Source organism: Halopelagius fulvigenes, assembly GCF_042662625.1.
In the GTDB taxonomy this organism is placed as follows: domain Archaea; phylum Halobacteriota; class Halobacteria; order Halobacteriales; family Haloferacaceae; genus Halopelagius; species Halopelagius fulvigenes.
The window spans coordinates 227,767-274,129 of record NZ_JBHSXH010000004.1 but is presented as its reverse complement, the minus strand read 5'-3'; the positions used below and the strand labels follow the sequence as shown (position 1 = coordinate 274,129).

General features: G+C 67.9%; 40 protein-coding genes and 1 pseudogene (1 of these 41 cut by a window edge). 13 read left to right on the top strand and 28 right to left on the bottom strand.

All coding sequences use genetic code 11. The annotated features are described in order from the left end of the window. Positions 1-261 (top strand): annotated as a pseudogene (locus tag ACFQEV_RS01790) (Glu/Leu/Phe/Val dehydrogenase); the annotation flags it as partial. A 55-nt stretch (positions 262-316) separates the two neighbouring features. On the opposite strand, the gene ACFQEV_RS01785 reads toward ACFQEV_RS01790, so the two are convergent. Continuing rightward, entirely contained in the window at positions 317-1,288 is a 972-nt protein-coding gene (locus ACFQEV_RS01785; protein ID WP_379692199.1) for a D-2-hydroxyacid dehydrogenase, read from the bottom strand. Between the two features lie 132 nt (positions 1,289-1,420). Between ACFQEV_RS01785 and ACFQEV_RS01780 the strand changes: the two genes are divergently transcribed. Continuing rightward, positions 1,421-2,698, top strand: coding sequence for an amidohydrolase (locus ACFQEV_RS01780; protein ID WP_379692197.1), 1,278 nt, complete (start codon positions 1,421-1,423; stop codon positions 2,696-2,698). Further along, positions 2,695-3,951, top strand: coding sequence for a threonine ammonia-lyase (gene ilvA, locus ACFQEV_RS01775; RefSeq protein ID WP_379692195.1), 1,257 nt, complete (start codon positions 2,695-2,697; stop codon positions 3,949-3,951). The genes ACFQEV_RS01780 and ilvA overlap by 4 nt, the downstream gene beginning before the upstream one ends. A 21-nt stretch (positions 3,952-3,972) precedes the next feature. On the opposite strand, the gene ACFQEV_RS01770 is transcribed toward ilvA, so the two are convergent. The 4 genes from ACFQEV_RS01770 to ACFQEV_RS01750 all read right to left on the bottom strand — a co-directional run bounded on the left by ACFQEV_RS01770 (position 3,973) and on the right by ACFQEV_RS01750 (position 7,888). Continuing rightward, positions 3,973-5,316: a class-III pyridoxal-phosphate-dependent aminotransferase gene (locus tag ACFQEV_RS01770; RefSeq protein WP_379692194.1), complete on the bottom strand. Its 1,344-nt coding sequence runs from the start codon at positions 5,314-5,316 to the stop codon at positions 3,973-3,975. A gap of 430 nt (positions 5,317-5,746) precedes the next feature. Beyond that, entirely contained in the window at positions 5,747-6,052 is a 306-nt protein-coding gene (locus ACFQEV_RS01765) for a hypothetical protein (protein ID WP_379692193.1), read from the bottom strand. Between the two features lie 39 nt (positions 6,053-6,091). Continuing rightward, positions 6,092-6,274, bottom strand: a complete 183-nt coding sequence (locus ACFQEV_RS01760) for a hypothetical protein (protein WP_379692210.1) — start codon at positions 6,272-6,274, stop codon at positions 6,092-6,094. Positions 6,275-6,775: 501 nt separating this feature from the next. Continuing rightward, positions 6,776-7,888 (bottom strand): S1C family serine protease, encoded by a 1,113-nt coding sequence (locus tag ACFQEV_RS01750; RefSeq protein WP_379692192.1) that lies wholly within the window; start codon positions 7,886-7,888, stop codon positions 6,776-6,778. 477 nt (positions 7,889-8,365) lie between these two features. On the opposite strand from ACFQEV_RS01750, the gene ACFQEV_RS01745 reads away from it, so the two are divergent. Further along, entirely contained in the window at positions 8,366-9,022 is a 657-nt protein-coding gene (locus tag ACFQEV_RS01745) for a hypothetical protein (RefSeq protein WP_379692190.1), read from the top strand. A gap of 123 nt (positions 9,023-9,145) precedes the next feature. On the opposite strand, the gene ACFQEV_RS01740 is transcribed toward ACFQEV_RS01745, so the two are convergent. Beyond that, positions 9,146-10,114, bottom strand: coding sequence for an alpha/beta hydrolase (locus tag ACFQEV_RS01740; RefSeq protein ID WP_379692189.1), 969 nt, complete (start codon positions 10,112-10,114; stop codon positions 9,146-9,148). Between the two features lie 442 nt (positions 10,115-10,556). Here ACFQEV_RS01740 and ACFQEV_RS01735 point away from each other — a divergent pair, with 442 nt between their 5' ends. Beyond that, entirely contained in the window at positions 10,557-12,107 is a 1,551-nt protein-coding gene (locus ACFQEV_RS01735; protein ID WP_379692188.1) for an amidase, read from the top strand. 5 nt (positions 12,108-12,112) lie between these two features. Here the strand turns inward: ACFQEV_RS01735 and ACFQEV_RS01730 are convergent, their stop codons facing one another. Together ACFQEV_RS01730 and ACFQEV_RS01725 are read right to left on the bottom strand one after the other, a co-directional pair. Beyond that, positions 12,113-13,438 carry a nickel pincer cofactor-dependent isomerase, group 22 gene (locus tag ACFQEV_RS01730; protein ID WP_379692187.1) on the bottom strand — a complete coding sequence of 442 codons (1,326 nt, stop codon included), beginning with the start codon at positions 13,436-13,438 and terminating at the stop codon, positions 12,113-12,115. Between the two features lie 58 nt (positions 13,439-13,496). Further along, positions 13,497-13,925 (bottom strand): universal stress protein, encoded by a 429-nt coding sequence (locus tag ACFQEV_RS01725; protein WP_379692185.1) that lies wholly within the window; start codon positions 13,923-13,925, stop codon positions 13,497-13,499. 92 nt (positions 13,926-14,017) lie between these two features. Here ACFQEV_RS01725 and ACFQEV_RS01720 point away from each other — a divergent pair, with 92 nt between their 5' ends. Beyond that, on the top strand, positions 14,018-14,923 hold the full coding sequence (locus tag ACFQEV_RS01720) for a dihydrodipicolinate synthase family protein (protein ID WP_379692183.1): 906 nt from the start codon (positions 14,018-14,020) through the stop codon (positions 14,921-14,923). 188 nt (positions 14,924-15,111) lie between these two features. Here ACFQEV_RS01720 and ACFQEV_RS01715 read toward each other — a convergent pair whose 3' ends face one another. From ACFQEV_RS01715 to ACFQEV_RS01670, 10 genes are all read right to left on the bottom strand, one after another. Next, positions 15,112-15,897: an HpcH/HpaI aldolase family protein gene (locus tag ACFQEV_RS01715; protein ID WP_379692182.1), complete on the bottom strand. Its 786-nt coding sequence runs from the start codon at positions 15,895-15,897 to the stop codon at positions 15,112-15,114. A gap of 72 nt (positions 15,898-15,969) precedes the next feature. Beyond that, positions 15,970-16,713: an SDR family oxidoreductase gene (locus ACFQEV_RS01710; protein WP_379692181.1), complete on the bottom strand. Its 744-nt coding sequence runs from the start codon at positions 16,711-16,713 to the stop codon at positions 15,970-15,972. 101 nt (positions 16,714-16,814) lie between these two features. After that, positions 16,815-17,882 carry a hypothetical protein gene (locus tag ACFQEV_RS01705; protein ID WP_379692180.1) on the bottom strand — a complete coding sequence of 356 codons (1,068 nt, stop codon included), beginning with the start codon at positions 17,880-17,882 and terminating at the stop codon, positions 16,815-16,817. Positions 17,883-17,886: 4 nt separating this feature from the next. Next, positions 17,887-18,171 carry a hypothetical protein gene (locus ACFQEV_RS01700; protein ID WP_379692178.1) on the bottom strand — a complete coding sequence of 95 codons (285 nt, stop codon included), beginning with the start codon at positions 18,169-18,171 and terminating at the stop codon, positions 17,887-17,889. A gap of 34 nt (positions 18,172-18,205) precedes the next feature. Beyond that, positions 18,206-19,417, bottom strand: a complete 1,212-nt coding sequence (locus ACFQEV_RS01695) for a hypothetical protein (protein ID WP_379692177.1) — start codon at positions 19,415-19,417, stop codon at positions 18,206-18,208. A gap of 6 nt (positions 19,418-19,423) precedes the next feature. Beyond that, positions 19,424-20,479, bottom strand: coding sequence for a 3-isopropylmalate dehydrogenase (locus tag ACFQEV_RS01690; RefSeq protein ID WP_379692176.1), 1,056 nt, complete (start codon positions 20,477-20,479; stop codon positions 19,424-19,426). A 150-nt stretch (positions 20,480-20,629) separates the two neighbouring features. Beyond that, positions 20,630-21,784, bottom strand: a complete 1,155-nt coding sequence (locus tag ACFQEV_RS01685; protein WP_379692174.1) for an ABC transporter ATP-binding protein — start codon at positions 21,782-21,784, stop codon at positions 20,630-20,632. Positions 21,785-21,875: 91 nt separating this feature from the next. Then, on the bottom strand, positions 21,876-22,709 hold the full coding sequence (locus ACFQEV_RS01680) for a carbohydrate ABC transporter permease (protein WP_379692173.1): 834 nt from the start codon (positions 22,707-22,709) through the stop codon (positions 21,876-21,878). 2 nt (positions 22,710-22,711) lie between these two features. Beyond that, positions 22,712-23,653 (bottom strand): carbohydrate ABC transporter permease, encoded by a 942-nt coding sequence (locus ACFQEV_RS01675; RefSeq protein WP_379692172.1) that lies wholly within the window; start codon positions 23,651-23,653, stop codon positions 22,712-22,714. A 128-nt stretch (positions 23,654-23,781) separates the two neighbouring features. Continuing rightward, entirely contained in the window at positions 23,782-25,356 is a 1,575-nt protein-coding gene (locus ACFQEV_RS01670) for an ABC transporter substrate-binding protein (RefSeq protein ID WP_379692171.1), read from the bottom strand. A gap of 138 nt (positions 25,357-25,494) precedes the next feature. Here ACFQEV_RS01670 and ACFQEV_RS01665 point away from each other — a divergent pair, with 138 nt between their 5' ends. After that, positions 25,495-27,051, top strand: coding sequence for a TCP-1/cpn60 chaperonin family protein (locus ACFQEV_RS01665; RefSeq protein ID WP_379692170.1), 1,557 nt, complete (start codon positions 25,495-25,497; stop codon positions 27,049-27,051). 57 nt (positions 27,052-27,108) lie between these two features. On the opposite strand, the gene ACFQEV_RS01660 is transcribed toward ACFQEV_RS01665, so the two are convergent. Then, positions 27,109-28,794, bottom strand: a complete 1,686-nt coding sequence (locus ACFQEV_RS01660; protein ID WP_379692168.1) for a TCP-1/cpn60 chaperonin family protein — start codon at positions 28,792-28,794, stop codon at positions 27,109-27,111. 716 nt (positions 28,795-29,510) lie between these two features. Between ACFQEV_RS01660 and ACFQEV_RS01655 the strand changes: the two genes are divergently transcribed. After that, complete coding sequence (locus ACFQEV_RS01655) at positions 29,511-30,686, top strand: enolase C-terminal domain-like protein (RefSeq protein ID WP_379692167.1); 1,176 nt, start codon at positions 29,511-29,513, stop codon at positions 30,684-30,686. Further along, positions 30,686-31,783: a Gfo/Idh/MocA family protein gene (locus ACFQEV_RS01650; RefSeq protein WP_379692166.1), complete on the top strand. Its 1,098-nt coding sequence runs from the start codon at positions 30,686-30,688 to the stop codon at positions 31,781-31,783. Before ACFQEV_RS01655 ends, ACFQEV_RS01650 begins: the two co-directional genes overlap by 1 nt. 46 nt (positions 31,784-31,829) lie before the next feature. On the opposite strand, the gene ACFQEV_RS01645 is transcribed toward ACFQEV_RS01650, so the two are convergent. From ACFQEV_RS01645 to ACFQEV_RS01610, 8 genes are all read right to left on the bottom strand, one after another. Further along, positions 31,830-32,528, bottom strand: coding sequence for a cyclase family protein (locus ACFQEV_RS01645; RefSeq protein WP_379692164.1), 699 nt, complete (start codon positions 32,526-32,528; stop codon positions 31,830-31,832). A gap of 74 nt (positions 32,529-32,602) precedes the next feature. Continuing rightward, on the bottom strand, positions 32,603-33,385 hold the full coding sequence (locus ACFQEV_RS01640) for an SDR family NAD(P)-dependent oxidoreductase (protein WP_379692163.1): 783 nt from the start codon (positions 33,383-33,385) through the stop codon (positions 32,603-32,605). Between the two features lie 86 nt (positions 33,386-33,471). Beyond that, positions 33,472-34,425, bottom strand: a complete 954-nt coding sequence (locus ACFQEV_RS01635) for a mannonate dehydratase (protein WP_379692162.1) — start codon at positions 34,423-34,425, stop codon at positions 33,472-33,474. 65 nt (positions 34,426-34,490) lie between these two features. Continuing rightward, the gene (locus ACFQEV_RS01630) at positions 34,491-35,834 is read right to left on the bottom strand and encodes a nickel pincer cofactor-dependent isomerase, group 22 (protein ID WP_379692161.1); all 1,344 of its coding nucleotides are present in this window, start codon (positions 35,832-35,834) and stop codon (positions 34,491-34,493) included. A 71-nt stretch (positions 35,835-35,905) separates the two neighbouring features. Beyond that, positions 35,906-38,110 (bottom strand): LUD domain-containing protein, encoded by a 2,205-nt coding sequence (locus ACFQEV_RS01625; protein WP_379692160.1) that lies wholly within the window; start codon positions 38,108-38,110, stop codon positions 35,906-35,908. After that, a complete protein-coding gene (locus ACFQEV_RS01620) occupies positions 38,107-38,613 on the bottom strand; it encodes an LUD domain-containing protein (RefSeq protein ID WP_379692159.1) in 507 nt (168 codons plus the stop codon). Before ACFQEV_RS01620 ends, ACFQEV_RS01625 begins: the two co-directional genes overlap by 4 nt. Before the next feature lie 73 nt (positions 38,614-38,686). Beyond that, positions 38,687-39,706 (bottom strand): 4-hydroxythreonine-4-phosphate dehydrogenase PdxA, encoded by a 1,020-nt coding sequence (gene pdxA / locus ACFQEV_RS01615; protein WP_379692158.1) that lies wholly within the window; start codon positions 39,704-39,706, stop codon positions 38,687-38,689. Further along, positions 39,690-40,994: a four-carbon acid sugar kinase family protein gene (locus tag ACFQEV_RS01610; protein ID WP_379692157.1), complete on the bottom strand. Its 1,305-nt coding sequence runs from the start codon at positions 40,992-40,994 to the stop codon at positions 39,690-39,692. Before ACFQEV_RS01610 ends, pdxA begins: the two co-directional genes overlap by 17 nt. Before the next feature lie 202 nt (positions 40,995-41,196). Here ACFQEV_RS01610 and ACFQEV_RS01605 point away from each other — a divergent pair, with 202 nt between their 5' ends. The 3 genes from ACFQEV_RS01605 to ACFQEV_RS01595 all read left to right on the top strand — a co-directional run bounded on the left by ACFQEV_RS01605 (position 41,197) and on the right by ACFQEV_RS01595 (position 45,082). Further along, entirely contained in the window at positions 41,197-42,450 is a 1,254-nt protein-coding gene (locus tag ACFQEV_RS01605) for a sugar ABC transporter substrate-binding protein (protein WP_379692156.1), read from the top strand. Positions 42,451-42,485: 35 nt separating this feature from the next. Beyond that, positions 42,486-44,084, top strand: a complete 1,599-nt coding sequence (locus ACFQEV_RS01600; protein ID WP_379692155.1) for a sugar ABC transporter ATP-binding protein — start codon at positions 42,486-42,488, stop codon at positions 44,082-44,084. A gap of 101 nt (positions 44,085-44,185) precedes the next feature. Next, positions 44,186-45,082, top strand: coding sequence for an ABC transporter permease (locus ACFQEV_RS01595; RefSeq protein ID WP_379692209.1), 897 nt, complete (start codon positions 44,186-44,188; stop codon positions 45,080-45,082). 37 nt (positions 45,083-45,119) lie between these two features. On the opposite strand, the gene ACFQEV_RS01590 is transcribed toward ACFQEV_RS01595, so the two are convergent. Next, on the bottom strand, positions 45,120-45,785 hold the full coding sequence (locus tag ACFQEV_RS01590) for a cyclase family protein (protein ID WP_379692153.1): 666 nt from the start codon (positions 45,783-45,785) through the stop codon (positions 45,120-45,122). A 114-nt stretch (positions 45,786-45,899) separates the two neighbouring features. Between ACFQEV_RS01590 and ACFQEV_RS01585 the strand changes: the two genes are divergently transcribed. Then, positions 45,900-46,363, top strand: the beginning of a protein-coding gene (locus ACFQEV_RS01585; protein WP_379692152.1) for a UxaA family hydrolase. Its footprint extends 724 nt past the window's final position; only the first 464 of its 1,188 coding nucleotides appear in the window; its start codon is at positions 45,900-45,902; its stop codon lies off the right edge, out of view.

Below are 46,363 nucleotides of genomic sequence, written 5' to 3'. Positions count from 1 at the left end.
CGCGGGATTCCGGTGGTTCCGGACATCCTCGCGAACGCCGGCGGCGTCACCGTCTCGTACTTCGAGTGGTTGCAGGACATCAACCGGCGGCAGTGGTCGCTCGAACGCGTCCACGACGAACTCGAATCGCAGATGCTCTCCGCGTGGGCCGACGTGCGCGAGGAGTTCGAGGCGCGCGACGTGACGTGGCGCGACGCCGCGTACGTGGTCGCACTCCGCCGCGTCGCGGAGGCGAAGTCCACGCGCGGCCTCTGGCCGTAGCGCGGTCGGAGAACGCTCGAATTCCGTTTCGACGCCCTCGGCGGCCGCCCCCGTCTCAGTCGTCCCCTCGCGCGAGAACCTCGTTGACGAGTTCGCCCCCCTCGTCGAGTCGGGCGACGTTCTCGGCGACGATGTCGGCGAGGCGGTCCCAGTGCTTCGGTGTGTGGCCGCCGGTGTGGGGCGTGACGAGGCAGTTTTCGAGGTCCCACAGGGGGTGGTCGGCGGGGAGGGGTTCGGGGTCGGTGACGTCGAGGGCCGCGCCGCGAATCTTGTTCGACTGCAGGGCCGAGACGAGGGCGTCGGTGTCCACGATACCGCCGCGGGCGGTGTTGACGAGGACGGCATCCGTCGGCATCGTGGCGAACTCCGCTTCCCCTATCAGTCCGCGCGTCAGGTCGTTCAGGGGGCAGGCGACGACGACGTACTCGCTCCGGGAGAGGGCGTCGTGAATCGCGTCCTCGTCGAAGCCGACCACCTCGTCGGTGGGGCCGCCCTTCTCGGGGGTGTAGCGGACGCCGATGGTGTCCACCTCGAAGCCCCGCAGGCGTTGGACGACGGCCTGCCCGATTGACCCCAGGCCGATTACGGTGACGGTGCTGTCGGTGAACTCGCCCGATTGGAAGTGCCGCCACTCGGCGTTCCGCTTGCGCCGCCACCCCTCGTGCAGGCGGCGCGCGAACACGAGCATGTTGCCGATGGCCTGTTCGGCGATGCCCGGCGCGTGGATGCCCCCGGCGTTCGTGACGCCGACGCCGCGGGCGGCGAGTTCGTCCATCGGGACGTGGTCCGTCCCGGCGAACGTGCAGGCGAACAGTTCGAGGTTCGAGGCGTCCTCCACGAGTTCGGGGTCGAGCGTGATGCCCGTCGCGACGCGCGCCTCCGCGACGAGTTCCCGTTCCTGCTTCGGGGTTCGGGCGTGCGCGACGGTCCTCTCGGGGAGGCGTTCGCGGAGCGCTTCTGCGTACGATTCCATCGAGAGCCCTTCCGTCCCCTCGCGGAGGACGACGATATCCGGTGTGTCGGTCATCTGTTGCTCACTCCGCGCCTTCCGACGCGAATCGGTAGTGAACGATCGTCTCACCCGCACTTAGTCCTTCGTGTATTCGCCATGCACGAATTTTGTGTACAACTAAGGGGGTGGAGCGTGTTAGTGGGTCGTATGGCAGCGACGACCACGCTCGACCTGAGCCGACTGCGTCGAGAGTTCCACCGGTACCCGGAACCGGCGTGGCGGGAGTTCTACACCACCGCGACGCTCGCAGAGCGAATCGAAGAAATCGGCGTCGACGAACTCGCCGTCGGACCCGAGGCGTACGACCCCGAAGACAGGATGGCCGCGCCGGACCCCGAGGAGGTGCGGCCGTGGATGCGGCGGGCGGTCGAACGCGGCGCGGACGAGGAGGTAGTCGAGAGGATGGCCGGCGGCAACACGGGACTCGTGGCCGTCCTCGACCGGGGCGACGGACCGCACGTCGGCCTCCGCGTCGATATCGACGCCCTGTACATCGAGGAGTCCGACGGGGAGGACCACCTCCCCGCCCGCGAGGGGTTCCGGTCGGAGAACGAGGGGACGATGCACGCCTGCGGGCACGACGCCCACATGACGTGGGGGCTGGCGGTTCTCGACGCCGTCAAGCAGAGCGACTTCTCGGGCCGGTTCACCGTCTTCTTCCAACCCGCGGAGGAGGTGTCCGGCGGCGGCCGTCCGATGGCCGAGAGCGAGTACGCCGTGGGCCTCGATTACCTCTTCGCGGTCCACGTCGGCCTCGACCACCCGACGGGCGAAGTCGTCGCCGGCATCGAACGCATCCTCGCGATGTGCCACGTGGACGCGACGTTCAAGGGCACGTCGGCGCACGCGGGCAAAGCCCCCAACGAGGGCGACAACGCGATGCAGGCCCTCGGGACGGCCATCCAGAACGCCTACGCCATCCCCCGGCACTCCGAGGGAATGACCCGCGTCAACGTCGGCGTCGCGGAGGCGGGGACGGCGAGCAACGTCATCGCAGAGGAGGCGACCATCCACGGCGAGGCGCGCGGCGAGACGACCGAACTGATGGAGTACATGAAGGAGAAACTCCGAGACACGCTCACGACGGCGGGCGAGATGCACGGGTGCGAGGCGGAGGTGAACGTCGTCAGCGAGTCCCCCCGCGTCGATAGCGACCCGGAACTCGCGGCCGTCGTCGCCGACGCCGCCCGCGACGCCTCCGGCGTCGACTCCGTGCTCGAAAGCGCCGACTTCGGCGCGAGCGAGGACGCCACGTTCCTCATGCGGCGCGCCAAGGAGGAGGGTGGGCGGGCGACGTACCTCGTCGTCGGCACCGACCACCCGACGAGTCACCACACGCCGACGTTCGACGTGGACGAGCGCAGTTTAGAACACGGCGTCGAGGTGTTGACGGACGCGATTCTCTCCGTGGGTGAGTCGCCGTGACGGAGGGTTCGGCACCCGAGAGCGCGGACGCCGTCGTCACCGTCGCGGACGTGGCGGCGGCGCGGGACCGGATCGAGGGAATCGCCCACGAGACGCCACTCGACGTGTCCACGACGTTCGCGGAGATGTCGGGCGCGGCGTCCGTCGGCCTCAAACTGGAGAACATGCAGCGCACGGGGTCGTTCAAGATTCGCGGCGCGTACAACGCGATGGCGACGTTGCCCGAGGGCGTGAAAGAGCGAGGCGTCGTCGCCGCGAGCGCCGGAAACCACGCGCAGGGCGTCGCACTCGCCGGCCGACTCCTCGGCATCGACACGACCATCGTCGTGCCGGAGGTGACGCCGGCCGCCAAGATAGCGGCCACCCGAGGCTACGGCGCGGAGGTGGTCGTCGAGGGCGACATCTACGAACGCTCCTACGAGTACGCCCTCGAACTCGCGGACTCGGAGGGCTACGAGTTCGTCCACCCGTTCGACGACGAGAGCGTCATCGCCGGGCAGGGCACCGTCGGCGCGGAGCTAGTCGAGCAGTTCCCCGACGTCGATACCGTCCTCGTCTCCATCGGCGGCGGCGGACTCATCTCCGGCGTCGCCACGGTTCTGAAGGAGCACGACCCTGAGGTGCGCGTCGTCGGCGTCCAACCCGAGGGTGCCGCCCACGCGAAACCGTCGCTCGAACGCGGCGAGATTCACCAACTCCCGGACGTGGACACCGTGGCGGATGGCATCGCCGACACCCGCATGCTCGAAAAGACGTTCGCCGTCGTCGAGGAACGCGTGGACGACGTGGTGGCCGTCAGCGACGAGGAGATCACCGTCGCGGTGACCTTGCTCGCGGAACGCGCGAAGACGGTGGCTGAGACCGCCGGTGCCGCGCCCGTCGCCGCCCTCCTCTCGGACGCGGTGGACGTGACCGACGAACGCGTCGCCGCCGTCGTCTCCGGCGGCAACGTGGACCTGACGGAACACGGCGAACTCGCCCGGACCGGCCTGATGTCCCTCGGTCGGTACGCCGAGGCGCGACTGCACGTCGCCGACTGGCCGGGGAGTCTCGGAACCGTCGCCGACGCGGTGTCGGACCGCGGTGCGGGACTCGACGCGGTGGAACGGGCGCGGCGGACGGACGCGGACCACCCGAACCGGACGCCAGTCGCCGTCGGCTTGGAGGGAAGCGGTCCGGACCACCTCCGGGACGTCGTCGCCGGACTCGCCGGACTCGACGGCGTCAGCGTCGTCTCGCACACGCTCGATTGATAAAAAGAGGCGTCGCGGCGGTCAGTGCGCCGCCTCGATGGCCTCGGCGAAGATGGCGATGCCGAGTTCTATCTCGCGTTCGGTCGAGTCGAGGGGCGGGAGCAGTCGAATCGTCTTCTTCCCGCACCCGAGCGTCAGGAGGCCGCGCTTCAGCGACTCTCGGACGACCGTATTGCGACGGTCCGCGGTGTCGAACTCGACGGCGAGCATGAGGCCCTTCCCGCGGACGTCCACCACGTGGTCCGGCGCGCCGTCGCGGAGCAGTTCCTTGGCCTGTCGGCCGCGCGCCGTCGCGTTGTCCAACAGGTCGTGCTCCTCGATGGCTTCGAGGGTGAACACGCCCTGCATCGACGAGAGGATGTCGCCGCCGCCGAACGTCGAGCCCAAGCGGTTCTTCTCCTCGGGGAAGATGTCCTTCCTCGAGATGGTCGCGCCGACGCGGAGTCCCTTCGCACTCGCGATGACGTCGGGTTCGATGGGGTAGTGGTCGGAGGCCCACATCTCGCCCGTCCGCCCGACGCCCGACTGAATCTCGTCCACGACGAGGGGGATGTCGTACTCGTCGGTCACGTCCTGCACCTCCCGCATGAAATCGTCGCTCGGGAAGCGGTACCCGCCGACGCCCTGAATCGGTTCCATCACGAGGAACGCGATTTCGTCGGGGTTGATGTGCCCGCCCTCGGGGGAGAGACTCCGTCGCAACTGCGACCCGTCGCCGGTGAAGAAGCCGCAGTCGCACGTCTCCGCCGTGTGGTGTCTGTCGCCGCAGAACGGCACCGTCCGCATCCCCGACAGTTCGGGGTAGCGGCGGGTGTACACCTCGTTCGACCAAGTGACCGAGAGGGTGCCGAACGTCCGGCCGTGGAAACTCCCCTCGAAGGCGTACCCGTACTTCGCCTCTGGGTTGTGGTCGTACGATATCTTCATCGCGTTCTCGACGGCCTCCGCCCCCGAGTTCGAGAGGAACACCGTATCCATCCCGTACTGACTCGACACCTCGCAGAGCTTCTTCATCAGGTGACTCGACCCGGGGAACTCCGTCGATTCGGGGTCGCCGCCGGCGCCGAAGTACATGTCCTGTCCGGCTATCTTCATCGGGTCCACGAGGTCGAACTCCCGGAGTTTGCCGATCACCTTCTCGTTGTTGTAGCCGAGGGGGGCCGCGCCGATGTGGCAGGTGAAATCCAAGAGGACGTTGCCGTCCACGTCGGTCACGAACGGCCCGTCGGCCTCCGCCGTCACGTCCCAGACGAACTCGTGGGAGTACTCGCTGGGCGCCGCGTGTTCGGAGTGAAAGTTTATCCACGCCGCCGCGTTCGGTCCGGGCAGACCCTCCGCTGTCGGTTCCGCGGTATGCCTATCCATACACAGTGTGTGTGTACTCCGTACATTAAAACTAATTATTTTCGAACCAGAAAGTAGAAAACAAACCCAAAACAGTCCCAAATATTCGCCGTTGGCCCGTTCCCCCGACCGTTTTCACTCCGACAGGAGTAAACTAATAGCGAACATTGCGAGATATTCGGAGACCGCTCCCGATTATTGTCGTACAAACGAGTTCTACTCCGTCGTTAACCGCGAAAATTCCTAAGACGGCGTTTTCGCACTCGCGCCGTCGTTCGCGAGTTTCCGCGCCGACGTCCGGTTCGAGGCGGACGCCGACGAACCGTCTGCATGGTAACCGAGTGAACTCGTTCTCCCGATACCTTCCGGCGGATGTCCGCTAGATCGAATAAATATACTTGTATCAGTGAGAAGTACAACGATATCGGGGAAGTGCGGATAATACGTTCAACTACTTCGGATATATGGGCGAAAATATCCCTAACTCAGGGTAGGTCTCGAAGAATGAAATATAACCAATATCAATTGGCCTCTTTATCGGCGCTCTCTCTGTCTGTCGAAAACGGTCCCGCCCGCCAGTAACGGAGATATCGACCGTGAACAGAATTCCAATAATTTCCATCGAAACGGTGAGCAGACGACTACCGTCCGTCGCCTCATCGACGCGAAGACGAACTATCGTCTCTCTCATGTTCGAATACTCAGGTTCTCCTCTCGAAGGCTTCGGCGGGAGAGACGGCGGACGCGTCTCTGCCACCTCTTCGCATACCAGATCAAACCTTTCAGTCTTCGGCGGCTAGAACGACCCGATGTACGCACTGATTTCGTTGATTATCGTCGTGTCGCTCTCGTTACTCATCGTTCGAATGGGGACGGTTGCGCTCACGATGACCGGCGTCTCCAGGGAGGTGGCGTCGTTCCGGTCGCTCTCGGCGTTCTCCGGTGCCGGATTCACCACGCAGGAGGCGGAAGAAATCACCGCGTACCCGGCGCGACGCCGAGTCGTGAAGACGCTGGTGCGATTGGGGAACGTCGGTCTCGCGACGTCTATCGCGACGCTCGTCCTCTCGTTTACCCGCCCGGCGACGCGCCTCCCTCGACTGCTCATCCTGCTCGGCGTGGCGGCCGTTCTCGTCGCTCTCTCGCGTAGCGAGGCGTTCCACAGTCTCCTCACTCCGCTCATCAAGCGCGCTCTCAGTTGCACCGCGACTTTCGAACTCCGCGACTACGTCGGCCTGATGAACCTCAACCGCGAGTTCACCGTCGCGGACCTCACCGTTCGGACGGGGTCGTGGCTGGCGAACGAACGACTCGCGGACCTAGATCTGCGGTCCGAAGAAGGAATCAACATCCTCGGCATCCGCCGGGAGGACGGCACGTACACCGCGCGCCGTCCGGCCCGCCGGTCGGAAGGACGTAGCGCCGTTCGCCGCGAAGAGGCACCGGTCGGAGTGCGGCGGTACCCCGCGCCGATTCGCGTCTATCCGCTCCGCGGTTCGGGTCGTTCGGCCAGCGTCACGTTCACCTGCCGCCGTTCACCGTCGCGCACGACTGTCAGCGTCACCGTCTCTCCGGGTTGCGTCTCGGTGACGAGGTACGACGAGAGGTCCTCAGGCGACTGTATCTGCCGTCCATCCACGGCGACGATGACGTCACCGCCGACCGGAACGGTGAATCCACCGACCCGTCGGTACTCCCTCGTCTCGCGGAGGGTGTCCGCCGCGGGCGTCCCTGGCACCGTCGAGGTGACGTACACGCCCTCCGTCGAGTTGAGTCCGTTCGCCGACGCGAGCGGAGGAGTGGTCTCGGTGACCGCCACGCCGAGGTAGGAGTACTTGTACTCGCCGGTCCGAACGAGCGACGGGACGACACGCTCGATGAGCGACGCGGAAATCGCGAACCCGATGTTCTCGCCGCGGGAGGCGGAGATGCCCGCGGTGTTGACGCCGACGACGTCGCCGCCGCACGTCACCAGCGGTCCGCCGCTGTTACCGGGGTTGATGGGCGCGTCCGTCTGGACGACGTTCGGGACGGCGAACCCGCGCGTGGTCGGCATCGAGCGGTTCGTCCCGCTGACGATGCCGTGCGTTATCGTCTCCTCGAACCCGAACGGGCTCCCGAGGGCGGCGACTCTCGCCCCGCGGTCGGGGGGCGACTCGGCCACCGGGAGCGACTCGACGTACGCCGGCGTCTCGTTCACCCGGACGACGGCCAGGTCGGAGCGTTTGTCCCGCCCGACGACGGTTCCGAGCTTCGACTCGCCGCGAGCGAACTGGACGACGACGGAGTTCGATTCGCCGACGACGTGGGCGTTGGTCACGACGTGACTCGTCGAGTTGTTCTCCGACACAGCGTAGGCGAACCCGGAACCGAGCCCCGACTCCGTCCGCACCGCGACCACCGAGTCGATGGTCTGGTTGTACACCTTCGTGTAGTCACACTGCGCCTGCGCTTGCGTCTGCACTCCCGTCTGTCGGAGTCTGTTCTCCTCGGTCGAACCGTCGGTGCCGACGGACGACGCCCCCGCCACACCCGTCCCCGCGGTGAGAAGCAGAAGGACGACGCCGACGACACGATAGTTGACAAGCACCACACACGATTGTCTTTATCTCTCTTCCATAAGCGACGTGGCGGACGAACGCGAGATATCGAAACGGTGATAGACGGACGACAATGGACGCGGGCGATTCAGACGCGTTACTCGAAGTCGAACTCTCGCAGAATCGCGTTACGCAGCGCCGAACCGCGCACTCGCTCAGGAATACCTGACTGGCTGTTCGTCGTTACAGTCGTACGGCCGTAACGGGACTCGATTGAACGTCGGCCGCCACCGCTCTCGCCGGATCGACGCTCTCGGCGAGGAACGTTCCTGTTCACCTCTGTGGGGTGAGTTAGCGCGACGTTATCCGCCTCCGTCGGACGTACGGCCGGCGTACACCGCTTCTCGCTCTAGAGAGGCGGCCTCCGGCGCGCCGAGCGATTATTCCCTCGTTAGTCGTACCGCCTTTCTGCCGCGGCGGAATATGGTGTTTGTTACAACCTACCACCCGGACGTACGGGGTACGACTACATGGGCGTCGGTCGTTCGCCGCCGGACTCCGCACTCTTCGGGGAGCGATTCGGTCGGAGTTCGCTCCGGTCGTCGCTGGAGTACGCCGCGTCGGTCGGGTGGTTCCCCGCCGTCGTCACCGTCTGGTTCTTCCTCGTCCAACCCTCCGTCTCCCGGTTTCGACTGTTCACGCTCCGATCGACGCCCCCCTCGTCGCTCGAAGAGCTCCCCGTCCGGGCGGTGGGCGTCTTCGCGCACGTCCTCTTTCACGACCCGACGCAGCGACCCCCGCTTCACCTGCTGAAGAACCTCGGTCTGTTCGCCGTCGCCGCCGTCGGTTTCCGTATCTCGAACGAGTCGGCGGACGCGATTCGCGCCGCCTACGCCCGTCTCGTGGTCGTCACACCCCCGGTGTCGGCGGCGGTGTTTCTCGTCACCGGACAGACGAAGTTCGGGTACGGCGCGTCGACGGTCGGATTCGCCGTGACCGGGTACGTGGCGGGCGAACTCGCCGCCGGAGGCGTCTCGGAACGGAACGCGACGCTCGCGTCCGCCTTCCTGTGCTACGCGACGGTGGTGTTCGTCGGGGACATCGCGACCGGGGGACTGGCGACTGCGCTCCACGCGACCGGATTTCTGCTGGGTGCGTCGTACGCGTTCGTCTCTCGGATGCGGTGAGACGAGTCGGCGCGGCGTTCGATCACCTCGCACGACGGTCGGACGGCCTCTCGACGACTGAATCGCCGGGAGAGGCCGCCACGACGACGCGCGGACGCTTCCGCGCCTCCCTCGTCCGCCACCTCACTCCGAGAGGTCGTTCAGCATGGTCGCAAGGGCCTCCTCAGCGTGTGAGCGCATCGGTTCGACGAACATCCCGACGAACGCGTGTATCTGGTCGGGGTAGTGGTGGTGTCGAACCGGGACGCCCGCCTCGGAGAGACGTCTCGCGTAGGCGATACCCTCGTCGCGGATGGGGTCGAACCCGCAGGTGAGAATCGACGCGGGCGGGAGTCCCGAGAGGTCCCGCGCCCGCAACGGCGAGGCGTACGGGTGTTTGCCGTCGAGTTCGTCGTCGAGGTAGTGGTCCCAGAACCACCGGGAGTCGGCGCGTTCGAGGTAGTACCCCGACGCGTTCTCCTCGTGGGACTCCGTGTCGAAGGCGTGTTCCGTCGCGGGGTATATCAGCAACTGCCGTTCTAGGGTGGGGCCGTCGAAGTCCCGAAACGAAAGCGCGACCGCCGCCGCGAGGTTGCCGCCCGAGCTATCGCCGCCGACGGTCACCCTCCCCGCGTCGCCGCCGATAGCGTCGGCGTTCTCCGTCACCCACCGCGTCGCGGCGCGGCAGTCGCGCAGTCCGGCGGGGAACGGATGCTCCGGCGCGTGCCGGTAGTTCACCGAGACGACCAACCGACCGGACTCGACGGCCATGTGGCGGCAGGCGGCGTCCATCTTGTCGAGTCCGCCGAGCACCCACCCGCCGCCGTGGAAGTAGACGAGAACGCCCCGCCCGTCGTCGCCCGCCGGTCGGTAGACGCGAAGCGGAACCGGGCCGTCCGGACCGGGAATCGAGACGTCGAACACGTCCTCCACCTCGGGCCCCTCCGTCCGTTCGACGAGCATCCCCGACTGTTCCCGCGCGGACTCGACGGAGAGGGTCGCCGTCGAGGGGAGACCCTTCGCCGCCAGGCCGTCGAGGAACGCCCGCGCGTCGGGGTGCAACTCGCCCCGTCCGGCGTCCTCGTTCACGCCGTCCATCGACTCCCCCGTCATCGCCGCTTCCTCCCTTCGTCGGCGCGAGAGGGGGGTTCCTCGTTCGATCCGGTGCGAAGCCCCGTGCGGGAACTTTCCTCGAACGCGTCGGTTGCAGTCACTCGCATACGAACCTCCACGCGATTCGGTACCAAAGAACTAGGGAGCGGCGACTTCCTTCCCTCGAACGCACCTTCGGACCTTTCCTTCGAAGTCTCTATCGAAGTTTTCCTATCTTTGCTAGTTTTGCTACCCAAACTTCTTTTCTGCCTTTGCTAGTTTTGTCGTCTCGTTTCTCGTTGCGAAGGGTGTCTCCGCCCTCTCGCAGTCGCCGACGTCGGTCGGCCCGTCGGGCGCTTTCGCCATCCCGAACGGTTATGCGGGCCTCCCCCGTGAGTCGGGAACGCATGACGAGATTCGACGACAGGCCGCCCGTCCGGTGGCGGGGGTGGCCGTAGTGCCGATGCCCCTCTCCCCCGTCTCGGCGGCGTGGGTCGCGGAGGCGGGCGAGTCGATGGGGTTCGACCTCTCGGCGGCGGACGCCGAACGGTTCGCCCGCGGCGTGAACGACGAACTCGACGGATACGCCGCGCTGGACGAACTCGCGCCGGCGGACGCCTCGGAGTCGGTATCCGTGCGCGACGTTCGCGCGCCCGACGGGGACGACGACCCGCACAACGCCTACATCACGGCGTTCGAGGCGGAGTCCAGCGGTGACGGCGACGATGACGGTTCCCTCTCGGGCGTGGCCGTCGCCGTGAAGGACAACATCGCCGTCGCGGGCGTCCCGATGACGTGCGGGTCGCGCGTCTTCGAGGGCGTCGTCCCCCGGCGGAACGCGAGCGTCGTGGACCGACTGCTCTCGGCGGGCGCGCGACTCGTCGGGAAGACGAACATGGACGAACTCGCCTACGGGCCGACGAGCGAAACCAGCGCGTTCGGCCCCGTGACCAACCCGAGAGACGAGAGTCGGGTCGCGGGCGGATCCTCCTCCGGAAGCGCCGCCGCCGTCGCCGAGGGGTCGGCGGACCTCGCACTCGGGAGCGACACCGGCGGGTCGGTCCGCATTCCGGCGTCGTTCTGCGGCGTCGTCGGCTTCAAACCCTCGTGGGGCGCGGTGCCGCGCGACGGGTTCGTGGACTTGGCGTACACGCTCGACCACGTCGGAACGCTCGCGCCGGACGTGGAGACGGCGGCGCTCGGATTCGACGTGGTCGGCGGCTACGACGCCCGCGACCCGTCTTCGGCGCTGGCGACGGAGATTCCGGTCGGCGAGTGCGCGGCGGGACTGGCCGACGCGCCCGATGTTTCGGACCTCTCTTTGGGCGTCCCCGAGGAACTCCTCTCGGACCACGTCTCCGAGGAGGTGCGCGAACGCTTCCGAGGCGCGGTGGCGACGCTCGAATCCGCGGGGGCGACCGTCGAGTCAGTTCGCCTGCCGACCGTCGAAGACGCCGTCTACGTCTGGAACGCGGTAACGAACGTGGAGTTCGCCGCCGCACTCCGCCGGAACGGACTCCCCCTCGAACGCCCGGGGCCGTTCGACACCGCTCGGTACGACGCCGCTAGCGCCCGTCAGTCCGCCGCGGGCGTCGGGTTCGGCGACGTGGTGAAGGAACGCGCTCTCGTCGGCGCGACACTCCTCGACCGCTACGACGGCCGCCACTACACCCGAGCGCGGAACGTCTGTGCGACGTTGAAATCGGAGTTCGACGCCGCCTTAGACGGCCGCGACGCTCTCGTCTCGCCGACGATGCCCGTCGTCGCGCCGGAGGTGGGCGCGTGGCGGCCGCACGAGTACGACGCGGACGCGGACGAGGGCCTCGACGTGCCGCTCGCGTACAACACGCGTCCGATGGACCTCGCCGGCGTCCCCGCCGTGACCGTGCCCGACGGTGACGACGGCGGCGACGCACTCCCGGTCGGCGTCCAGTTCGTCGCCGGACCGTACGAGGACGCGCGCCTCCTCCGAATCGCGCGCACGTTCGAACGGGTGCGGGACGGGGACGCGTAGGGCGGTCACCCCTCTATTTCGGTCGTCAACCGCCCGTCGTCGTCGAACGTCAATCGCCGGCGCGGACCGATTTCCACGTCGTCTCGCCCCTCCAACTCGTCGAGAACGGGTTCGGACGCCAGCATCGTCCCGGGTTCGAGCGTGTTCCTGATGCGGCCGATTCGCATCTCCGAGAGGTCGGGCACGCCGGTCATCGACGCGGCGAGGACGAACGCCGTCGCGTCGCAGGGAACGACGAACGGCACCTTCGAGCGCTCGGGTTCTCCGCTGGTCGTGATGTTGACGTACATGTCCTCGAAGTCCACCGATTCGAGGAGTTTGCGGCTCACGAAGTCCGCGAGGCCGATGCCGATGGCGTTGCCGTGGGACTCCTCGGTGACCGACCGGACGTAGATGCGGGTTATCTCCGGGGCGTGGACCGCCGGTTGGTTGTGGAACCGAACCCGCCCGACGACGTTCGTGTCCATCCCGGTTCCGCTGACGTTCTTGCCGAGTTCGTCCACCATCAGGAAGTCCAGTTGCTCGACGGGCAGGGAGGGGAACAGGTCCGCGGACCGTTCGAGGAGTTCCTCCTCGCGTTCGGGCAGGTTCTCGACGGGGACGCCCTCGACGCGCGCGGCGCGTTCCCTGTCGTTCTCCACGACGGCGATGCCGCCGACGATGGGCACGTCGTCCGCCTCGAACAGCAGTTCCGCCCGTTCGGGGACCACCTCGTCGAACCCGCGGGCGATGGCGGCGTTGTGCATGTTCTCCGCACCGCGGTGCTTCCCGAGGCCGATGACGGCCATCTTACAGAGGCCGGACTCTATCGGCCCGCGGTAGTCGGTGTGGAGTTTCACGCGATTCGCAAGGAGGACGGCGTCGGCGTCGAGTGCGTCGCGCGCGGCGTACACCGGTTCGCCGTTCGGGTCCTCGGCCACTCGCTCGACGGCCATCGACGACCGAATCTCGCAGTCCATCGACGCCTCCGTGACGCCGAGGGACGCGAGCGTCTCCACCTGCCCCTCCGCCGTCGCGCCCCCGTGACTCCCCATCGCGGGCATGACGAACGGTTCCAGTCCCCGGTCCCGAAGTTCCTCGACGGCCGTCGAGAGGACGGTCGGCATGTCGTGTATCCCCCGACTGCCGGCGGTTATCGCCACCTCGGCCCCGCGCGGAAGGTCGCTCAGCGCCGGTATCTCGGCTATCGCCGCGGCGGTGGCCGCGGGGACGTCGTCCACCTCGGGCGGGTCGGTCACCGTCCGCACCGTCGCGAACGCCGGGAGGTCCGCTAACGACGCGTCGTTCACCGCCTCCAGTCGTTCCCGGCCCGGAAACTCCAGTTCGACCATCTCTCTCCGCTTTCGCCTCCGTGCTAATGAATCCCGCGCCGGTTCGTCCGACTCGCCCTCACTCGTCCATCACGGCGACGACGGGCACGTCCGAACTCAGGAGCACCGACTGCGTGGTGCTCCCGAACAGGGCCTTCCCGACGGGCGTCCGCTTGCGCCCGCCGACGACGAGGTACTTCGCGTCCACCCGTTCGGCCTCGCTCAGCAGTTCTTCCACCACGTCGCCGACGCGCCCGCGCGTCACCACCGGTCCCGGCCTGTCCGTCGAGGCTTTCACGACCGTACGCGCCGTCGCCTCCGCGTCGTGCTGTCCGTCCTCGACGGTGTAGCGTTCGCCCCGCCGGACCTCGTCTCGCCTCTCGAACTCCTCCTGTGAGAGGACGTGGACGACGACGAGTTCGTCGTCGTACGCCGCCGCGAGGTCCTCTCCGACGGTGACCGCGCGGTCGGGTTCCTCGTCGCCGTCGACTGCTGCCAGTATCGCCATACCATGATACCTCTTCGCATGCGCACATAAAATTTGGCGGCGGGCTGCCGGCGTGCCAAGGTATAACTGCCGCCGCGGGGGAGTGACCCACGATGACGGAAGACGTCGCACGACGGTTCGAAGGCGCGCACTGCCCGCTCGTCACCCCCTTCGCGGACGGCGACGTGGACCACGAGGCTCTCGGCGAACTGGTCGAACACGTCCTCGACGGCGACGTGACGGGCCTCGTCCCCTGCGGGACGACGGGAGAGTTCGCCAGCCTCGACGCCGCCGAGTACCGGGCGGTTCTGGAGACGACCGTCGAGTACGCCGACGCCGCGCCCGTGATGGCGGGCACCGCGGGAACCAGCGTCGCGGAGACGCTGGAACGCATCGAGACGGCGGCGGACGTCGGCGCCGACGCCGCCCTCATCACCCTCCCGTACTTCCACGGGTCGAACGACCCGGCGGGCGACGAGGCGTTCGTGCGACGCGTCGCCGACGACGCCGCGCTTCCGATATACCTCTACAACATCCCCGCCTGCGTCGGCCGGCCCATCGCCGCCGACTCCGCGGTCGAACTCGCCGACCACGACCGAATCCTCGGCGTGAAGGACTCCAGCGGCGACTTCAACTACTTCTCAGAACTCCTGCGGCGGACGCCCGAGTCGTTCCAACTGTTCGAGGGGTTCGACAGCCACCTCGTCCCCGGACTGCTGTTCGGGTCCGACGGCGGCGTCAACGCCCTCTCGAACGTGATTCCCGAGGCGTTCGCGGCGGCGACGGAGGCGGCGGCGAACGGCGACGCGGAGACGGCCCGAAGCGTCCACGAGGAGTACATCGCCCCCCTGTTCCAGCAGTGCGTCAAACACGGGTTCGCCCCGGCGACGAAGGCCGGCCTCCGCGCCCGCGGCGTCCTCGAAACCGACGAGGTTCGGCCGCCGTTGGTCGAACTCGACGCCGACGCGCGCGACGACATCGCGTCGCTCGTCGAGGGCGTCGTCGCCGCCTACGAGTAGCGGGACGTTCCTCGTTCTCCCCGTTTCCGCCGCCCACGGTCGCTCTCGTCCCGGCGTTCACTCGTAACCGTGGAGTCACCGGGCGTTCACTTGTAACCGTGGAGTCCCCCGGACGTTCACTCGTAAGCGTGGACTCCCCCGCCCCCGCGACGCCTCCTCGGTTCGACGCCGACCGGACCCGGGCCGACTCACTCCTCCCGTCGGACGAGGCCCTCCGAGTGGTCGAGGGCGGCCGACGCTCCCTCCGCGAGGTGCATCGCGTCCACGCCCGCGACGAGGAAGTCCACGCCCCAGTCGAGACGCTCCTCGCGTTGCTCCGCGCTGGTGGCGAGCGTTCCGATGGCCACGCCGGCGTCGCGGGCCGCCCCGACGGCGCTCTCGACGTGTTCGAGGAACGCCTCGTCGTCCCACTCCCCGAAGCGACCCATCGAAAGCGAGAGGTCCACCGGCCCGACGAACAGGCCGTCGATGCCGTCCACCTCTGCGATGTCTCCGGCGTTCTCGACGGCGCGTTCGGACTCCAGTTGGACGAACCTGGCGAGGCCGTCTTCGACCGTCTCGACGTGGTCGGAGAGCGAGCGACCGTACTCCGACGCGCGGGTGAGGCCGAGTCCCCGCCGTCCCTCCGGCGGGTAACGACTCGCATCGACTATCTCCTCGGCCTGTTCGGGCGTCTCGACCATCGGGACGAGAATCGCCGTCGGGCCCAAATCGAGCGTCCGCTTCAGCGTCGTCGGGTCGTCGTCGGCGACGCGGACGAGCGAATCCGTCGTCCCGGGGGCGGCGTCCGCCGCCCGGAGCATGTCCTCCATCGTCTCGTACGACACCGGCGTGTGCTCTTGGTCGAACGAGACGAAGTCGTAGCCGAGTCCGGCCAGCAACTCCGCCGTCGCGGGCGCGGGGATGGTGACCCACGTCCCTATCAACGGGTCCGTCGCCTCGGCGATGCGCGCCAGTCCGCCGTCTTCGGTCATGTTCTCTCCCTCGTCGGCCGGCCACCTATACCTTCGACTCCGGGCCGGCGTTGCCGCCGCCCGGGGCGGCGGTCAGAAGTGCGAGAACTTGTCGCGGCGGTAGAGGTCTATCTCGCTGACGGTGTTCGGCGGGCGTTGCTTCGCCGCGAACGCGATGGCTTCGGCCACCTCCGCGGGTTCGGTCACCTCGCCGGGTTCGAAGCGGTCTTTCATCTCCGTGTCCGTCTCGGACCCGAACTCCGTCCGCACCTCCGTCGGGTTGACGACGGTGACGGCCACGTCGTCGTCGCCGACGGTCCCTTCGAGACTCAGCGCGAACCCCCGCGTCCACCACTTCGTGGCGGCGTACACGGCGTCGTTCGGCCGCGGGTACTGCCCAGCGAAACTGCCGAGGAACACCAGATTACCGGAGGACTCCCGGAGGTGCGGGAGCGACGCCTGCGCCGTGTAGAACATCCCGTTGACGTTCACGTCTATCATCAGCTCGAAATCCTCGACGGAGAGGTCCTCGACGGGTTCGTTGACGCCGAGGCCCGCGTTGGCGACGACGACGTCTATCCTGCCGAACGTCTCGGCCGTCTCTTCCACCGCGGACCGAACCTGCTCCGGGTCGGTCACGTCCGTCGGGACGACGAGCGCCTCCCGGTCGTGTTCGCTCCGCACCTCGTCGGCGACGGCTTCGAGTCGTTCCTCCCGGCGCGAGGCGAGGGCGACGTGCGCCCCCTCGGCGGCGAGTTCGAGGGCCGCCGCGCGGCCGATCCCGGAGGTGGCTCCCGTGACGAACGCGACGTTCCCTTCGAGTGCGTCTTCGTCCATACGCGAGGTACTCTCGCTCGGACACGGTAAAGGTGAGGTTTCGAACCGTTGTCACGAGCGTTCGGACGACTGTTCGGTTCCGGTTCCGCTCTCTCCCCGCCTCAGGCGGTACAGGCGTGGCCGGCCGCCGCCGCCCGTTCGCGGAGGGTCCGCCGCGCGTCCCGCAACGTCTCCGCGTCGCCCTCGACGCGTCCCTTCTCGATGCGGGTGATGATGGCCGAGGCGACGCGACACTCCGCCGCGTGCAGGTCGGATTCGAGCGCCGACACCCGCTTTCGCTCCGCGGCGTCGAGGCTCTCGCCGCGCGCGTCGTCAAGCATCTCCGCGCCCCGCGCCGACAGGAAGACCGACTGCCGGGTGTGTTCGGAGAGTCTGGTTGCGTCGTCGCGGTCCCACTGCAGTTCGACGGCCTCCTCGTCGAGTGCCTTCACGAGGAGGGCGGCTTTGTCCACCGTCGCGTCCGTCTCGTCGTACCCGGGGAGGGCGTCGGCCCGCGCGTCGTACCCGACGAAGACGGTCCGCTCGGGCGCGCTATAGGCGTCCGCGGGGTACGCCGCGGCCCCCACGCCGCCGACGCCGAACAGGAAGAGGGCGACGAGGAACAGTCCGAGGAACGCCCGCGGCGCGCCGCGGACGGGTTTCGGCTCGAGAAGCGGGTGGATCCGCGTCCGTTCCATCGGGAGCGAGACTGCTCGCTCCACGAGGGAGGCGAGCAAGTGGGTGTTCTCCGAGGCGCCGGTGACGATGACTCGCCCGTCGCCCGCGATGCGGACGAAGGAGTTGTGGAAGCCGGTGTGGCGAACCGTGAGGCCGCGGCCCTCGCCGAACCGGTCGCGGCGGCACTCGTCGTACTCGTCGGCGGCGGCGACGGCCGCCTCGATGTCGGCCAGCGTCTCGTCGGCGTCGCCGACCCCGTCGCCGGAGACGAATATCGACTTCCGCTCGAAACTGAGGCTTGACCCGTTGCGCCGGTACTCCGCGAGGCGGCGGACCCACAGTTTCCCGCGGGTCAAGGCGACCGGAATCGCCGGCAGGAGGACGACGGCGGCCGCCGCCCTGAGATAGCCCGGCCGTGACGTCGGCGCGACGCCGTAGCGGAACGCGGCCCACAGGGTGACGACCGCGAGTGCGACCGATCCGCCGACGACGAACGCTCTGAGTTTGTTCATTCGGTCACCCCCCGAGGAACGTCCGCTTGATGCGTCCGAAGAAGCCCACCTTCCGGCGTCGGCTCTCCGATTCGAACACCGGGCCGAGTTTCGCTTCGAGGTCATCTCGGCTCTCGAAGCGGTCGACGTTCGTCTCCGAGAGCAGTTCCGCCAGCATGATGGAGTTGCCGTCCTCGTCCAACTGGACGTTCGCCAACGCGTGTTCACGCTCTAACCGGCGCACGGAGACGGGGTAGGACCACCCCGACTCCGAGACAAGTTCGTGGACCGCGTCCGGGCCGTGTGCCATGTTCACCCGTGGCGCTTCATCGAATATAAAACTTTCACGCGCCGTCAACGGGTGCGGGCGCGGCGTCGCCGTCTCCGGATACGCCGCCCTCGTCCGACGCGTTCGCCTCGTCGAGGAGCGACGAGACGCACCGAAAGCCGAGGCGACTGCCGGAGGGGTCCCGCACCGCCGCGAGAAGCACCCGCGACCGGTCGAGCGTCTGTGCGCGGGAGAGGCGACCCCCGTCCGCGGTGAACGCGCGGACGACGACGGTGTACCGACCCCACCGAAGGACGGTCTGGTTCGTCTCCGCCAGCGACCGCGCCACGGTGTCAGCGGCGGCGACCGACCGCCACCGGTCCACGGTGAGTCTGAGCGTCTCGCCCGACGGCGGGACGTACCTCGCGGTGTACCGCACCGCCGGTTCGGGGCGGTCGCCGAGGTCGATTCGGCCGTCGAACGACGCGATGCGCTCGGAGTCGAGGAGTCGCCACCCGTCCAACCCCGACGCACTCGCTCCGGGGACGACGGCCGGGGTGAGTTCTCCCGGGTCGGCGTCGTCCGGCGGCGGCGGACACCCGAGTGCGGCGTAGTCGGGACGCTCACCGAGACGGGTCGCTTCGCTCCCCGCCGTCGCCGATTCGCGCGCCGATTCGCGTGCCGGTTCGCTCGCCAGTTCGGTCGGCCGGTCGGTCGGCGGTGCGGCGTCCTCAGCGGACCCGAACGACGCGTCGAACGACGAGACGAGGCTCGGTCCGCCGAGGGCGACGACGCCGAGACACGCCGCGAGAACCACGGCGGCGGCGACTCGTCGCCCGAGGCGTCTGCGCCGACTCCGGGTCCGTTCGCGCTCCGCGCGGACGGCACCGGGGGCGGCGAACTTCCCGGCACCGCGACCCAGGTGCCGGTCGAGGAGCGACGACGCTCGGCCGCGTTCGACCGCGTACCGGACGATACGGAGCAGTTCCGCGGCGTCCACGACGGCCGGTTCCGGCGCGTCGGCGGTCGATTCGGGGACGATACGGGAGGTGACGACTCGCGTCGCCCGTCCGCCGCGTCCCGGCGTCGGTTCGCCGTGCGTGACTCGGAGGCGACTCCTCTCACCGCGGTGTTCGACGGAGAGCGTCGTCCCGTCTCGCGTCGCTGACCGCCCGCGCGCCTCCCAGACGGCCGCGACGAAGGCGGCGAACGCCTCCTCGTCGAGGCGACGGAGTGTCGCCGAGAACCGCGCGACCTCCGGGTCGGTTCCGCGGGAGCGAAGTCGCACGGCCGTTCAGAGGCGCGTCCGGAGGTCGGAGACGACCGCTTCGGTCCCCGACTCGCCCCCGAGGTCCGGCGTCCGCGGCGCGTCGGCGTCGGCCAACTGGGCCGCGACGGCGTCCCACAGGTCCGCGGCGGCGGACTCCTCGCCGAGGTGGTCGTAGAGCATCGAGACGGAGAGGACGGTGGCGAGGGGGTTCGCGACGCCTTCGCCCGCGATGTCGGGCGCGCTTCCGTGGACCGGTTCGAACATCGACGGGGAGTGGCCCTCGACGTTGATGTTCGCCGAGGGGGCGAGTCCCACGCTTCCGCTGACGATGGCTCCGAGGTCGGTGAGGATGTCGCCGAACAGGTTGGAGGCGACGAGGACGTCGAACTCGTCGGGGCGGCGCACGAGGTCCATCGACGCCGCGTCCACGAGGAGGCGTTCGACCTCCACCTCGGGGTACTCCTCGGCCACCTCCTCGACCACCTCGTCCCAGAACACCATCCCGTGGGCCTGCGCGTTCGACTTCGTGACGTTCGTCAGGTGACCGTCGCGTTCGGCGGCCGCCTCGAACGCCTCGCGGACGATGGTCTCGGTCCCCCGCCGCGTGTAGATGGCCGTCTGGACCGCCACCTCGTGCGGGTGCCCCCGGTGTTCGCGGCCGCCGGCGTCGGAGTACTCGCCCTCGGTGTTCTCCCGGAAGACGACGAAGTCGATATCGCCGCCCTCGTACCCCCGGAGGGGACTCTCCACGCCGTCGAACAGCACGGACGGGCGCTTGCACACCTGCTGGTCGAACGCCTTCCTGATGGGGAGCATCATCCCCCGGAGCGTCACGTGGTCGGGGATGTCCGGGTGCCCCACCGCGCCCAACAGGATGGCGTCGTGGCCGTCGAGGGTCTCGATGGCGTCGTCGGGCATCATCGACCCCTCCTCTAAGTAGCGTTCGCTCCCCCAGTCGTACCGCGTCGTCTCGACGGTGAATCCGCCTCGCTCCGCGGCGTCTTCGAGTATCGGGAGCGTCGCGTCGACGACTTCGACTCCGATACCGTCTCCCGGCAGTAGCGCGATATCGTACGTCACACCCGAGAGTCGCCGAGAGCGGTCAAAAGCGTTCCCCCGGCGGCGACGGTCATCGCGGCACGTGTCCGACTCGTCGCCGGGTCCTCGGTCCGGCCTCGTCCGTTTCGACTTCGATCCGACTCGATCACCGAACGGTCGCCACTCGCCGCATCAGGCCTCCTGTTCCACCGTCCGACGCGCCGTCTCGGCCCGTTCGTGCCCGTGAACGAGTGCCTCCTCGGTGTTGCGGTCGAACAGGTGGAGGTCCGACTCGTCGAACGTCACGTCCACTATCTCGCCCTCCGCCGGTTCGACTTCGACGGGCGCGCGGAGGCGGCACTCCTTGCCGCCGACCCGCAGGTAGAGGAAGTTGTCCGATCCGACGATCTCCACGACGTCCACCTCCGCCTCGAACCTCTTCGCGGGCGGCACGGTGTCGTCCACGCGGAGGTTCTCCGGGCGGATGCTGAGCGTGTACTCGCCCTCGCCGCCGACGGCGTCGACTATCTCCTCGGAGACGCCGTACGAGATGCCCTCGCCGACCAAGGTTCCGGTTCCGTCGCTCTCGACGTGGAGGTCCACGTCGAAGAAGTTCATGCTCGGAGAGCCGATGAAGTCGGCGACGAACGCGTTGGCCGGTCGGTAGTACACCTCCTTCGGCGAGCCGACCTGTTGGAGTTGGCCGTTGTCGAGGATGACGATGCGGTCGGCCATCGTCATCGCCTCCTCCTGGTCGTGCGTCACGTAGATGGTCGTGATGCCGAGTTCCGAGTGGATGCGCGACAACTCCGTCCGCATGTGCTTGCGGAGCTTCGCGTCCAGATTCGAGAGGGGTTCGTCGAACAGGAACACCGCCGGTTCGCGGACGATGGCGCGACCGGTCGCCACGCGTTGCTGTTGCCCTCCGGAGAGGCTTCCGGGTTTCTTGTCGAGCAAGTCCTCGATGCCCATCATCTCGGCCGCCTCGACGACGCGGCGGTTCACCTCCTCGTCGCTGAGGTCGGTGCTCAACTTCAGCCCGTAGGCCATGTTCTCACGGACGGTCTTGTGAGGGTACAGCGCGTACGACTGGAACACCATCGCGATGTCGCGTTCCTTCGGCGACATATCGTTGACGGGCTGTCCGTCCAACCGAATCTCGCCGTCCGTGATCGTCTCCAACCCTGCCAACATTCGCAGCGTCGTGGACTTCCCGCACCCCGACGGACCGACGAACACCACGAACTCGCCGTCCGGGATTTCGAGCGACAACTCCTCGACGGCGACTATCGGACCGGACGTGTCCTCGAACACTTTCGTTACGTCGTCGAATTGTACACGTGCCATGTTAACTTACTCCAGTTTGGGTTTGCATCTCAGTTATTTAGTAGTATCCCCGATAGGAGGGTCGAAACCCTCCTCGGGACGCCGATGCGCCTCACATCCCTCCCAGTCCCTCGCCGACGTAGCGTTGCGAGAGACCGTAGAAGACCACCGGCGGCGCGACGAGAAGCACCACGGAGGCCATGAGGATGTTCCACTGCCGGAGCACGTCGCTCCCGAGGATGTAGTGCAGGGCCACCGTGGCCGTGCGCACTTCCTCGTCGCTCGTGAGGACGAACACCCACAGGAAGTTGTTCCACGCGGTCAGGAACGCGAACAGGGCCGCCGCGCCCACGGCGGGCGCGGAGAGGGGCAGGACGATCCGCAGGAACGCCCCGAGTTCGCTGTGCCCGTCGATGAGCGCCGCCTCCTCGATGTTCTCGGGGATGCCCTGCCTGAAGAAGCCCTGCAGCAGCCAGATGGTCTGCGGGAGGACGAAGATGGACAGGGCGATGATGACGCCCGTGAGGGTGTTGATGAGGCCGAGGATGAAGAACACCTCGTAGACGGGGATGGTGATGACTATCCACGGGAACATGATGGTGAAGACGGCGGTGTAGAACAGCGCCTTCCGCCCCGGGAAGTCCAGTCGCGCGAACGCGTACGCGCCGGGGATGGAGAAGAAAAGCGAGATGACAGTCGCCGTGACGGAGACGATGATGCTGTTGCTGAAGAACGTGACGAAGTTGTACCGTTCCCATATCTGCTCGTACGCCGTGATGGTCAGGTTCTTCAGCGCCGGGAGGTAGTTCGTCTCCGGGTTGATGGCGGCGAAGTCCGTCAGGAACGACGTCCGAATCACCCAGTAGTACGGCGCTAAGGCGAACAGCGCGAACAGTCCGAGCACGACGTACAGTATCAGTCGGGAGCGGCGAGTTTCGTTTATCATGGTCAGACGTACATCTCCTCCTCGTCTTGGATGACGGTCACGTAGAAGATGGCCGCCGTCATCGATATGACGATCATGGCCATCCCGAGCGTGTATGCCCGCGAGAACTGGAGGTTCACGTAGGCCGTCTCGTACGTGAGGATGCTCATCAGCATCGTCCGCGTCCCGGGACCGCCGCCGGTCAGCTCGAACGGTTGCGCGAACTCCGCGACGTTCCACGCCGTCCGAAGCGCGAGGATGACGATGGTGGGCGTCACAAGGTGCGGGAGGGTCACGTCGCGGAACCGCCGGAGGCGACCCGCCCCGGCCAACGCCGCCGCCTCGTACTGTTCGCGCGGGATGCCGACGATGGCCGCCGCGTAGATGATGCCGGCGTACCCGTAGTCGTGCCACGACTGCGCGACGATGAGCGACACGTACGGCCACAGGTCCTCCGCGAGGAACGCCGGCGTCGTCACGCCGAAGACGTCCGTGATGAGTCTCGGAACCATCCCGAAGTCGCTGTTGAGGAACCACAGCCAGATGACACCCCCTGCGAGCGGTGCGGAGAAGTAGGGGGACATGACGATGGCGCTGGTCCACTCGCGCAACCCGCTTCGGAGTTCGGCCAACAGGAGCGCCGCGATGAGCCCGATGAACAACTGCAGGAACGTCGTTCCGAACACGAACACGAGCGTCCACCCGAACGCGAAGTGGAACAGGTCGTTCGTCAACAGCCACACGTAGTTGTCGAGACCGACGAACGTCCCCACTCCCCCCAACCGCGTGTTGGTGAACGTCATGTAGACGCCCCGCACGATGGGGAAGTAAAACAGGAGCGTGAACATCAGGAACGTGGGGAGAATGAACAGGTAGCCTATCCAGTTCTCCCGAGCACGGTCCCTCAGCGTGGTCTCTTCCATGCCGTACTTCTGCCTGATGTGTTGTGTGGTTTCTTGTGCCAAGGTACTTCTCCGATGCCCTGCGACCGGTAAAAACGTTGGGGGTGAATTGCGGCGATACGACGGCGTACGACCGGCTAATCGCCGCTATTTGCGCCGAGGCGAGGCGGTCGCGGGGTTCCGAGACGCGCTTACTGCCCGAGTCGTTTCTTCATGCGCTGTCGGATGAGTTTCGGCGTCTTCTCGGCGGAGTGCTGCCCCGCGATGGCCTGACTGATCGTCTCGTTGATGTCAGTCCACCGAATCGGGTCCACGTCGCGCACGTCCCACGACGCGCCCGTCGTGGAGTACTGGACGCCGTACTTGTCGGCGTTCTTGTACGCCTGCTCCGTGCTCTGTGCGAGGTCGTACTCGTCGAGGACGGCTTGCAGTTTCGTCTTGAGACCCGGAATCGCCTCGTAGTGTTCGCCCCAGGCGGGCAGGACGAACTCGTTGTCGCTCAAGAGGAACATGTTGAGGTCCCACGCGGCCTGCTGCTTCGCGTCGCTGGCCTGGAAGATGCACTGCTGTTGTTCGAGCGCCCACATGTGGCCGCCGTGTTGCCCCTCGACGCCTTCGAGGTCGCTGATTCCGAAGTTCTGCCCGAACTGGGGATCGACCTTCGGGTGTGGGAGGAGCATGAAGTCGCCGTTGCCGCCCTGCCAGCCGAACTTGACGTCGTCTTTGGTGGCGGTCCACCGACTGGCGGTCGGTACCGCGTAGTTGAACGAGGCGACCTTCCCGGTCAGCATGAGCGACGGAATGTCCTCGTCGCCGCGTTGGGCCGCCTCCTGGCTACTGAACTGGTTCGCCATCTTGACGCAGGTCTTTATCATCCCGTCCGTCTTCCCGCGGTCCTCGTGGTCTTGGTTGGCGACGACGATGGTTGGGTTGTCCGGATTGTCGCCCGGGCGCATCCACGGGTCGGTCCCCTCGGTGTACGCCGTCCGGGCGTACCCCCAGTAGGATTCGAGGTCGCCGGGCACGCCGGTCTCCTCGTAGGCGATGGCGTCGGTCTGTTTGTCCACGCGCTTGACCGCGTCGAGGAACCCGCTCCACGTCGAGAGTTCCTTCTCCGGGTTGCTGACGCCCGCCTGACTGAACAGTTTCGGGCTGATCCCGAGGTTGCTGTTCGTATTGCGCATTCCGCCGCCCGACCAGTACTCGCCGCGGTACTGTGCGGACTCCTTGTTCGCCGCCGTGAAGTCGTCCGGAAGCGAGTCGGTGGACTCGATGAACGGCTTGTGGTCCGGAACCTTGTCGTTGAGGTAGAACTGTAAGCCGCCGCCGCCGGCCTCGGCGAACGTCGGCGGGTTACCCGACGACACCGTCGAGGAGAGCTTCGACCGGATGTCCCCGTAGGATGCCGTCTGGAGGCTCACATTGACGTTCCCGTTCTTCTCCTCGAACGTCTTCATCGACTCCTGGAAGTGCGACTTCATCGCGGCGTTCTCGACGGCCTGCGCGCTCAGGTAGTCGACGGTGACGCTCTCGGACCCGCCCGAGTCCGAACCCGTGTCGCCGCCCGATCCGCTTCCACCGCCCCCTCCTTTCGGTTCCGGCGTGCCTCCGCCCTGTTCGCCGCTACACCCCGCGAGTGCACCGAGTGCGCCGACCGTCGCCGTGGCGGCAGTCGCCCGTACGAAGTCCCGCCGCGACGGTTCGGTGCCGGCCCGCCCCTCGGCGCGGTCCGCGCTCTCCCTGCTACTCGTGCTACTCTTTGACATCGTGTATTCACATGATAGACGGTGATAATAAATGTTTCTCACGCGGGCACCAATTTCTCGCCGTTTGTCCGCCGATACCGGACGAATCCGACCGTTTCGTCCCGCAGACTTATGAGCGGGGAGGAAGACTGCGCGACCATGGACTCCGACGCACGGCACGCGCTACTCGATGACGCGAACCGCGTCTGCGAACTCGTCGGGACGACGCTCGGTCCGTTCGGGACGAACAAACTCGTTGTGGAGTCGGGCGGACGGGTGACGGCCACCTCCTCAGGGTCGCTGCTCTTGGACCGCCTCGAACTGGACGACCCGGCGACGACGCTCCTCGAACGGGCGGCCGAGGAGTTCCGCGAGAGACACGGCGACGGCGCGACGACGCTCACGCTTCTGACGGGCGCGTTGCTCCGTGAGGCCGACGAGTTACTCGACCGGGGCCTCCATCCGACGACGGTCGCCCGCGGGTACGGAGAGGCGCTCTCGGTCGCCGAGGACCACCTCGAATCCCGCGCGCGCCCCCTCTCGGCCGTCGGCCCGGAGGCCGTCGCGCGGACGGCGCTCACCGGGACGCGGAACCCGATGACGAGGCGGCGCGTGAGCGAAGCGGTGGCCGACGCCGCCGAGACGGTGACGGCGTCGGACTCGCCGACCGGCGGACGCGGAGACGTGGCCGTCCTCGCGCGCCTCGGCGGCGTCGGCGACACCGGTCTCGTCTCGGGCGTCGTCGTTGAGACGCCACTCGTCTCCGACGCCATGCCGCGCCGCCTGCCGGACGCGGGCGTCGCCCTCCTCTCCTCGACGGTGGACGTTCCGAAACTCGGCGGCGCGACCGAGTCGGTCGACTACGACCTCTCGCTCGACGCGGACTCCTTCGAGGACCGGGCCGCCATCGGCGAGTATGAACGCGAGGAGTTCCGCCGCGTTCTCTCGTCGGCCGTCGCGTCCGGGTGTCGGTTCGTCGCGACGAAGGGGGGCGTCAACGACCGCGTGAAGACGCGGCTCGCCGACGCGGGCGTGGCCGCAATCGACCGCGTGGACGACGAGACGATGGCGCGTCTCGTCCGGCACACCGGCGGGCGGGTGGTCCCCTCCCTGGCGGAGGCGACGCCCGAGACGATGGGGCGGGCGGACGTGCGCGTCGAACGCCTCGCCGGTCGGGAGTTCGTCTACGTCGAGGGCGACGACGCGCCGACGTTCACGCTGGTCTGTCGCGCCCCCGACCCGCGGTCAGTCGCCGCGTTCGAAAGAAGCGCCGAGAGTGCCGTCGCCGCGACGCTCCGGGCACTCGAAGACGAACGCGTCGTGCCCGGCGGCGGCGCGACCGAAATCGGCCTCGAACGCGCGGTCAGGGCGGCGGCGCGGGGGACGGCCGGACGGGAGCAACTCGCCGTGGAGGCGTTCGGCAGAGCGCTCGCGACGGTGCCGCGGCGACTCGCCGAGAGCGCGGGCATCGACGGGTGGTCCGGCGTCATCCGCCTCCGCGTCGCGCACGACGAGGGTCGGTCCTCGGTCGGCGTGGACGCCCTCGCGGGCGAGATTCGAGACGTTCTGGACGGCGAACCCGTCGCAGACCCGCTCGGCCTCAAGCGCGACGCCGTGGCTTCGGCGACGGAACTGGCGACGCAACTGCTCCGCATCGACAGACAGATTCCGGCGAACGACCTCTCTGACGGGGATTCGACCGCGGCGGCCAGATGAGTCGGCTCTCCGCTCCTCCTTTCGCCTTCGCTCGGCTTCTCCCTCCTTCGCCCGCCGTCAGTCGTGCTCCGTCTGCGGCGTGAACGGCCCGGGTTTGACGCCCGGTGCGACGACGGCGTCGACCGTTCCCAACTGCTCGGCCGTCGCGACGGCCGTATCCACGGCCTGCGAGAAGACGCGCCGCGGTTCGACGACGCCCATCTCCCACGCGTCGGCCGCTTCGCCGGTGGCGATGTCGAGGCCGAGGGGCGCGGGGCGTTCGGCCGCCTCGGCGTGCGCGTTCCGGAGGTTCGCCCGCACGTCGAGGGGGTCGTACCCGGCGTTCCGGGCGAGCGTCGTCATCAGCGACTCGCAGGCGTCCGCGAACGCCTCCACGGCCAACTGCTCTCTCCCCTCGACGCCGCGGGCGAACTCCCGCAGGTCGCGCGCGACTGCGACCGGCGCGGCGCCGGCCCCCGGGAGCACCTGTCCATCCATCGCGGCGATAGCCGTCGTCTCCACTGCGTCGGAGACGAGCCGTTCGTGCGTCGTCCGGCCCTTCTCCGTCGGAGCGCCGACGAGGAGGGTGAACACCGGGCCGTCGCACTCGTCGAAGTGCGCCCACTTCTCGTCGCCGACGCGCCGTTCGGACACCCGCCCCGCCCGACCCAGTTTCGACTCGTCGAGGTCGGAGACGTGGCCGACGACGGTGGCCCCCGTCGCGCGGGCGACGCGGTGGATATCGGATTTCGGGTACTGCGCCCGGTCGATGACCGCGACGCCGTGCGCTTCGAGGGCGGCCTTCACCTCGTCGTCGAGTTCCGCCCGGACGACCAGCACGTCCGCGCCCGTGTCGGCCACCCCCGCGGCGACGGACTCGACGGCGGCGTCGCGGCCCTCGACGTACGCCGCGACGGACCCCGCGGAGTCGAGCGTCACGCCGGACCGACCCTCCCGTCCGAAACTCGTCGCCGACTCCTCCACGTCGATGTCGCGTTCGAGGACGGCGACCCGAGCGTCCGCGAGGACGCCCTCGACGGACGGCGACCAGTCGAACGAGAGGCGACTCCGCTCGCTCGTCTCGTGCGCGCCGGGACGGCGACGCACGACGTGGCCCCGAGAGAGGGTACACTCGGCGTCTACCCGCGTCCGCACCGTGATGTCGTCCGTGTCGAACCACCCGTCGTCGCTCTCGCGGGCGAGGCCGGAGACGGCCGCGGAGACGGCGTCGGCGTACTCGCGCCGCCGCCGGTCCGAGAGGTCCGCGGTCATCGCCGTCGCGGCCACCCGCGAGAGCAGTTCCCGGTCCGTCGCCTCGACCGGACGCGCCAAGTCGTCCAAGACGGCCCCGGCGCGGTTGGCCGCCATCGCGTACCCGACGGCGATGCTGCCGGGATGGAGGCCGTCTCCGGCCAACTCCGCGCCCGAATCGAGGAGTCTCGCCGCGAGAAGCGCCGCCGCCGTCGTCCCGTCGCGGAGGCTCCGCCGCACCGAGTCGAGTCCGTCCACGAACAGGGCGGCCACGGGGTGGCCGAACCCGCCCCCGCGTTCGATGGCTTCGAGGAGGTGCCCGGCGTCTCTCGTCACGACGGTTTCGGGGACGTCCTGCGGGTCCACCGTCTCGACGAGGGTCGTCCCCCCGGCGGGGCCGTACGTCGAGGCGACGAGCGATTCGACCGCCCGCGCCGCTTCGACGACGTACTCCCGCGCCGCCTCGTCGCGGGTGAGCCATGCGCCCGTCCGTTCCCCGTCGTCGCGTGCCATGCCTTGGCGAAGCACATCACGGGATATAAATTTACGTGACGGTGAGCGGACGTGCGAGCCGAAGACGACGGACGGGTGGTCGTCGCTCACCCGAGGGCACCGCCCGACGACGCCCGCCGCGCCCGAGGACCGCCCGGACGTGCGACGATATCGCACATGTGTGCGAATAGCTACCACGACCGGTCGCCGCTCCGTGGGGGTTTCGGACGGTCCGTTCGCACCGATACTCCCCGAGGAACGGCGTAGCGGCGTTTCTGCGTTCCGGTTCGACGCTCTCCGTCGAGAGACTGTCTGGTTCTCGATGCTGTCGTTCATCATCGGTAAACGTACTCGACACGCGATAGTTTCGAGGCGTGGACACTTTCCGGACACTGATTTTCGTCGCTCGTTCGTCGCCGATGCGGTATTCGATACGCTTCGAGAAGGCGATTCATCACCTTCGTGTCGGTTCGCGCCGTCCCTCGTCGGCCGCCGAACGAGCGGTTTAGTTCTTGCTAACTTGCATCCGTATTACAGGTGTAGTCGTGTAACGGCGCGTCGGATTTCGAGACTGTCGGCGGCGAACACCGCGTGGTCCGGCGGTCTGCGAGACGCGTGCGACGATGGTGAACGAACTCCCGGACTCGGCGTCGTTCGGGTCCGACCGTCCGACGCGGCCGCCTTCGATCCCGCGGCGCGAACCAGCATTTATTACGGTCCCCCGTGTCGGGCGACTTATGGCGCCGACCATCACGCGAATAGAAAGCACGGAGTTCCGGTACCCACTGGAGGACGTGGGCACCGACGGGAACGGGTTCAACCTCTCGTACGAACCGGGAACGACGACGGAGCGGAAACTGTTCGCGATACAGGTCCACACCGACGAGGGCATCACGGGCGAGTACGTCGGGGGGAACTCCCCGGGTGCGGCGCAGATACACACGTTCGCGGACTACCTCGTCGGGAAGAACCCCCTCAAACGCGAACGCCACTGGAGCGAAGTGAAGCGAGCGTTGCGGAAGTACGACCGCATGGGCATCGGCCCCATCGACATCGCCCTGTGGGACTTCGCCGGGAAGTACTACGACGCGCCCATCCACGAACTCCTCGGCACCTACCGCACGCGACTCCCGGCCTACGCCTCCACCTACCACGCCGACGACAACGGCGGGTTAGACTCGCCGGAGGCGTACGCCGACTTCGCCGAGGAGTGTCTGGAGGCGGGCTATCCCGGATTCAAGATTCACGGGTGGGGCGGAAGCGACGAGGCCCGCGACGTGAACCGGGAGGTGGAGACGGTGCGCGCCGTCGGCGAACGCGTCGGCGACGAGATGGACCTGATGTGCGACCCCGCCTGCGAACTGGAGACGTTCGCGGACGCGTTGAAGGTGGGACGGGCCTGCGACGAGTACGACTACCTCTGGTACGAGGACCCCTACCGCGACGGCGGCATCTCCCAGCACTCCCACAAGAAACTCGGCGAGATGATAGAGACGCCCATCCTGCAGACCGAACACGTCCGCGGACTCGAACCGCACACGGACTTCATCGCCAACGGCGCGACGGACTTCGTCCGCGCGGACCCCGAGTACGACGGCGGCATCACGGGCGCGATGAAAATTTCCCGCGTCGCGGAGGGGTTCGGCCTCGACGTGGAGTACCACGCGCCCGGCCCGGCGCAGAGGCACTGCATCGCGGCGACGCGCAACGCGAACTACTACGAACTCGCTCTCGTCCACCCGGAGGCGCAGAACACCCAACCGCCGGTGTACGAGGGCGACTACTCCGACATGTTCGACACCATCGACGACGACGGGACGGTGCCGGTGCCGGACGGCCCCGGACTCGGCGTCGAGTACGACTGGGACTACGTCGAGGAGAACAAGACCGGAAGCGTCCACGTCTACGAGTGATGACCTTCGAGGCGGGAATCATCGGCACGGGCGGAATCGCGGGGATGGGTATCCTCGGCATGCACGACGAGGAACAGATAGGCCGAGAGAAAGTCCGGGCGAGTCACGCCGGCGGGTACGGCGAGGCGGAGGAGATAGAACTCGTCGCCGTCGCCGACGTGGACGAGGGGAAACTCGCGCAGTTCGGCGACGCGTGGGACATCCCCGACGAACGGCGGTACGTCGGCCACGAGGCGATACTCGAAGCCGAGGACCTCGACGTTGTGTCCGTCTGCACGCCGTCGTTCCTCCACCGCGACCACGTCGTGGACGCGGCCCGCTCGGACGCGAACCCCGACGTGATCTGGTGCGAGAAGCCCATCGCCTCCTCCGTCTCGGACGCGGAGGAGATGGTGTCGGCCTGCGCGGAGACGGACACGGAACTCGTCGTCAACCACTCGTTCCGCTTCACCGACAAACTCCGGCGACTCCGCGAGTTGGTCGTCGAGGAGGACATCCTCGGCGACGTTCGCTCCGTCAGCACGCAGTACCGGATGGAGTTGATGCGCAACTCGACGCACGTGTTGGACACTCTCGTTTATCTGCTGGACGCCCGCGCGGACCGCGTGTCGGGGTACGTCACCGGCGAGAACGAGGCGGTCGATTCGCTGGGCGCGGCGGCGGAGGTGGACGACTCCGGCGGCGGCGGCCACGTCGTCACGGACGACGGCACGTTCGTCACCGTCGACTGCACCGTCCCCCGCGACATCTCCTCGATGAGTCTCTCGTTCGTCGGGACCGAGGGGAAACTCTACCTGAACAACGACGACGGCGAGTGGCGCTACTGGGCGTTGGAGGACGGCGACCACGTCGAGCGTCCGCTTCCGGGCATCGACGGCGCGTGGACGTGGGACGAGGACTACCGGAACGCCTTCCCGAACGCCGCGCAACATATCGAGGCGATGCTCCGCGGCGAGGCGGAGAACCCCTCGACGGGCGAGGAGGCGACCCGGTCCTTGGAGATAATCGTCGCCTTCTACGTCTCTCACTACACCGGCGGACAGGTGGATATCCCCCTCGACCGACCGTTGCGGGACGTGGAGATCACGTCGTGGTGAGGGTCTGACCGCGGCGCAGCGCGCGGTTTTTCGAGGCCCGACGCGGTCAGAGGAAGGCGAACGCCCGGACGGGCGACCCGCTCGTCCCGCGGAAGTTCAACGGCGGGAAGAAGAAGTACGCGCGGCGACTCTCCGCGCCCTTCAGCACCCGGTCGAGGTTACGCACCTCCTCGATCGGTATCACACCGTTCTCCAAGAGGGGCAGGTGAGACTCGTCCGCGCCCACGTCGGTGCTCGGGCCGTGGGCGGGAACCTCGTCCACCCACCCGCCGACGCTCGCGCCCTCGGTTCCGACCGCCTTCAGGTCCAACTCGGCGCAGTACTGCGCCGCCTCGGCCGTCAGGTAGGGGAACTCGAACAGGTACTCCTCGGTGAGTCCGTGGTACTCGTCCCACCCCGTGTGCAGCATCAGCACGTCGTCCGCCTCGATTTCGTCCTCGAACGCCTCGATGTCGTCCACCGTGATGGCCTCCTCCGGTTCCTTCGGCGTCAGGTCGATAGCGACGCCCTCGCCCATGAACTTCGAGAGGGGGAAGTCGTCGAGCGACCGCCCTTCGGGGATGAAGTGAAGCGGCGAATCGACGTGCGTTCCGGTGTGGGTCCGCATCTCCGTCCGTTCCATCGTGAACCCGTCGCGGGCCGCCCAGTCGGTCCGTTCGAGGTCGAACGGCGGGAACGTCGGCCAGACGGGCATCCCGTCCGCTATCGGGTTGCTCAGGTCGATAATCTCCTCCGGCGGGAACATACGCGAGGTACGTCTCCCTCCGAAGAGTTAATTGTTAGCACGAGGCGGGAAAGAACCATCCCCGACCGGACGGCTCAGAATATCTGCCACCCGCCGTCCACGTGGAGGAGTTCGCCCGTCACGTAGTCGGCGTCGTCGCTCGCGAGGTAGAGGTACGCGCTCGCCACGTCCTCGGGCGTCCCGGCGCGCCCAAGCGGAACCGGCTTGATCAGGTCGCCGCTCTGGGCCCTCTCGTGGGCCTCCTCGGACCACCCCTCGGTGAACTCGGTGGCGATCTGGCCGGGCGCGACGGCGTTGACGCGGATGCCGTGTTCGGCCAACTCCAAGGCCGCCCCGCGGGTTATCATCCGCACCGCGCCCTTCGAGGAGTCGTACTGCACTTGTTCGAACTGCGCGGTGTTGGAACTGATAGACGCCGTGTTGACGATGACGCCGGGGTCCTCTCTGTCGAGCATGTCGTTGGCGGCGACTTGCGTCCCGAAGTAGACGCCCTTCGCGTTGACGGCGTGTATCGCGTCGAAGTCCTCGGGGTCGAGTTCGAGAATGGATCCGTTCACGATGAGGCCGGCGTTGTTCACCATCACGTCCACGCCGCCGAACTCACGGGCCGCCTCGACCAGCGAACGGAGTTGCTCGCGGTCGGTCACGTCCGTCTCGACGAACGCCGCGGTGCCGCCGTTCTCTTCGATGGCCTCGTGCGTCGGCACGTCGGCGTCCTTCGGTTCGTCGTCCAAGTCGGCGACGATCACGGTCGCGCCCGCGTCGCCGAAGCGCAGGGACACCTCGCGGCCGATGCCGGACGCGCCGCCGGTCACGATTACCGTCTCGTCTGCGAAGTCGGGTCGAATCCGTCCCATGGTTCACGCCGGTATTCACGGAGTTGACGGTTATACGTTTGCCCGGTCGCTCCGACGTTCGCGCGTCCGAACGTTCGCTCTCGCCGTTACTCCGTCGCCTCCAACAGTCCCTTCAGGTAGCCGATCGCGTAGAGGCGGCCGAGCGTCATGTAGCCGGGGTTGGAGTTCTCCTCGCCCGCCATCGTCGGCACGTGGTCCGGACGGACCGGCCCCTCGAAGCCGATGTCGCGGTACGCTTCGATGCAGGCGCGCATGTCCGTCGGGCCGTCGTCGTGCCACGTCTCGACGAACTTCCGGGCGTCGCCCTCCACGTCGCGGAAGTGGACGAAGTTGATTCGGTCGCCGAAGTGCCGGACGGTCTCGGGGACGTCGACGCCCATCGCCGCGAAGTTGCCCTGACAGAACGTGATGCCGTTGTACTCGCTGTCGTACGTCTCCATCACCCGGTCGTAGTTCTCCGGCGAGGTGACGATGCGGTCCACGCCGCGGATGCTGTCGATGGGTGGGTCGTCGGGGTGAAGCGCGAGTTTCACGCCCGCCTCCTCGGCGACGGGGACCACCTCGTTCAGGAAGTGTTCGAGGGCGTCCCACAACCGGTCGGCGTCCACGGGCGCGATTTCTTGGTCGGGCGCGCCCGCCATCAGTTCGTCGTCGTACCCGGTGGTGAGAGAGTCGCCGCGGATGGGGAGGGCGGTGGAGGTGCGCGCCCACCGCTTGCCCGCCATCCAGTCGTAGGCGACGACGGGCACGCCGAGTTCGCCGAGGTTCCGGAGGTACCGTTTGAACCGCGCTATCTCCTCGTCGCGGCCCTCGCGTCCGAGGCGGGTGTCGTCGGAGATGGGGACGCACCCCTCGATGACGCCGAGTTCGAGGCCGTAGTCGCGGAACTCCTGCACGAGTTCGAGGAGTTCGTCGTACCGCCACGGGCGCGACCCGTCGCCTATCTCCAAGGAGTGATACACCGCGGTTTCGACGCCCGTCTGCTTCGCCAGGTCCCATCGCTCGTCACGCTCTGCGGGCAGGATGAGTGCCGGTTCCATACCCCTCTCTCCCGCCGAGCCGCCAAAAAACTACATCCCCGGCGAACGGGCGGAGAAGACGCGCCTCAGGCGTCGAGAACGTCCTCCGCGAACTGGCCGTCCTCGAACTCAACGGGTTCGGCGTCCGAGACCACCCGCAGGTCGTCGCGTTCGCGCGCCTCCGCGAGGAGGGCGGGCGACGCCTCGACGCGTTCGAGCCGCATCGTGTCGCGGATGCGGACGACGCGCGGGTCCTCGAGGCTCTCGACGCCGATGGTCGAGAGGCAAGCGAGGAGTCCGGCGCGGTCCGTCTCGACGGCCGGCGGGAGGTGCGCACTCCGCAACGTACCCGCGGTGACCGTGTTCATCAGCATGTCGTGGAGGTCGGCTTCCTCGAACAGGTCGGCGTGTATCAGGTCGGCGGACCCCGCGCCGGTGGCGTTGCCGTGGGAGGCCGGGGTGAGGCCGCGGACGTAGATGTGCTTTACGTCCGGACGCTCCGGTTCGGGTTCGTTCCCGTACACCCGCCGGCCGATGACGTTCGTGTCCAACCCCGCCCCGGAGATGTCCTTCCCCATCCGGTCCACCACGAGGACGTCCACCTCGTCGAACGGTATCGTCGGCAGGTAGTCGTACGCGAGTTCGAGGAGTTCCGCCTCCCTGTCGAGGAGTTCCGAGGGCGGGACGCCCTCGATTACGGCGGTGTCGTCGTGTTCGTCCTCCACGACGGCGACGCCGCCCGCGACGGGTAACTCCTCGACCAACAGCGAGGCGATTTCGGGGAGCATGTGGCGGAAACTCCAGTCGGCGGCCCACTGGTGGGCCGTCTTCGCGCCGCGTTGTTTCCCCATGCCGATGACGAGCATCTTCGCGAGGCCGGATTCCACCGCGCCCTCGAAGTCCGTGTGGGGCTTCACGCGGTTGACGGGGACGATGGCGTCGGCGGCGGCGGCGTTCGCGTCGGCGTGCACCTCCACCCCCCGGTCCGCCGTCTCCCCGACGACGACGGTGTCCATCGTCGCGCGTATCTCGCACCCGAGGGCGTCTTCGGTCATCCCGAGGGCTTCGAGCATCCCCCGTTGCCCCTCGGCGGTGGCCCCGCCGTGACTCCCCATCGCCGGGAAGACGAACGGGTCGTACCCCCGTTCGCGCAGGCCGTCCACGACGCCGCCGACGACGTCGGGGATGTTGGCGACGCCGCGACTGCCCGCGCCGACGGCCACCTCGCCGCCGTCGGGCACCCCCTCGAACGCCAACGCGCCCGCGGCGTCGGCGGCGCGCCCCCGAATCTCGTCGGTCGGTATCGGGTCCGTCTCCCACACCTGTTCGACGACGCCCATCTCCGGAATCGACGTGTCGCCGCAGGCGGCGAGAACGGGTTCCTCCGGAACGGGCGTCGGCCCCACCCGAGAGCCGTCACTTTGTGGCATGCCATACCAAACCGCTCCGGCGAGCAAAAAATTGACGCCGACTCCGGCGTCACACCGACGCCGACGCGGTTCTACTCGTCCGGCGCGACGAGTTCCACGGGGTGGACGGCGTCGCGGGCGAACAGGTCGCTCATCTGTTCGGCGCAGGAGGTTCCGCTGGCGACGAGCGTTCTGTCGTCGGTGTCGGCGAACTCTTCGCGCAAGTCCTCGCCCACGTCCATCGCCAGTTCGTAGTACTCGCTCTTGTAGCCGAAACTTCCCGCCATGCCGCAGCACTCCGCGTCGGAGGTGAGTACGTCGTAACCCAGTTCGGTGAGGATCGCCTCGGTGTACGCCTCGACGCCGAGCGTTCGCTGTTGGCAGTGGCTGTGGTAGGCGACGGGATTCGTCGGCCCCGAGAGGACGTCTTCGTCCGCGCCGTTTCGGAGGAGTCCGTAGACGTACTCCATCACGTCGTATGCGTTCTCGGCGAGTCGTTCGTGAGCGGCCTCGTCCAGCAGTTTCTCGTACTCGCGGCGGAACGCGGCGAGGTCGGACGGTTCGATTACGACCACGTCGAACCCGGCGTCGAGGTACGGGTCCAACTCGTCGGCGACGGCGCGGGCGTTCTCCGTTGCCGTCGCTATCATCCCCTGCGAGAGGGGGGCGCGCCCGCTCTCCATCGACGCCGAGAGTTCGACGTGTGCGCCGAGGGCCTCCAGCGTTCGGACGGCGGCCTTCCCCCTCTCGACGCGGACGTGGTTCGTGTACGTGTCGGCGTAGAGGACGACCTTCCGGTCGGCGGTGGCGTTCGGCGCGCGCGGCGTCCGCGAATTAAACCAATCGACCAGCGTCTCCCGTTGGAACTCCGGCAAGTCGCGTCGGGCGTCCACGCCGATGAAGCGGTCCATCGCAGTGCGGACCGGGCTGAGGCTCGCAACCGCGTTCGAGAGCGGTGCCGTCGCGGATCCGAGTTTCGCCAGCGTCCCGAAGTTGCCGAAGAAGCGCTTCTGGAGGCTCATCCCGCCGGGTTCCTCGTCGGGCGTGAGGCCCTCGACGAGAAAGTCGAACTGGGAGGGGTCGGCCCCCTGATTTCGCCTGTCGCGGACGACGGTGTTTATCCACGGCACGTCTATCTTCACCGGGCAGGCGTCCACGCACCGGGTGCATCCGGTGCAGAGGTCGTTGAAGTCGTCGGCGCTGTCGATGCCGTGGACGCCCGTCTCCCACCCGGTGGCGATGCCGCCGGTGTACGTCTCCCCGCCGAAGGCGTGGCCGCCGACGTGCTGGAAGTTCGCGCAGGAGTTCGCGCAGGCACCGCACCGGATGCAGTAGAGCGTCTCCCTGAGGTGTTCGTCCTCGCGCATCTCCGTGCGCCCGTTGTCCACGAGGACGAGGTGGAAGTCGCGTTCGTCGGCGCTTCCGAGGGGTTCGTCCGGGGCGTCGAAGTCGATCGTCGGCGACGCCACGGGCGGCGTCAGCATCGTGACGTACTGCGCGATGGGCTGGCCCGTCGCCGCCTTCGCGATGAGTTCGATAAAGGGCTGTAACTCCTCTGCGCCCGGAATCAGTTTCTCGACGCCCGCGACGGCGACGTGGGTGTCGGGGGTGACAGCCGACTTGCGGGCGTTGCCCTCGTTCGTCACGAGAGCGATGGTGCCGGACTCGGCGAGGACGAAGTTCGCGCCGGTCATCCCCACGTCGGCGTCGCGGATTCGCTCCCCGAGGTAGTCGCGGGCGAACTCGGTGAGTTCCTGGGCCGTCTCGAACGGTTCCTCGGGGTCGAACGCCTCGTTGAACAGGCGGGCCACGTCCGCCTTCGACTTGTGGAGCGAGGGGCCGACCAGGTGAGAGGGCGCTTCCTCGGCCACCTGCAGGACGAACTCGCCGAGGTCGGTCTCCCAGACGTCCGTCCCGCGCGCCCGGAGGTGTTCGTTCACGTCCAACTCCTCGGTGGTCATCGACTTGCTCTTGACCACCGTCTCGGCGCCCTCCTCCTCGACGACGTTCGCGATGTACTCGTTCGCGTCCGCGGCGTCCTCGGCGACGTACACCGTCCCGCCGTTCGCCTCGACGCTCTCGCGGACTTGCTCGACCAGTTCCGGCAGGCGTTCGATGGCGTCCTCCTTGATTTCTCGCGCCTCCGTCCGCAGGTCCTCGTACTCGTCGAACTCGGCGGTCACCGCGTAGCGGTCCTCGTTGAACACGGTGGTGTTCGCCTGGATGGCGTCGCCCTCCGTCTCCAGCAAGTGGCGAATCTGCTCGGCCTTCCGCCGACGCTCTCGCCGCGCGCTCATAGCCCCTCCACGAGAATCACGCGGACGGTGCGCGGCCCGTGGACGCCCTCGACCAACGCGCCCATGTCGCCGGTGGAACTGACGCCCGTGGCGAACACCGCCGACCCTCCGCCGTCGAACCGGTCGGCGAGGTAGGGGACGGTCGATTCGACGTCCGCCTCCACGTCACTCTCGCGGACGACGCCGACGTGCGTCGGCGGGTAGAGCGACACGAGTTCGTTCCCGGCGGCGTTCGACTCCACGACCAGCGTTCCGTACTCCGCGACGGCGCGCCCGACGGGCGTGACGCCCGTCTCCGCCTCCCGGATTCGCCGGGGCGTGAGGTCCGTCTCGACCGGCGTCTCGGCCAAGGAGACGCCGTCGAACCCGAGGGGCGTCCCGACGGCGGGTTCGTCCACCGCGTCAGCGAGAGCGTCCGCGACCCCGTCAGGGTCGGTGCGGGTGAGCGTCACATCCAACTCCGCGAGCGACGACTCGAACGTCGATACCGCGTCGATAGACATAGTACGCTCTTCCGCCACTACCGTGTTAACACTTACTACGGTACGTGTGAGCCAACTGCGACGTCGCGCGCCCTCACCGGCCGTTCGCCCGGCGGTTCTCCACCGCCGTCGCCGCCACGCGGACGGCGTCCACCATGCTCTCTTCGCTCGCGACGCCCTCGCCCGCGATGTCGAACGCGGTTCCGTGGTCCACGCTCGTGCGGACGATGGGGAGTCCGACGGTCATGTTGACGCCGCTGACGCCGCCGGACCCGTCGAAGCCGAGCATCTTCAGCGGGATGTGCCCTTGGTCGTGGTACATCGAGACGACGCAGTCGAAGTCGCCCCGCGCCGCGCGGACGTAGACCGTATCGGGCGAGAGGGGGCCGTCGGCGTCGATGCCCTCCTCGCGGGCGCGTTCGACCGCCGGGGCTATCTCCGCGTCGTCCTCGTCGCCGAGGAGTCCGCCGTCTCCGGCGTGGGGGTTCAACCCCGCGACGGCGACCCGCGGCGACTCGACGCCGAGTTCGCGGAGGGCGTCGTCGGTCACCCGTATCGTGTCGAGGACGTTCTCCGTCGTCACGAGGTCGCAGGCCTCCCTGAGGGGGACGTGCGTGCTCACGTGCGTCACGCGCAGGTCCTCCTCGATGAGCATCATCGAGTAGTTCTCCGTGTCGGTTCGCTCCGCGAGGAGGCCCGTGTGTCCCGCGTGGTCGCTCCCGGCCATCCGCGTCGCCTGCTTGTTGATGGGGGCGGTGGCGATGGCGTCCACCTCGCCAGCGACGGCGAGTTCGATGGCGCGTTCGACGTACGCCAGACTCGCCTCGCCGTACTCCGCGCGCAACTCGCCGTAGGCGAGTTCGTCCACGTTGTCCACGTCCAAGACGGACAGCGTCGAGGGGTCGTCGCTCGCCTCTGCCGCGGAATCGACCGTGCGCACGTCGAGCGAGCCGCCGCACGCCTCGACGGCCGCCCGCACCGCGTCCGCGTCGCCGACGACGACGAGACGCGCGAACTCCGTCGCGGCGGGGTACGCCTTCGCGGCGACTTCCGCGCCGACGCCCGCCGGGTCGCCCATCGTCACGGCGACGAGCGGTTTACTCGAAGTCATCACGTCCCCCGAGACGGGCGGCGCACTTACGTATTGCCCCGGGCGTGCCGAACGCGCCCGCCTTCGTCACTACGGGCGTCCCGTCGGCTCCCCCGCCGGCGACGCGGCCGAGCGGTATCCCTTCCTCGACGGACTCCCCGGCGAGGAGGACGCCCGCCGCGTCCAACGCGTCGAACGCGTCGGCGGCGACTGCGCCGCCCGTGACGAACAGCGACTCCGGCGGGTCGCCGCCGCGGCCGCTCTCACCCCGACCGTCCCACAGTCGCGCCACCGCCCCGGCCAACGACTCGCTGACGCGGGCGCGCACCGCGGCTTCGTCGGTGCCGAGTCGTCGCCCCGCCTCGACGGCGCGGGCCGGTGCGTCGGCGTCCGGGGCGGAGACGAGTGCGGCGAGGCCCGAACGCGACAGGCGGTCGGCACACGCCGCCGCGGCGTTCTCGCTCGCAGCTTCGGGGGACTCCACCGCCGCCTCCAAATCGAGGGGGACGACCGCCGAGTCGGGCAGCGCGCGGACCTGTTCCAGCGTCGCCGGGTTCGTGCTTCCGACGACGCAGAGGACGCTCCGCTCCCGCCTCGGAACCGGCGGCGGGCCGTCGCCGGCGGGCGGCGGCGTCTCGACGTACCGGGCGAGGCCCGCACTTCCGACGTAGAGGACGGCGCAGTCCGCCCGCGCCGCCCCCGCCGCTATCGCTTCGAGGTGGCGTTCGTGCGACGCGTCGGCGACGACGACCGTTCGGCCCTCCCGCGCCGCCGCGTCGAGTTCGTCGGCAACGGCCGCCGCCCCCGCGGCGACGCGGTTCACCGGCAGTCGGACGACGGGGAAGGTGGACGACGCGAACCGCGCGGGGAGGTGCGACGTCTCGACGGGTTTCTCCGGGTCGTTCCCCGCGTCCGTCTCCGCGACGGGGACGCCGTCGACGAGGTGGTACCCCTCGACGGTCGTGCGACCGTTCCGCGGCGACGCCGGGGCGACGAGGGCGACGTCCGCGCCGGTCGCTCCGAGGGCGGCGTCCACCTCGGCGACGAGGTTCCCCCTGAGCGTCGAATCGACCTTCTTGTAGACGAACGCGTGTCCGCCGTCGCCCACCGCGCGTTCGACCCTCGCGGCGGCGTCCGACGGGTCGGCGTACCGGGAGTCCGTGTCCACGACGCGAACGTCCGGCCGGGCGCCCGCGTCGGTCGATGCCCCTCGCGCGGAGACGAGCGTTCGGCGGCCGCGGGCGGCGAACTCGTGGCCGGTGTCGGTCGCCCCGGTCAGGTCGTCCGCGACGACGAGTCCCGAAGGCTGCATGCGACGGCGTTCCGAGAGCAGTCGTAAAAACCTACCCCGGAAACGAAACGGAGCGGTGTTCGGCCGAAAGCCGGTCCATTTCTCCGGTAGATTTACAAATCCGCGTTTCCAGTGGTTTGGCATGGTAGACCATGACAGTAATATATCAACTATGGGGAGAAGAGCGTATATAAAAGGGGCGTCGGTAGCCGCACTCGGAGGGTTGGCCGGGTGCGCCGGCGGCGGCGGTGACGGGAGTTCCGGGGGCGACGGTACCGGCACCGGGGGCGGCGACGGTTCCTCGTACGACCAAGTGTTCGCGACGGCCCCGACGCTGGAGAACGACTACTGGGGGGCGTTCGCCGAGGGGTACAAGACGGCGGCGAACGCGTGGAGCCTCAACCACGACATCCAGGCCAACGGCGCGAGTACGTCGGACATGCTCTCGCAGTTCGACTCGGCGGTGACGGGCGGCGCGGACGCCGTCGTCGGCACCGCGAGCAAGGACTCCGGCGTCCCGTCGTTGGCCGACGCCGCCGGCCAGGCGGGCGTTCCGTTCGTGGAGATGTGGGCGATGGGGAAGTGGTACACGCCCCTCGACGCGGGCGAACACTTCGTCCAGTACAACATCCCCGAACCCGTGCGGACGGGAGCGTTGACCGCCCGCATCCTCTTCGAGGCCATGGGGGGGAAGGGCAACTTCGTCCACGTGACGGGCCTGAAGGGCACCGTCGGCGCGAACGGCCGCAACATGGGCGTCGAGGAGGCGATGAAGGACTACCCGAACATCAAGCGCCTCGGCGACCCCCTCCCCGGCGACTGGAACCGCCAGAAGTCGCGTGAGTCGATGCAGAGCTTCGTCTCCCGGTTCGGCGACAAGATAGACGGCGTCTACGCGCAGAACGACACCGAAGCGCAGGGGGTGTTGACCGTCTGCCAGGAGAACAACCTGAACGTCCCCATCGTGGGGTACGACGGCATCCAAGAGACGGTGGAGGCGATTCAGAACCCGCCGGAGAACGGTCCCCGCATCGTCGCCACGTTCACCTCGCACCCGCCGTGGCAGGCGGGGTGGGCGCTGGCGAAGACGTACGACTGGCACAACGGGTGGCGGCCGAAGACGCCCGAACGGATGATGTTCTCCGGCGGATCGCTCGTCGTCAAAGAGCCCTCAAAGTGGAAAGACAAGATAGACCACGACCGCTTCCTGAAACCGCAACCGTACCTCGACGCCGTGTTCGGGTCCGAGGACCCGCCCTACGACTGGAAGAAGATGTCCGTCGTCGAGTCCGGCGAGGACGCGTTCGACCCACAGAACAAGCTCGTCCCCATCCGCAAGAGCGACTTCTACCAGTTGCTCTGGACGGAGGACAACAAACCGAGCGGGTACTCCCTGCCCGAGGAGTACAACCAGTCGAAGCCCTTCGACGAGGTAGAGCAGACGTACGCCGACCGGTGGTCGGACCCGTACGCGTGAGACTCCCCGCGGGAACTCCCACTATCACACCATAGATGTCCTCCAACAAACAACGAAACGAACCCCCCTCGACCGCCGCGACGGACGCGCGCGGCGAGGAGTTGTTCCGCATCGACGGCGTCTCCAAGTCGTTCCGTCACGTGGACGCGCTAGACGACGTCTCCCTGACCGTCGGCACCGGCGAGGTGGTCGGCCTCGTCGGCGAGAACGGCGCGGGAAAGAGCACGCTGTTGAAGATTCTCACCGGCATCCACCGCCCCGACGAGGGGCGACTCTACCTCGACGGCGAGGAGACGACGGTTTCGGACCCGAGCGACGCCGCCGGCAAGGGCATCTCGCTCGTCCATCAGGAACAGGACGTCATCGAGAACCTCACCGGCTACGAGAACATGTACCTCGGGATGTTCGACCGGTTCACCACCGGCGGCGTCCTCGACAGGCGGGCGATGCGCGAGGCCGGCCGAGGCGTCATCGACGATCTCGGCATCGACCTCGACCTGACCGACACCGTCGCCCACTACGACTTCAACGAGCGTCAGATGCTGGAGATAGCCAAGGCGTTCAGTTACCTCGGCGACGTCGAGCGACCGATAATCCTCCTCGACGAACCGACCGCCGGACTCGAAGAGGAGGGTCGCGACCTGCTGTTCGACCAGATAGCGCGCCTCCGCGAGACGGCCTCGTTCGTGTTCGTCTCCCACGAACTCGACGAAGTGCTCGACGTCTGCGACCGCGTGTACGTCCTCAAAGACGGCGTCGTCGTGGACGAACTCCCCGCGGAGGGGACCACCGAGGACGAACTCCAGCGAGCGATGGTCGGCCGCGACGTCTCCGAGGAGTACTACCACGTCTCCGCCCAACGGACGGTCGCGGGGGAGGACGTGACCCTCTCGGCTGACGAACTCGCGACGGACGACGGTCTCGACGGCGTCTCCTTCGAGTTGCGGCGGGGGGAAATCCTCGGCGTGGTCGGCGTGGACGGGTCGGGGAAGGCCCGACTCGGCCGGATTCTCGGCGGCGCGAGCACCCCCGACTCGGGGTCCGTCGCCGTCGACGGCGACCGAATCGAGAACCCCACCGTCTCGGAGATGGTCGAGTCGGGCGTCGGCTACGTCCCGAAGGAGCGGAAATCGGAGGGGTTGCTCCTGTACCAACCGCTCCGGTTCAACGTGTCGCTCCCGAGCATCGGCCTGCCGTCGATGCGCGACGACGTCCCGGTGGTCGGCCGGTCGCTCCCCCTCGTCGACTTCGAACGCGAGGAGGAACTGGCCGACCGGGCGGTCGAGAGGCTGAACATCAAGACGCCCGGCACCGGCGAGTTGGTCGAACGGCTGAGCGGCGGCAACCAGCAGAAGGTCGTCCTCGCGAAGTGGTTGATGCGCGACGCGTCGGTCCTCGTCCTCGACAACGTGACCCGCGGCATCGACGTCGGCGCGAAGGAGGAGGTGTACCGCCTCTGCCGGGAGTTGGCCGACGAGGGCGTCTCCATGCTGTTCATCGGCGACGAACTGCCGGAGGTCATCGGGATGGCCAACCGCATCCTCGTGATGAAAGACGGACGCATCGCTGACGTCGTCGAGGCTCCGCCCGGCGACAAACCGACCGAAGAGGAAGTCATACAGGAGATGATCTAACGATGTCAACATCCATCGGCGACGGCGCACGGGAGAAGTTCGAACAGTTACGCGAGAGACGGGACCTCCGCGATTGGTTGGTGGACCTCGGCCCCTTCGCGATGTTGTTCATCCTCGTCGCGTTGTTCTCGTTCACCAGCGACGTGTTCGCGACGTACGGCAACTTCATGGGCATCCTGAAGAACAGCATGATCCTGCTGCTCGTCGCCCTCGCGGGGACGTTCCCGATTCTCCAACAGAGCATCGACCTCTCGGTGGCCGCGTTGGTCGGTCTCACCGGCGTCGTCACCGCCATGCTGGTCAATCAGATCGGCATCCTGGCGATTCCGGTCGGCATCCTCGTCGGCGTGGCGGCGGGGACGGCCAACGGCGTCATCTTCGCCAAACTGAAACTGCCCTCGTTCCTCGTGACGCTCGGAACGCTCTCCATCGCGCAGGGGTCGGCGCTGCTTCTGACCGACGGGTCGTCCATCCCGTTCCGGAACGAACAGGCCCAGTGGATAGCGACCGGCGAACTGATCCCGACGGTTCCGAACCTCGTCCTCTGGGGACTGCTCATCTACGCGGTGACCTCCTTCATCGCGTGGAAGACGTCGTTCGGCCGCTACACATACGCGCTGGGGGAATCCGAGAAAGTCGCAGACCTCTCGGGGGTGAAGGTGGACCGCTACAAGATCGGCGTGTTCGTCCTCTCGGGACTGCTCTGCGGCATCGCCGGGGCGTTGCTCGCCGCCCGCATCTCCTCCGGGCAGGCGACGATGGGCGACGGCTTCCTCCTCCCCAGCATCGCCGCCATCGTGATGGGCGGCACCGCGTTGACCGGCGGCGTCGGCGGCCCCCACCGCACCATCATCGGCGTGATGGTCATCCAGGTCCTCCAGAACGGACTCGACCTCAACGGAATCGGGTCGTTCGTCCAGGAGATAATCCTCGGCTTCGTCGTCATCGGCGCGGTGTGGATGTCGCTTGACCGCGACAAGATAGACGTGGTGAAGTGACGGACGGCGCTACGCTCCCTCTCCTCGCCACGACGAACTACGCTTTCGGTCGAACGAGGAGGCGAACCTGCGACCCGTCTCGGCCCGCGTACGGTATCGGCGTGCAGATGACGTCGTACTGCCCGGGTTCGACCGCTTCGAGGTTCGCCACGCCCTCGACGATGCGGACGCCCGCCGGTAAGAGGGTCCGGTGGACGACGTGTTCCGCTATCGTCGCGCCGGGCGCGTCCACGCCGAGGGCGTCCGTCGCCACGCAGGCCACCTCGCGTTCGACGAGGAACTCGGCGGCGTCGCGCGACGGATACGGGTACTCGCGGACGTACTCGTCCGTCGGCCGCGGCGGGTTGCCGAAGTCGAGGATTACGAAGTCGCCCGCCCGCACGCCGCGCCGGTCGGCCTCGGATTCCAGCGCTTCCCGCCCGAGTTCGGCGCCGGGCGGCAGGTCGGTGAAGTCCAACACGATGCCCTCGGTCACCATCTCCTCGGGCGTCACCTCGTCGATGGTCCGTGCCTCGTCGGCCGGGAGGAAGTGCGTCGGCGCGTCCATGTGCGTCCCGCAGTGCGCGTCGAGGTGGAGTCTCGTCCCGTTGTACCCGTCCGCCTCGACGTCGGCGTACGATTCGAACTCCGGCGCCGGACGGTTCGGCGGGCGGGTCGGACAGTCCGGACCGAGCGACTGTGTCAAGTCTACCCAATCGGCCATGTCTCCCGTTTTCGCGTCGCGAACTAATAGGTTGGCGCTCGCCACCGAAGCCGTGCGGTAGTGCGTGTCGCACCGGCGAAAAGACTAACACGCTCGTCATCGACACTCGTTCCCATGGGTCATACGTTTAGCGGCTACCGCAGGCCGGACGGCCAGGTGGGCGTCCGCAACCACGTCGCCGTCGTCCCCACATCGGTCGCCGCCTCCGCCGTCGCGTCGGCGGTCGCCGAGGAGGCCGGCGCGTGGGCGCGGGCGACGCCCCACCAACTCGGAACCAGCCAACCGGACCCGGCGAGGCGACAGACCGAGCGAGTGTTGACCGGCGTCGGGCGGAACCCGAACGTGGGTGCGGCCCTCGTCGTCGAACTCGGCACCGAGGACATCGACGCCGACGATATCGCCGACGGAATCGCCGCCGGCGGGAGGGCCGTCGAGACGCTCACGATACGCGAGGCCGGTGGCACCGAGGCCGCCCTCTCGGAGGGCGCGGACCGCCTCGAACGCCTCAACGGAGAGGCGCAACGGGCCAGGCGCGAGGAGGCCGACGTCTCCGAACTCGTCTTCGGCGTCGAGTGCGG

Coding starts and splice junctions, on each gene's coding strand:
- ACFQEV_RS01785 (WP_379692199.1), bottom strand. CDS start 1,288: ATGACCGACACACCGGATATCGTCGTCCTCCGCGAGGGGACGGAAGGG.
- ACFQEV_RS01780 (WP_379692197.1), top strand. CDS start 1,421: ATGGCAGCGACGACCACGCTCGACCTGAGCCGACTGCGTCGAGAGTTC.
- ACFQEV_RS01770 (WP_379692194.1), bottom strand. CDS start 5,316: ATGGATAGGCATACCGCGGAACCGACAGCGGAGGGTCTGCCCGGACCG.
- ACFQEV_RS01745 (WP_379692190.1), top strand. CDS start 8,366: ATGGGCGTCGGTCGTTCGCCGCCGGACTCCGCACTCTTCGGGGAGCGA.
- ACFQEV_RS01740 (WP_379692189.1), bottom strand. CDS start 10,114: ATGACGGGGGAGTCGATGGACGGCGTGAACGAGGACGCCGGACGGGGC.
- ACFQEV_RS01735 (WP_379692188.1), top strand. CDS start 10,557: ATGCCCCTCTCCCCCGTCTCGGCGGCGTGGGTCGCGGAGGCGGGCGAG.
- ACFQEV_RS01730 (WP_379692187.1), bottom strand. CDS start 13,438: ATGGTCGAACTGGAGTTTCCGGGCCGGGAACGACTGGAGGCGGTGAAC.
- ACFQEV_RS01725 (WP_379692185.1), bottom strand. CDS start 13,925: ATGGCGATACTGGCAGCAGTCGACGGCGACGAGGAACCCGACCGCGCG.
- ACFQEV_RS01720 (WP_379692183.1), top strand. CDS start 14,018: ATGACGGAAGACGTCGCACGACGGTTCGAAGGCGCGCACTGCCCGCTC.
- ACFQEV_RS01715 (WP_379692182.1), bottom strand. CDS start 15,897: ATGACCGAAGACGGCGGACTGGCGCGCATCGCCGAGGCGACGGACCCG.
- ACFQEV_RS01710 (WP_379692181.1), bottom strand. CDS start 16,713: ATGGACGAAGACGCACTCGAAGGGAACGTCGCGTTCGTCACGGGAGCC.
- ACFQEV_RS01705 (WP_379692180.1), bottom strand. CDS start 17,882: ATGAACAAACTCAGAGCGTTCGTCGTCGGCGGATCGGTCGCACTCGCG.
- ACFQEV_RS01700 (WP_379692178.1), bottom strand. CDS start 18,171: ATGGCACACGGCCCGGACGCGGTCCACGAACTTGTCTCGGAGTCGGGG.
- ACFQEV_RS01685 (WP_379692174.1), bottom strand. CDS start 21,784: ATGGCACGTGTACAATTCGACGACGTAACGAAAGTGTTCGAGGACACG.
- ACFQEV_RS01680 (WP_379692173.1), bottom strand. CDS start 22,709: ATGATAAACGAAACTCGCCGCTCCCGACTGATACTGTACGTCGTGCTC.
- ACFQEV_RS01670 (WP_379692171.1), bottom strand. CDS start 25,356: ATGTCAAAGAGTAGCACGAGTAGCAGGGAGAGCGCGGACCGCGCCGAG.
- ACFQEV_RS01665 (WP_379692170.1), top strand. CDS start 25,495: ATGGACTCCGACGCACGGCACGCGCTACTCGATGACGCGAACCGCGTC.
- ACFQEV_RS01660 (WP_379692168.1), bottom strand. CDS start 28,794: ATGGCACGCGACGACGGGGAACGGACGGGCGCATGGCTCACCCGCGAC.
- ACFQEV_RS01655 (WP_379692167.1), top strand. CDS start 29,511: ATGGCGCCGACCATCACGCGAATAGAAAGCACGGAGTTCCGGTACCCA.
- ACFQEV_RS01650 (WP_379692166.1), top strand. CDS start 30,686: ATGACCTTCGAGGCGGGAATCATCGGCACGGGCGGAATCGCGGGGATG.
- ACFQEV_RS01645 (WP_379692164.1), bottom strand. CDS start 32,528: ATGTTCCCGCCGGAGGAGATTATCGACCTGAGCAACCCGATAGCGGAC.
- ACFQEV_RS01640 (WP_379692163.1), bottom strand. CDS start 33,385: ATGGGACGGATTCGACCCGACTTCGCAGACGAGACGGTAATCGTGACC.
- ACFQEV_RS01635 (WP_379692162.1), bottom strand. CDS start 34,425: ATGGAACCGGCACTCATCCTGCCCGCAGAGCGTGACGAGCGATGGGAC.
- ACFQEV_RS01630 (WP_379692161.1), bottom strand. CDS start 35,834: ATGCCACAAAGTGACGGCTCTCGGGTGGGGCCGACGCCCGTTCCGGAG.
- ACFQEV_RS01625 (WP_379692160.1), bottom strand. CDS start 38,110: ATGAGCGCGCGGCGAGAGCGTCGGCGGAAGGCCGAGCAGATTCGCCAC.
- ACFQEV_RS01620 (WP_379692159.1), bottom strand. CDS start 38,613: ATGTCTATCGACGCGGTATCGACGTTCGAGTCGTCGCTCGCGGAGTTG.
- ACFQEV_RS01610 (WP_379692157.1), bottom strand. CDS start 40,994: ATGCAGCCTTCGGGACTCGTCGTCGCGGACGACCTGACCGGGGCGACC.
- ACFQEV_RS01600 (WP_379692155.1), top strand. CDS start 42,486: ATGTCCTCCAACAAACAACGAAACGAACCCCCCTCGACCGCCGCGACG.
- ACFQEV_RS01595 (WP_379692209.1), top strand. CDS start 44,186: ATGTTGTTCATCCTCGTCGCGTTGTTCTCGTTCACCAGCGACGTGTTC.
- ACFQEV_RS01590 (WP_379692153.1), bottom strand. CDS start 45,785: ATGGCCGATTGGGTAGACTTGACACAGTCGCTCGGTCCGGACTGTCCG.